Raw genomic sequence first — 57,531 nt, forward strand, 5'->3', positions numbered from 1 at the left:
TGTAGTACAAGAAAAAATTAAAGAATGGATCATGAACGGACAAGTTAAACCGGGAGAAAAAATATATTCAGAAAATGAGTTGGTTAAAATGTTTCGTGTCAGCCGCCACACTGTCCGCCAAGCCATCAGGCAGCTCGTTAACGACGGGTGGTTATATACGGAGCAGGGATCCGGAACATTTTGTAAGGATAGAAATTTTCACGAAATCAGCAAAAAACCTGCACCCGGAAATACAAAAACAATCGGCGTCATCACAACCTACATTTCTGATTATATTTTCCCTTCAATTTTAAATGGGATCGAATCCTATTTGACAGAAAAGGGATACTCTCTTGTTTTGGCAAGTACGGATAACGATCCAAAAAAAGAAAAACAATGTTTGGAAACATTGATGAACAGGGGAATTGACGGACTCATTGTAGAGCCGACAAAAAGCAGCGGATTTAATCCAAATGTTTGCTTTTATACGGAACTGGAAAGGCTGCACATTCCATATATTATGATCAATCAATTTTATCAGCAGCTGAATCCGCCCCATTTGATCGTTGACGATGAACGAGGCACCTACATGGCGACTGAACATTTGATCGGGCTAGGCCACAGTAAAATCGCCGGGTTGTTTAAAACAGACGACCTTCAGGGTGTGTACCGAATGAAAGGCTATTTATATGCGCTTAGAGAAAACCATGTGCCTTTTTTCAAAAATATGGTGAAAACGTATTCAACAGAAGATATGAATCAAATGATTGAGGAGTATAAAGTGTTTTTAAAGAACACAAAAGAACGTCCATCTGCGATTGTCTGTTACAATGATCAGCTGGCAATCGGGGTGATCCGGATGCTGAGAGAATTAGGCATAAAAATTCCACAGGATATCTCTATCACAGGTTTTGATGACTCTAATCTCGCAGTCGCCTCGGAAATTAAGCTTACTACTGTGACACATCCTAAAACTCAGATGGGGATCGATGCTGCAAAGTGGATCGTCGCTGCAGTTGAAAAAGCAGAAAACCGTTATGAAAAAAGCCGTAACTCCATTATTTATGAACCGGTTTTAATTGTCAGAAATTCTACCTTGGATAAAAAAGACGCTGCAGAGAAAACAAATATACATTAAACAAAAATCGTGACTCCTTCGCACCATTCAGATAAACAAAATCAACTTTTGCTCATGAAGATAACGAGTGACCCAAGTAAATCGGTCTCATTGATACAAAAAAGCATCCTTCAGCTAAAATAATTTGGAGGATGCTTTTTCATGTTCAAAGAATCAGTAAACAGGAATCAACTTATTTTATATTCACAACTTCAATACCGGCCATTTTTGCAAAATCCTCAATTTGTTCCGCTGTTACGGCAAAGGAGAATACCGTATGGTGGCCGCCGCCGTTTTCAATCCATTTTTGAACGCCTTCATAAAAACCTGCTTTCGGTGTCCAAAGCTGGCGTGCGACAGGCAGTTTCGGCGCTGCTTCAGCCGGTTTCTTTCCTTCGACTTCATACATCACCATTTTGAATTTGTCGCCAAAGTCGGAAATGGTTAAGTCAATCGCATCTCCATCCGATCCGTCAAAAACGAGCCGTGCAGGGTCTTCGCGGTCCCCGATGCCTAATGGATGGACTTCTACTCTGATTTTGCCGCTTGCCAAAGTCGGGTCTACTTCAAGCATGTGGGAACCCAGTATTTCTTCATGGCCTTTTACCAGATTGTACGTATAATCTTCCATAAAGCCGGTTTTTTCGTTATGAGCCATGATTTTAACCAACCGGTCGAGTGCGGCTGTTTTCCAATCCCCTTCACCGGCAAACCCGTAACCTTCCGCATTCAGCCGTTGGACCGCCATGCCTGGAAGCTGTTTCATGCCCCACAAGTCTTCAAAGTTTGTCGTGAATGCCGTGTACCCGCCACGGTCAAGAAATTTGCGCAAGGCAATTTCAATCCGGATTTGCTCTTTCACATGGTCTTCAAAATAGGCCGGGTCATTGTTCCCAACCACCAATTCATATTTTTCCTGGCATTCCGCATAAACAGCTTCTATTTCCTGATCGGTGACTTCTTTCATTTCCGCAACAAGGTCACCAATGCCGTAATAGTCGACTGTCCAGCCGAACTGAATTTGTGCTTCGATTTTATCGCCGTCCGTGACTGCGACATTGCGCATGTTGTCGCCGAATCTGGCCACTTTAATGTTAAAGCTTTCATTGTAAGCAACGGCAACATCCATCCATTGCCCGATTTGGGTTTGGACCTTTTCATCTTTCCAGTGGCCGACAACGACTTTGTTATTTTTGTTCAGTCTCGCATTGATAAATCCGTATTCCCGGTCGCCATGGGCGCTTTGGTGCAGGTTCATATAATCCATGTCGATCGTTTCCCACGGGATATAGTCCAGAAATTGTGTAGCAAGATGAAGCAAAGGTTTTTGCAGCAGTTTCGTTCCCCTGATCCAGTTTTTCGCAGGCGAGAATGTGTGCATCCAGGTGATGACACCGGCGACATTGTCGTTATAGTTGACTTCTTTCATGACCTGCGTGATACTGTCGGCTGTTGTGGCAACCGTTTTAAATACGATCGGGTACGGTAGCTTGCCGCTTGCGTTGATTTCATGAATGATTTTTTCCGCATCTTCCTTTACAGCATCCAGCGTTTCTTTGCCGTATAAATGCTGGCTTCCGACGATAAACCAAAACTCGTAATCTTTTATTTTCAACATGTTATTTTCCTCCCCGAAATGTACAAGACATTTATTTTGTTTGCCCGTAATAGGCATTTTTTCCGTGCTTGCGCAGATAGTGTTTATCCAAAAGATATTGGTCCATGTTGATTTGGTGCGGATTCAGCTGCAGCGAGTGGTAGGTCATCTTCGCTACTTCTTCGAGCACAACGGCATTGTGCACGGCATCATGGGCGGATGTTCCCCACGTAAAGGGGCCGTGATCATTTACCAGAACTGCCGGAACCTGGTCCGGATCAATATGCCGCTTTTCGAAAGTCTCAACAATCACATCGCCGGTCTGTTTCTCATATTCCGTAACGACTTCTTCTTTCTTCATCGCCCTTGTGACCGGAACCGGGCCGTAAAATGTATCGGCATGTGTCGTTCCTGCCGCCGGAATATCAATGCCGGCCTGGGCAAATGAAACAGCCCAGGGAGAATGCGTATGGACAATTCCTTTAATATTCGGGAAATGGCGATAAAGCACACAATGTGTTGCGGTATCGCTTGACGGATTTAACCCGCCTTCCACCACATTTCCATCAAGATCAACGACGACCATTTTTTCCGGTGACAATGCTTCATACTCGACACCGCTCGGCTTAATGACCATGAGATTCTTTTCACGGTCGATTCCGCTTACATTTCCCCATGTAAAGGTGACCAGATTATATTCCGGCAGCAGCATGTTTGCTTCATAGACTTCTTTCTTGAGTTCTTCTAGCATCCGCTGATCATCCCTTTGAAATTAATAAATTCATTTCATAAAAATTTTTGACATGTCACTTGGATCCCACGATTAACCGCTTACAAGTAGAATACTATATCAATTATCAGTATAAGTCAACACAAAAATATTTATATGTATAAATGTGTTTTTCACTGGAAGGAAAAGAATGGTTTATACCACGGCTTTCGAGGTTTTTTCACTATCCATACTGACACAAAAAATACATAATTAGGTACTCTTGCCTGCTATTCTTTCATCTATCAATAGCGCAATAATAAGCGGGAAAGCGGTTAAGAAAGACGCAGGGAAATGTTATTCTCCCTCGTTTATCAGTACAAATATTTTTGTTGTTGATTTATAGGTATAAATGTGCTAGCATGTACTTGCAGCATGAAAACGCTTTTTTTCTAAAATGATACCGCTCACAAAGAAAGAAGCCATCAGCAAGAAGAAAATAAGGCTGAAACATCAAGGAGGGAACTTTAATGGTTGGTGAAAAGAAAATCTCAAGTGGATTCATTTACTTTTTCGGGGCTTTTGGCGGCATTCTATTTGGCTATGATATTGGGGTAATGACAGGCGCTTTGCCATTCCTGGAACATGACTGGAACCTTCAAAACAGTGCAGGCGTTATTGGATGGATTACCTCTGCTGTAATGTTCGGTGCTATATTCGGCGGCGCTCTGGCGGGGCAACTTTCCGACCGTTTGGGCCGGCGAAAAATGATTTTAATTTCAGCTTTAATTTTTGTTGTTGGATCGGTTTTATCTGGCATATCCCCTCATAACGGGCAATACTTTTTAATCATCGTCCGGATGTTATTAGGATTAGCGGTTGGTGCTGCTTCTGCACTGGTCCCGGCTTATATGTCCGAAATGGCGCCTGCACGTTTGCGCGGACGTTTGTCAGGGATTAACCAAACCATGATTGTATCGGGAATGCTACTTTCTTACATTGTCGATTATTTATTAAAAGGTTTGCCGGAAACGTTGGCTTGGCGGTTGATGCTTAGTTTGGCAGCGGTACCAGCATTGATCTTATTCTTTGGTGTGTTAAAGTTGCCGGAATCACCGCGCTTTTTAATAAAGAACAATAAACTTGAGGAAGCACGCAAGGTTTTGAGCTATATTCGCGCTAAAAAAGAGGCAATTGATGCTGAAATCAAACAAATTCAAGAGACTGCCAGAGAAGAAAAACAGGCAAATCAAAAAGCATCATGGGGTACTTTATTTAGCGGCAAATACCGTTATTTAGTCATTGCCGGTGTGGGCGTTGCGGCTTTCCAACAATTTCAGGGCGCAAATGCTATTTTTTACTATATTCCTTTAATTGTAGAAAAAGCAACAGGGCATGCAGCCAGTTCTGCATTGATGTGGCCGATTATTCAAGGGATCATTCTCGTATTGGGCTCACTCGTCTTCTTATGGATTGCTGATAAATTTAAACGCCGGACTTTGTTGACAGTAGGCGGAACCATTATGGGCCTGTCCTTTATTTTGCCAGCCATTTTGAATTTGCTCATTCCAAATGCAAACCCGATGATGATCGTTGCGTTTTTAAGCATCTATGTAGCTCTTTATTCCTTCACGTGGGCTCCTTTAACCTGGGTAATCGTTGGGGAAATTTTCCCGCTTGTCATTCGCGGACGCGCATCAGGATTAGCTTCCTCTTTTAACTGGATTGGTTCTTTCCTGGTTGGGCTGCTGTTCCCAATCATGACTGCTTCCATGTCCCAAGAAGCTGTTTTTGCAATTTTCGGCGTGATATGTTTGCTTGGTGTTTTGTTTATTCGGACCCGCGTACCTGAAACCCAGGGACATACCTTGGAAGAAATTGAAAAATTTGGGGAAGAAAAAACTGTTGAAAAAAAAGGTGCCCACTTACACATATGAGACGGAGGTAAATAAAAATGAATTTAGTGGATACTTCTAAAGCGATTAAACAAGGAAATGTCTCATTAGGCATCGAACTGGGGTCAACCCGGATAAAGGCCGTACTTGTCACGGACGATTTTGAAACGATCGCATCCGGCGGCTATGTTTGGGAAAACAAATTTGAAAACGGCATCTGGACGTATTCGTTGGAAGAAGTGTGGGAAGGGATTCAAAGAAGCTATGCCCAAATTGCGGCGGACGTCCAGGGGAAATACCATACCACTTTGACAAAAATCAGTGCCATCGGTGTAAGCGCTATGATGCACGGGTATTTGGCTTTCGCAGAAAACGGAGAGCTGCTCGTTCCTTTCCGGACATGGCGCAATAACATCACCGAACAAGCGGCGGATGAATTGACTGAACGATTCCAATTTAATATTCCGCAACGATGGAGCATTGCCCACCTTTACCAGGCGATTTTAAATCGGGAGCCCCATGTAAAGGATATTCGCTTTATCACCACTTTGGCTGGTTATGTGCACTGGAAATTATCCGGAGAAAAGGTGTTAGGGATTGGCGATGCATCCGGTGTTTTTCCGGTGGATGAAGAGACAGGCACATATCGGAAAGATTTTCTTGATACGTTTGACCGGCTTGAAAATGTGGCGCCCTATCCATGGCATATCAGGAAAGTGCTGCCAAAAGTATTAAAAGCCGGCGAATATGCGGGTACTTTAACACCCGAAGGAGCGGCATTATTGGATGTAAACGGAAATCTTCAGGCAGGCAGTTTGATGGCTCCGCCTGAGGGGGATGCCGGAACCGGGATGGTGTGCACAAACAGTGTGCGCAAACGAACCGGAAATATATCCGTCGGCACCTCGGCATTTTCGATGATCGTGCTGGATCAGCCGCTTGAAAAAGTGTACCGGGATATTGATATTGTCACAACGCCGAGCGGGGCGCCCGTAGCGATGGTCCATATCAACAACTGCTCGTCTGACATTAATGCATGGGCAAACCTGTTTAAACAATTTGCTGAACGACTCGGTGTTGACTTGCCGGCAGACCGTTTATATGAAACGCTATTTTTGGTGGCTGCAAAAGCGGATCCGGATGCAGGCGGCTTGCTCAATTACAGTTATTTGTCAGGTGAAAACATTACAAAAATGCCGGCCGGGCGCCCGCTGTTTGTCAGGAAACCGGACAGTGCCTTTACATTGGCAAATTTTGTCCAGGCCCAGTTATATGCAGCATTTGCGCCGCTTAAAATCGGGATGGATATTTTGAAAAATGAAGAAGGAATCAAAACGGATGTCCTGATTGCCCAAGGCGGCCTGTTTAAAACGCCGGTCATTGGCCAGCAAGTATTGGCGAATGCATTAAATACGCCGATTACGGTGATGAGCACTGCCGGTGAAGGCGGCGCCTGGGGGATGGCCGTGCTCGCGGTTTATGCAAAATCCGGAAACGGGAAGCAAAGCCTGGAAGACTTTTTGGACCAAAACGTGTTCACCCATCCCGAAAGCATGACGTTAAGCCCGGAACCTGAAGGCGTTTCAGGGTACGAAGCCTTTATAAAAAGATATGAGGCGGGCTTGACGGTTGAGTCGATGGCTGTAAAGTCGATTTGATAGCAGAAGGCAACGGCAGATAAAAATAGAAGCATAACCAACAGGGCTTGCCATTTAGCAAGCCCTGTTGACTTTATACCGGATCCGGCTGCTTCAGAATATCTGACTACCGGAATCATGATCTATTAAAGGCAGATATCATTACAAAAACTTTTGGCCTATTCATAAGTTGTTTTCGAAAAAAGGCAGAATCCATGATATTACTCATCGTTATCACAGATTGCTTTCTCCTCCCTATTTTTTTCCGTCCAATTGTCATTTGAATGATCAAGCGGCTTTACTGAATCCCTTTTTACCAATTCGGGTTCATATATTTTTGAGGTGACTGGTTGCTTATTAAGCATATCAATGATCATTTTACCAGCATCAATCCCCATCTTTTCCTGCGGATGGCGAACAGTCGTTAATGCCGGATTGATAAACTTTGAAAACTGGTAATCATCAACCCCAATAACAGAGAGATCATCTGGTATATTCAGACCGATTTCTTTGACAAAATTCATGACTTGAATGGCCAGTTGATCGTTGTAGCAAACAATTGCAGTCGGAGCGAACTCAGGGCGCGACAGCATTGTATGAAGTTTTTTAAATAGATTGATTTTGTTTTCCTCTGTCTGGTACATCATGATTTCACCCATATTCGAAATCTCAGGGTGCTTCTGAAAAGCTTTGATGTAACCGTTCATTCGATGTATACCTTGCTTATCGTCCACTTTAAAAATCCCGACAATTTTTTTATGCCCCAGGGAAATTAAATAGTCTGTGACCATTTCCCCGGTTTTTAGATCATCCATGACCAAGTACGGGATATCCATGTCATCGTAAACCGCATTAATAAACAGCATTGGAATGCCCAGTGATTTGATGTTGTCGTAAATGCTTTTATTGGTATTGCTCAATGCGCTTTTTGTCGGTTCAATGATTAATCCGGAAATTTTATTTGACAACAAATTGGACAAACTTTTCCGCTCTTTCTCCGGATTGTTTTGTGTGTTGGTAATCAAAATGGAATATCCATAGTTTGATACATAGTTATCAATTCCCGTGATGATATTTGGAAAAATATAATCGGATATATAAGTTGTAATCAAACCGATTGTTTTATTTTTCATGACGGTTTGGGGTTTGCCTTTCCAATCGTCAACAAAAATCCCCCCGCCCTGAATACGGTAAACGAAATTTTCTTTCTCCAGCTCATCAATTGCACGCCTTACTGTAAACCGGCTTACCTGATACATTTCCATTAGTTCTGATTCGGTTGGCAATTTTTCACTTACTTTGTACTCTTCCGTTAAAATTTTTTCTCTAATATCCTGCTTAATTTTTTCGTATTTTTTGCTCATATTCATGTAAGTTTCCTTTTCTAGTACTGAAGATGCTCAACAAATTAACAGTAATTGTTACGTACATATCTGGGAAAAATAAAATTTGTGATCTGGGTGGCCGCGGTGGCGTAATCCAGTATCCTTTCGATATTTGTACGTATCATTATAACACGAAAGCCATTGCACAGGAAGAGGACTAAAAAACCGTCTGTTGTTCCCGTAATGTATTTTATTCATCTGGATGCAGCAGGCAAAAATCAGGGAGTGCAAGCACGGCTTTCACTCCCCTCTTGTATCATTTTTTAATTGTAAACTCCCCAATCTCCTTCTCCAGTTCCTCCGTGAGGGTGAACAGTTTTTCTGTGTAGCGGGAGAGTTCGCCGGCTGAGGCGGCTTGTTCTTCCATGGAAGATGAAATTTCTTCTGAAGCGGCGGCAGTTTGCTGGGAAACGGCGGACAGGTCTTCAATCATTTGGACAACGGCATCTTTTTGCTCCCCGATCGAGCGGATCGATTCAGCTTCCTGTTTAATTGAGCTGAGCATCTTCTCCAATCCTTCGGCCAAAACGGCAATCGAAGTGCTCACGGAGTTGACCGCTTTTTTCTGCCCGGTGCTGATTTCATTTGTTTCCCCCACGACGTCCACCAGTTCTTTCATGTCTTGGAGCACGTCCGCAATCGTCGCCCGGATATCCTTTGCCGACTGTTTCGACTGCTCGGCCAGACTGCGTACTTCATTGGCCACTACGGCAAATCCTTTCCCGTTTTCACCGGCACGCGCCGCTTCAATCGAGGCATTTAATGACAATAGATTCGTCTGTTCTGCGATTTGCGTGATCACATCCGCGACTTGTGCGATTGATTTCGATTTTTCATGCAGACCGGCCATCATCGATGTGACTTTTTCAAAAGCCTGTTCCAGTTTTTGATAAGAGGCTTCGAGGTTGCCGACCTGTTTTGTACCGGACTGGATCTCTGTTTCTGCTTGATCCACCGCGCTTTCAATGACCTGCGATTGTGCGGCGAGTTTTTCGATTTCGCCGCCCAAATCGCGCATTGCATTTGATCCGGTTTCAATATGATCGGACTGGTTGGCTGCGCCTGCCGCGATATCTTCCACCGCCTTAGAAACATCCGTCACAGCCGCTTCATTTTCTTTTGTCACCGTACGAAGGCCGGCAGTGGACTTGTTCACGGCGTCGACACTGTCCCTCACTTTTGCAATCAGGCTGCGCATATTGTGAAGCATGGCGTTGTAACTTTTGGCCAGTTCCCCGATCTCATCATTGGAGCGGAACGCAAACGCTGTAACCAGATCCCCTTCCGCCGTTTTGGCCAGGACTTGCTGCAAGTTTTTGATAATCTTCACGAGCCGGCCGGCAATCAACACAGCAAAGACAATGCCGATTAAAAGCCCGATCCCGATTGAAAGAAGGCCCATCTTCTTTATTTTGCCAATCTGGGCGCTGAACTCGGACTGCGGGTTAAACGAGGCTACTTTCCAGCCGGTTTTCGGGATCGTTGTGGCATAGACATCATACCCTGCCCCGTTCCAGTGAAAAGTTGCGGTCGCTGTCTTTTGACGATAAATCTTTTCGACAAAAGCAAAATCTTTGTCAAGCCGGGTGCTGCTTTCAAAATCTTTTACCCCTTCTACTTTTCCGCTGTTTGCTGGCTTGGCATTTTTCCCGTCGCCGTTTTTTAAAAACGACGTCACGATCACGCCCTTCGCATCGAAAATCGCAAGTTTGTTGTTTGAATCGTGTTCGATGTCTGCCCGGATCTTGCCTATTTCGGATAAATTGATGTCATATCCAACGGCACCTGCCATCTTTCCGCCGGAAAAAACCGGCGCGACAACAGACGTCATAATGGCGCCTGTCACCTTGTCTTTGTAAATATCCATCCACTGCAGTTGCGGCTTTTTCTGCAAATAGCGGTATGTATTCGTATTGCGCACGTCCAGATCAAGCTTCGCATACGGGGAAATATGGAGTTTCCCGGTCTGGAAATCCATATAATAAGCGGAAACGAGTTGCTTGTTCCGTGTCTGGACCGATTTGATTTTGGCTTCAATATCCTGCATCTTGTTTTTCCGCTGGAGATCCGTTTCGACAAGGCCTGCCAGCTCGTCAAGCGACGTTTCGTATTTTGCAAGCCCTGCTTCGACCTGCGATGCCGCTTCGTTTGCAACCATTTGATTAACATCGCGGTTTTTCGTTTTTAACAGATGGCTTGTGGTGGCATATTCCAGTCCGACCGTCGCCAAAATGGATATCAAAATGGCGGCGCAAATCAGGCCGCCCCATTTGACGGTGAGCGGAATGAATTTCTTTTGCTTTTTCAATGCTGTCTCCCCTTCGTTGTACATTCTCACTTATTAGATATCGGAACCATCCCGCAAAAGCTTTAGGCAGGGGCTAGAATTCGTTGTTTTTGAAAATTTTTGATATTGGGGGCTGGCCCGGCTTTAGGACCAAAGCCGAAACGGAAGGCATCTATAGCGACGGAACAGAATTCATTTTGCAGTAAAAAACGGCGGAGCATGCCCCTGCCGTTTTTTTGCCTGCTATTCGCCGTACTGCGCTGCGAGCCGGTTCAATGCCTTGTGCAATTTTTCATATACCACTTCCTTCTCCGTCCGGAAATCTTCCCCTTCCCGGAAAAAAACCGGCGTGCCTGTAACAAGCAATCGTTTCGTCTTGCTGGCGTACAAAGGGACAAACTGGACGTGGCGGCCGGTTGCTTTGTAAAAATATTTTTCCAAATACAGGAAACCCTCGTACATCCCTTTTACACCCGCCGCGTTGTCTGTGTAGTCAATATCGGGATAAATGGCGATGCTCTCCCCGTTCTTTAATGCTTCGACGCTTTCCTGAAACGTCCGGATGATTTTGCGCGAGCTCCGGAAAACGGGAATGCCTCTCCCGGATTTCAGCAGCTTCGTGATTCCGAATGACAGAAAAAAGGCGGCCGGGTTCGCCAAAGCCCGCGGGAAGCCGAATCTTTTTGTGAACGTGTAATCGGCGTATTGCCTGCTGCAAGATTTTCGGTCAAGAAAAACGTGCAAAATCCAGGTGCGGATAAATTCCGGATACCAAAGCAATGTAACAAACGGGCCGAATAAATTGCGATGATGTGAAACATAAACAGCCGGTCCGGCAATTTCCCCGGAAATTTGCGCTTTGTAGGACGGATAAACGAAACGCACAAGTTGGCGCACTGATTTAAAAAATAGTCCGTAACCTTTAGCCATGGCGCCTCTCCCCTGCCAGTTGCCCCTGTTCCGGATAGCCGGAAAAGATCCCCCAATGAAGCTGGAGCTGGTAGAAGAAAAGGGCAAGAAAAAGGCTTGCAATCGTTTTTGCCAGCACGGGATCAAATTGAAGCAGACCGGATCCGGCTTCGATGAATAAGAAAGAGACCACGATGAACAACAGGCATGCCATCAAGTACCGGACTAAAAATCGTTTCCATTTTAAAAGCCTGTATTTGACCATAAGAAAGACGGCAAAGGCAACCACCTGTGAGGCAGCAGTGGCCGCGAGCACTTTCCATACATGCGGAATCCCTGCCAGGACATACCGGTATAAAAGCGAGAAACTGAGTATATCTGCGATTAAAAAGATCAGTGCGGGAAAAGCATAATAAAAAAGCCCGGATATGATTTTACGGAAGATTTTCAACGAATCTTTAACCGGCCGGTAATGGGTACCTTCGTTGCGGTTAAAATAAATGGTGCGGATCGGCACTTCCCGGATTTTTACGTTCATTTTTCTTGCATAAATGAGCATGTTCATTTCATACTCAAACCGTTCGCCTTTCAGCGCCAGCAGCCAGCCGAGCTCCTGCTTCGGGATGCCGCGCAAGCCTGTCTGCGTATCGCCGATCTCTGCGCCGTACAGGGCTTTAAAGAGAAAGCTTGTCAAACGATTGCCGAACCGGCTTTTGGGCGGCACATGCTCCAGGCTAAAATCCCGTGCGCCGAGAATGATGCTGTGCGGATGTTGCCGGAGGCTTGCTGCCATTTTTTCAACATCTTCCGGACTGTGCTGGCCGTCACAATCTGCTGTGACCACACCGGAAAGGCTGCCGTGATGCGCCAAAATATGGGCAAAAGCTGTTTTCAGCGCACGCCCCTTCCCGCGGTTCGCCGGATGATGGAGCACGGTGCATCTCTCTTTTTGCGACAGCATCTGAAAAATCGGCGCACATGCCGGACTGCTTCCATCGTCCACGACAATAATCCGCGCCGCTCCTTTTGCGAGCAGGCGATCGGCATAATGGACGAGCTGCGCTTCCGGATTCAGTGCCGGAATGACAACGGCGACATTTCCGATCATATCATCCCCCCCTTTAAACCAATCTGTCTAGAAAAATATTCTATATTCATATTACATGGAAAAGAGGAGAAAAACAAAGAACCGGCATTGCTCCGGTGCATGGAAACGGCCGTTTTTCCGAACGCTAATGTCTTATTCATAAACGGCAGCGCGTGCCCATTTGCCCCGGGAAAACACCCAATCGAATGGTCCCCGGCTTCTCTTTTTCAACAACCTTCTTCAACTGTTTGTTACAAACAGTTGAAGAACGGGTAAACTACTGTCGTATTCCATCGGAGAGGAGTAAGTGAAGATGAGATTGAAAGATAAAGTAGCGATTATAACCGGCGGCGGTTCCGGCATCGGGGAAGCGTCCGCCTTGAAACTGGCTGCAGAAGGCGCAAAAGTTTGCGTAATGGATATTGAACAGAAACGGGCGGATGAGGTCAAAAGACGGATTGAACAAAATGGCGGGGAAGTGATGGCTTTGGAAGTCGATGTCGCTGATCCGGAACAGGTGAAAACGGCTGTTGACAAGACAGTCAGGGAATGGGACCGACTCGACATCGTGTTCTCCAATGCCGGCATTAACGGGACCGTGGCACCGATTGAAGACTTGACCCCGGATGACTGGGAAAAAACGTTGTCGACCAATTTAAAAGGGACTTTTCTCCTGACAAAATATGCAATCCCGCATATGAAAAATAGGGGCGGCAGTATCATCATCACGAGCTCGATCAACGGCAACCGTATTTTTTCGAACATCGGCATGTCCGCCTACAGCAGTTCAAAAGCAGGGCAGGTAGCGTTTATGAAAATGGCGGCTTTGGAACTTGCCCGCTATAAAATCCGGGTCAATGCCGTTTGCCCAGGAGCGATTGAAACAAAAATCGAGCAAAACACGAACCGTACGGAAGCGCTCGAGAAAGTGCAAATTCCGGTTGAATTTCCGGAGGGCGACCAGCCGCTTTCCGAAGGGCCGGGAAAACCGGAACAAGTTGCCGATCTCGTTTTGTTCCTTGCATCGGACGATTCCAGCCATATTAGCGGCACAGACATCTATATCGACGGGACGGAATCGCTGCTGCGGGGATAACGTTTATTGACGCATCCGGCCCCGGCCATCCGCATGTTGAAGGTGCGCAGAGCTTTTCCTAAAATCATGTTTGGCATCCTTTCCAAGCCCAATTTAAAAGGCGGCGTTGTCTCTTTGAAGCCACTGAAAAAGCACTGCAAAAATAAAAAAGACGTTGACACACTCCTGCTATTTGTGTTTCAACGTCTTTTTGCATTCTATATGTTGTATGCACGGTAATACAAAATCACTTTTTTAATGGCGTTGTCTCTTTTCGCCGCCTTTCTTTTTTTGCGATTTTAAAACGGATAAAATATGAATGCCAACACGGCAGTGAGGATGCCCGTAATGATCCCGAAAAATACTTCTGCCGGTTTATGCCCTAAAAGTTCTTTCAGTTTCTGCCGGGATTCCGCATTTGTTGTCTCCGGATCTTTCATTGTCTCCATGAGGCGGTTAAAGTCGGCGAGCAGGCGGTTCAGCACTTCTGCATGGAAGCCGGCCTGCCTGCGCACACCGGTGGCATCGTAAATGACAATGGATGAAAACACGATGCTGATGGCAAAGGCATTGGAACCGAATCCGGAAGTCAGCCCGATCGCCGTTGTAAGGGCAATGACCATCGAGGTATGCGAACTGGGCATTCCGCCTGTACTGAACGCCATTCTCCAGTCAAATTTCCCTGATGTGATGAAATGAATGGGCACTTTTATGATTTGTGCTACAAGCATTCCAAGTAAAGCGGATAAAATCGGATACGATAAAAACATTTTTCCTCCTTCATGAAAAAAACTATTTTTTTCTGTCCGGCTGTGTACGCTGCGATGATGATCATGCAAGAGCCGCCCGGTTAATTGAAAAAAGCGGCAATGGGCATTCGGCATTTTCTTTTAACACCATTTGGCTGAGCATCTCTCCGACACTGCTTGCAAATTTAAAGCCGTGTCCTGAAAATCCTGCGGCTATGGCCACATTGGGATATACAGGATGGGTATCGATGATGAAATGTTCATCCGGCGTATTGGTGTACAAGCATACTTTTCCCTTTTTTAAGCGGCCGGCTGCCCCCCGCATGTATGTTTTCAAAAAGGCCCGGATATCTCCTTCGTCTTCACGGTATGCGCCAAATTCCCGGTTCATTGTATCAGGGTCTGCCGCCTGCCCGCCGTCATGGCGCCCGACTTTCACGCCGCTTCCATTAAAACTTGGAAAACCGTAGTATGTTCCTTCGTATCCGTCCATTGTAAAAGCCGGAAACACATCTGCATTGAACAGCGCTTCGTCCGCTTCAAACCAGCCGACCGTTTTCCGGACCGGCTGAAGCGGCAAATTGAGCCCTAAGTTTTCAAGCAGTTTCCCGTTCCACGCACCGCCGCTGACAATGCATTTTTCAGCGGTGAATGTGCCGCTTTCTGTTACAACAGTGACAGTCCGGCCGTCGGTTTTCAGATCTGTAACCTGGGTATTGGCAAGCAGGCGCGCACCCTTTGCTTCCGCCAGTTTACGGCAGGCGCGGATGCAGTTTTCCGGAAACAGGACGCCGGCATCCGGTTCATAAATGGCACGGTAGCCCGCGGGAAGCGAAATGCCGGGCCAGCGTTTTTCCACTTCCACGCCGGCCATCGTTTCAATCGGGAGGTTGTATGTATTTGCGCTTTCGACTGCTTCGTTTAAAAAGGCCGCATGATCCTCCGGGCTGAAACTGAGGACGCCGGTTTTGGCAAAAATCTTTTCTCCGGAGGCCTTTTCCAGTTCATCCCAAAGCGTTTGCGCCCGCAACACGAGCGGCACGTAATCCCGCCCTTCTCCGTAGGCATGGCGGATGATTCTCGTTTCGCCGTGGTGGCTGCCGGATGTATGCGGCGGGTCAAAAGCATCCAGCAAAAGCGTTTTTACACCCTGGCTTGCCAGAAAATAACCGGCTGCCATTCCCATTGAACCGGCACCAACGACAATAACATCGTAATGTTTCTCCATTGTATTCCCTCCCTCTCCGTTATTATAACTATAACATGTGGTTTGGAAAATTTGGCAAAAACAGAAGATGCCCTTTTAATAAATGGCATCTTCTGTAACAAGGTCGTTTTCCGCAAACCGTTCGACCCGGAGCGGTGTAAGATCAATGGTTTCATACTTTCCGGTCCGGATCAGCTCCGACAGCCCCTTTCCGACGGCCGGCGCCTGCTGCATACCGTGCCCGCTGAACCCGAACGCGGCAAAATACCCTTTCATTTCCGGATGCTCGCCGATGATGGCATTATGGTCGGCAGTATTGTAGTCATAAAGGCCGGCCCAGCCGCGTTCGACTTTTACCTTTTCAAAATTCGGGATGCGCTGCGCAAGAACAGGCCAAATCTGCTCTTCAAATTCGGACCGCTTCCAGCTGAAGTCGATCGCCGGCTTTTCCTCTTCCCCGTATCCGGCAATGATTTTGCGCCCCTCGTGCCGGAAATAGACACCAGTCGGATCCATCGTCAGCGGCAACGGTTTTGCAAGCGGTTTTTCCACATCAAACATAAAAATCCGCCGCGGTACCGGTATAACCGGAAGCGGCAATCCGGCTTTGCTGCTCAATCCGGAAGCCCAGGCGCCCGCACAGTTCACGACAACAGGCGCAAAAAACGCCCGGCCATCTTTGATCCGCACGCCTTTTATCCGGCCCTCTTCCGCCAAAAAGCAGTCCGCTTCTTCATAAATATATTCCGCGCCGAGATGTTTCGCATTTTTTATAAACCCTTGCATCGCCGTGTACGGGTCCAAATACCCGCTTTCCGCACAGTACAGCCCGCCTGCAAGATCACGCGTGATTAATTCAGGAATGAGCGCCACAAGCTCTGTTTTCCCAAGCCATTCAGATAAGACGCCGTTTTGGTGCTGGAGCTTTAACTGCTTTTCAAAAAGCGGCCTCATTTTTTCTGCCGCTAGAAATAAGTATCCGCGCTGTTTCAAATCGATTTCAAAAGTTTCGTTCCCGATGGCCATGTTACGGGTGAAATTTTGATAGGCTTTAAGGCTGTACCGGCTCATTTTAATATTAATCCCCGTTGTAAAAAGCTGCCGGATGCCGCCTGCGCTCCGCGGGGTTGACGCATATGCATAGGAGGGGTCCTTTTCAAACACAATGATCCTGCCGGTAAACCCGTCCGCGAGCAAATGGTACGCCACACTCGAACCGATAATCCCGCCGCCAACAATGATCACATCCGCCTTGTTTTTCATCCCATCCCCCCTTTAATGATTGTCGATCTGGGCGCGCTGCAGTTTCCCGCTGAAATCGACATACACGGCTTTCCATTCCGTGTATACATCAAGCGCTGCCGGCCCCGAGTCGCGGTGCCCGTTGCCCGTTCCTTTTGTCCCGCCGAACGGGAGATGGATTTCAGCCCCCGTCGTCCCGGCATTGATGTAGACAATCCCGGTATCCAAATCACGCATCGCCTGAAAAGCTTTATTCACATCTTTTGTAAAAATGCCGCTCGACAGCCCAAAAGTGACGCTGTTGTTAACGGCAATCGCTTCTTCAAGGCCTGCTACCGGAATGATCGAAACAACCGGGCCGAAAATTTCTTCCTGTGCAATGACCATTTCCGGGCTGACATCCGTAAAAACGGTCGGCGCATAGTAATATCCTTTTCCCGGCAAAATGCGCCCGCCTGTAAGCAGCCTTGCCCCTTCTTTTTTGCCGGTTTCAACATACTGGTGGATGCGGTCGAGCGCTTCTGCATTGATAACCGGGCCGACTGCCACCGTTTCATCGAGGCCGTCGCCGATTTTCAATTCCGCCGTTCGCCGGATCAGCTTTTCTTCTAGTGCATCTTTGATCTTTTCATGGACAATGACCCGGCTTGTAGCCGTGCATCTTTGCCCGCTCGTGCCAAATGCACCCCAAAGGATGCCGTCCACCGCTAGATCAAGATCCGCATCGTCCATGACAATCACTGCGTTCTTCCCGCCCATTTCAAGCGAAGTCCGTTTCAGAAGGCCGCCTGCCCGTTCATTGATTTTACGCCCGACTTCATTCGAGCCGGTAAAAGAGATGAGGCCGATGCCCGGATGTTCCACCATCGCTCCGCCAATCACGGAACCGGAGCCGTGGACAAGATTGACAAGCCCTTTTGGGAGTCCCGCTTCTTCATAAATTTTTACAAATGCGCATGCTGTGGCCGGCGTTTCCGTAGCTGGCTTCCAAATCACCGCATTCCCCGTTACAAGCGCCGGCAGTGATTTCCAGGAAGCAATGGCGATCGGAAAATTCCACGGCGTGATCAGCCCGGCAACGCCAACCGGCACACGGATGCTCATCGCAAATTTATTTTGCAGCTCAGATGGCACGGTATCACCGAATTGGCGTCTCCCTTCCCCTGCCATGTAAAATGCCATGTCGATCGCTTCCTGCACTTCCCCGCGCGCTTCATCGATCACCTTGCCCATTTCGCTTGTAAGCGTGCGCGCGATCTGTTCTTTTCTTTGTTTTAACAGTTCTCCGACTTTGTATAAATAGTTTGCGCGCTCAGGTGCCGGAACGAGCCGCCACATGCTTTGCGCGCTTTTGGCAGCCTGGACGGCGCGGTCAAGGTCCGGTGCTTCGGACTGCGCCACTTCGCCCAATGTTTTCCTGTTTGCAGGATTTACAACCGGGGCAAATTTTCCCGTTGACGGTTTGCACCACTCGCCGTCAATGTAATTCAAATATTTTTCCATGCGCTGTTCCCCCTTTAAAAATCGAGCATTTGCCCGATCCCGAGCTGTATGGCTTTTTCGTAAACCGTTTCTGCAGCCACCAGGTCAAACAGGGCCATGCCCGTTGATTTAAAAACCTGTAGCGTGTTTGGATCCGGCTTTACTTTTTGCGTGACAATTTTGGAAAACGGAATGGTTTCAAGCCGGCTGTCCACATCCCCACTTTCCTTTGCGGCATCGTGCGAGTCGATATATATTGATTTCAAGTTTTTCAGAAGTGCATCAGGAAATTCGCGCATATGCGGCTGGTATGAGCCGATGCCGATGACAAGCTTTCCGTCGTAAAGGTCTTCTTCCGGCAGTACAGGTGTGGCAGATGATGTTGCCGTAATGAGGATATCGGCGTTTTCGGCAAGCGCACGGGCGGATTTGGCTGTATGGACCGGGATATTTGGAATGAACGTTTTGAACCGGCGAATAAATGGAGGAATGTTAGAAGGTGTCCGGTTGAATAAAAAAATGTTTTCGATGTTGCGTGCGGTGCAAACACCGGCAAGCTGATACAACCCTTGGTAACCCGTGCCGATAAGCCCGGCTGTTTTGGCATCGCCAGGCGCAAGATATTTTGCCGCCGCCCCGCCGATTGCCCCGGTCCGAAGTCCGGTTAAAACCGTACCGTCCATGAGTGCTTTCATGGATCCATTCCTGCTGTCGACGAGCAGCATAGCACCCTGGGTCACCGGCCGGTCCTTGTTATCCGGGAAAACGGAGACGATTTTTGCGCCAGCTGTCTCATTTGTGTTACACGGCATGAAAAGGACGGAGTGGTTCCGGATGGTAAAGTGCGTGCGCAGCGGCATTCGGTAACCGTTTTCTTCATAGATGCGGTATGCTTTTTCTACAGCTGCAACCATTTCCTGCATGGAGGCCGATTTGAGGACATCACTTCCGTTAAGGACAAGCAAGGCCGCACCTCCTTACTTCAGAGATTTGGTAAAAATATATGTGAGGCAAAGCAGGATCATGATAAAAAAGGATTTGGCAGCCGGGAAAGCAGCTCTGGGATCCGAGCTTGCGGCTTTTGTCGGATTGGAGGGCTCTAGTGGGACAATTCTTTGTTCCCGGGCTCATATTTTGTCTTTCATCAAACTAATGAAAGACAGTTTGGCGTTCATGGACCTGTGTTTTGTCTTTCATCGGCCCTATGAAGGACAGTTCACCGTTCATGGACCGGTGTTTTGTCTTTCATAAGCCCTATGAAGGACAGTTCGTCGTCTCTCGGCAGGTGTTTTGTCTTTCATCGGCCTTATGAAGGATCAATTCTACCTGGGGCTTGTGTCTAATTGGACGCGCTATCGGGACAGTCCTCCGTGGAAGTTCAACGCTTTTGACTGATGGCGTACACCAACGGGACAGTTTCACAGGGGTTAATTTTATTTTTCCTCAGGGGCGCATATACGAAAAAACGCCCAAACCTGTAACAGGGTGGACGTTTTGTGTGATGGAGCATAGCGGGTTCGAACCGCTGACCTCTTGCATGCCATGCAAGCGCTCTCCCAGCTGAGCTAATGCCCCGTGATATAAAGTTGGGAATGGAGCATAGCGGATTCGAACCGCCGACCTCTACAATGCGAATGTAGCGCTCTCCCAACTGAGCTAATGCCCCGTTTTGTCATGATCACCGTTTTTCATCAGCGACAATGTTATTATACAATGCAAAAAATGATTGTGCAACTATTTTTTTAAAAAAATAGTTTCCCGTTTGCCGCCTTGTTTTTTCGCATTGCGGCCGGGGAATACTAATGAAGATACCAAAAAAGGAAGTGGACGGTATGTTTCATTTCTTTTATTACCGTTTTTTACGCTGGCCGATCATTGTCCGGATATTGAACCTGGCCCTTGCTGTGATCTTTGTATTCGGGCTGGCCATCCATTTTGTCGAACCGAAAACTTTCCCGACGGTGTTTGATGGTGTTTGGTGGGCAGTCATCACGACAGCAACGGTCGGTTACGGGGATTTGTACCCGGTCACTTTGGCGGGCCGGGTGATCGGCATCATCCTCATTTTATCGGGTGCCGGCATTCTGTCTGCCTATTTCGTGGCGCTGGCCGGTGCAACGGCTACACGGCAAAACGCTTTTTTGGAAGGAAAAGCGGCGTTTACGGGAGGAAAACAAATGGTCATTATCGGCTGGAACGAACGCGCCAGAAAAGTAATCGGGCAGCTCATGGAATTAAAAGAGCGGCAGCCCATTGTATTGGTGGATGAAACAGTTGAATCCAACCCTTATCCTTATGATAATGTGTATTTTATAAAAGGAAAGCCGTATCAGGACGAGACGCTGAAAAAAGCAAATGTCCGGGCGGCGAAGGCAGTGCTGATCACGTCCGACCAGCATAAAACGGAGACGGAAGCAGACATGGGCGCAGTCCTGACACTGCTTGCTGTCAAAGGCTTGAACCCGGATGCATATTGTATTGTGGAAATCCAGACAGCCGACCAGGTAGTAAATGCCAAGCGGGCGGGCGCGGATGAAGTGATCCAGGCAAATACACAGGCAAGCTTTGTCATGCTGAACAGCCTGATTTCAAACGGGATGTCCGATACGCTTTTGTCGTTATTGAACCAGCAGGAAAAAAACCATCTTGACTTTATTCCGGTGAAGCCGAAGTGGCGGAATTTGACGGTAAAAGATTTGAGCCGGCAGCTGCAGAAAGAGCGAAAAATTTTAATCGGCATCCAATCGAGGGATGACACCATGATCAATCCGCCCTTGGATTATACCATTACGGATGAAGAGCATTTATTTGTCGTTTTGGAAAAAGGCAAGTAACCATTCAAAAGTTTGCCAGGAAAATTTTCCAGCGAATTGGCGATAAAATAACCGAGAACCGGTGCAGGCGGATGTTCAGCAGTGGACGGCCAAATTGGAAAAGCAGCTGATCCCGTGCCTTGCAGATTGCGCATTTTTATAAAGCGGCTTGCACCTTATGCTACATCTGATATGCTGCACTACGAAGATTGCTTCGTTTTGAGAAGCGGCTTCATCTGAATCAGCTGGAAGTTTTGGCTTGCGTTTGCCTTATCCAAGAAAAAAAGCAGGGCTGGCATTGCCCTGCTTTTTTTCTGCATTATTTCAAACGTTTTTCGAGTTCTGCTTTCAAATCTTCATAGCCCGGTTTGCCGAGGAGTGCGAACATGTTTTTCTTATATGCTTCCACACCAGGCTGGTCGAACGGGTTGACGCCGTTCAAATAGCCGCTTACCGCACAGGCTTTTTCAAAGAAGTAAACGAGGTAGCCGAATGTGTATGCATCGGTTTTCGGAATGGAGACCACCAGGTTCGGTACGCCGCCGTCTGTATGGGCAAGCAATGTACCTTCAAATGCTTTGTTATTCACAAAGTCAACGGTACGGCCGGCCAAGTAGTTCAAACCATCCAAATCGTTTTCTTCTTTTTCAATTGTCAGTTCTTCGCGCGCCTGCTCTACTTTTACGACCGTTTCAAACAAGTCGCGGCGGCCTTCCTGGACATACTGGCCAAGGGAATGCAAGTCGGTCGAGAAGTTTGCGGAAGAAGGATAGATGCCTTTTTGGTCTTTCCCTTCACTTTCGCCGAATAATTGTTTCCACCATTCGGAGAAATATTGCAGCCCCGGTTCGTAGTTGATCAGCATTTCGATCGTTTTGCCTTTGCGGTACAGGATATTACGGACAGCCGCATATTGGTAGGCAATGTTTTCCGCTACTTCAGGGTTCGAGAAATCATCAACGGCTTTTGCCGCCCCGTCCATCATCGCTTGGATATCGACGCCGCTTACTGCGATCGGAAGCAGACCGACAGGCGTTAAAACAGAGTAACGGCCGCCGACATCATCCGGAATCACGAATGTTTCGTAGCCTTCCGCATCAGCCAGCGTTTTCAATGCTCCTTTTGCGCGGTCCGTTGTCGCATAGACGCGGCCTTTTGCTTCTTTTTCACCGTATTTTTCAATGAGCAGTTTGTTGAAAATACGGAAAGCAATCGCCGGTTCTGTCGTTGTTCCGGATTTGGAAATGACATTGATGGAGAAATCTTTGCCTTCCAGAACGTCCATTAAATCTTTCATATAGGTGGAGCTGATGCTGTTGCCGACGAAGAAAATTTGCGGGTTTTTGCGTTTTTCCTTCGGCAGCACGTTCATAAAGCTGTGGTTGAGCATTTCAATTGCGGCACGGGCACCAAGATAAGAACCGCCGATGCCGATCACAAGCAGCACGTCGGAATCACTTTGGATTTTTGCCGCTGCTTTTTGGATACGGGCGAATTCTTCTTTATCATAATCTTTTGGCAATGTCAGCCAGCCGGTAAAATCATTGCCGACACCGGTTTTTTCATGTAAAAGCTTGTGGGCCAATCGAATCGGTTCGCTTAAGTATGTAATTTCATGTTCGTTAAAAAACGCGAGCGCTTTTGAATAATCAAACTGAATATGCGTCATTGTCCAGATCCTCCTGTTATCGATTTACCATCTCCACTTTATCGAATCTTTACCCTTTTCGCAAGGAATGTAACGAATTTCTCACATTTCCTGCATGCATAATGTTTGCAGATTTTTGCCATGCTATTCCTGTACATTGAACAAGGAGGTAGAGAAATGAGCATTGTACAAAGAATTGCGTTAATTTTCACGATTATTGGCGCGATCAATTGGGGCCTTATCGGTTTTTTCAACTTTGATCTGGTGGCGGCTATTTTTGGCGACAATTCCGCAATCTCCCGGGTCATTTACGGCATTGTCGGCATTTGCGGCCTGATTAACCTCGGCCTGCTTTTCAAACCGGATGCCGAAGTGGAGCGGTCCACCCAGGCAAAACCGACGAGATAAGAGATACAGCCTTGGGAAACCGTGTTTTCATTGTAACAAAGGCAGTGCAGCATGCCTGCCTTTTTTTGTGTTTTTTTATCTTTTTTTCCTTTACGCCCGCTTCTTTTTTCATTTAAAATGAAGCTATAAAGATTAGCGGGGAAGTGTGCAGCTTGGAAATTCAAATTGTTCAGAAACACGCATTTAACGCGGTCGGGAGCAAATGGACCGGTACCTTCGAGCAGGCGGCAAACGGGGATATCAAAAGATTTTTCCATCAATTTAAGCAAAAAATGGGGAAAATCCGCCATTGCACCGATCCCGGTGTTGTGACCGGGCTTTCCTACCACCCGCAGGATGATGAAGGCTTGTTTTCCTTTTACCTTGTCCGCGAAGTGGCCTACATAGAAGCGGTTCCGGAAGGCATGACAGCCCTGACTGTTCCTTCGTATACATTTGCGGCTGCGAAATATAAAGGCAAAGGCGTGCAAAAAGCGTATGCCGAATTGTATAAATGGATCAGGAAAAACGGCTACACCGTCTTTCAGGGGCAGCTTGAGCATCGTGAAGATTATCCGGCATCATACGAACCTTTAAGCGATGAACCCGAATTGACCATTTATATCCCGCTATATATAGAATAATACGCGGGCAGATTTCCCCGCGTTAGGCAAACCATTCTGCCATGCAGCATGGCACGTGGTTTCAGACGGATTCACCCGGCAAAGCGTGTTAAGAAACTATTCTGCAGAGAAACGGCGGCGCCCGCCATCCATCCGGCGGGCTTGCGCGTACAAGCGGTTTGCATCGCACTTTAAATCGGGCAGCGGCGTAAGCGGAATTTGCAGCCAGCTCACGGCGGAACTGAGATCCATACACCGGATTTATCCCCACAGGCAGACCCGGCGTTTTTCGGATAAAAAAAATCCGGACAATCTGTATGCCCGGAATCGCCCGATTATTTTTTAATCAAATCTTCACGTTTTGATTTTTCAATCCACTCTTTTAACTTATCGCGCAGCGTGTTGAAACCTTCTCCGGACTCTTCGGCGGCTTTCACGGCACCTTGGCGCCGGCGCGGTTTCCTTGTGTCTTGATGCGGCGCTTCTTCCGTTGCTTTCATGGAAAGACTGATTTTGCCGCTTTCTTCGTCTACCGACAACACTTTTACTTTGACTTCATCCCCGATGTGGACATAATCGTGAATATCTTTGACATACCCGTGTTTAATTTCGGAAATATGGACAAGGCCTTGTGTCTCTTCATCAAGCGCTACAAACGCGCCGAACGGCTTAATTCCGGTCACTTTTCCGGTGTATACATTTCCTGCTTCATAATTTGACATGAAAACACTCCTAGTATTGTTTTTTCCTGTTATACGCAATAAAATATTATATCATAGTCACGAGTGCATGTCATTCCCCAAATATTTTTCAGGCCTGGCCCCGGCAGGCACCCGGAACCTTTATTTATCATTTTTATCGTGCCCGTGTTTAAAAAAGTTCAAAAAATTGCTTCAGCCTGCCACCCGCCCATATGCTACAATAAAATAAAGAAATGAATATGGAAAGGAAGTATTTTTATTTAAAATAATCGTTAAGGGAGGGCGTCTCATGAATAGCTTTGGCGAGAAGTTGAAATTTTACCGTGAATTAAACGGGATGAGCATCGAAGAACTGGCCGTGAAAGCCCGGATTGGCAAACATACACTCGAACAGTACGAAACCGGGGAACAAATTCCGACCACACAGACAATATTAAAACTCTCCACTGTTCTTGATGTAGCCGCTTCCGTATTTTTGGAAGCGCTCGGAAAAAAATAATTTTATAAGAGGTTTAAATTTCATTCACAACGGCTATCCTAATACTACAATGCTTTCCTTAGTGAGGGCGACTTTCGGGAAGCCGCACTATCATAAGTACTCCCCCTTTTTTTATTTTTGCGGGTCCGGTTTTCCGGCCCCGTTTTTTGTATGCTGTAAAGAGAAAAAACAGCGCCTCGTTTAGAGCGCTGTTTTCCTGTTTTTTGGATTCGCTTTTTATCCTTTCAGCCAGAATGCACGGGCGGCCGCTGCAAACAGACTTCCTTACCGTTTTGGAAATTCCCTTGTATATTGGACCGTTTTTCCAGCGCGGTACCGGCTTCAAGTGTTCGCTTCGGGAACTTCTACGGGCGGCCGCTGCAAACAGCCTTCCTTATCTTTTTGGAAATCCTCTTGTATATTGGACCGGAATACCTGCGTCTTTGCGGAGCACGATACCGGCTTCGAGCGCCCAGTACGAGTTGCGCAGCATGCCTCTGCCGACCGCAACAAGATCTGCTTCTTCGTTTCCGATTACCGCATTGGCAAGAACCGGGTCTTCCAGCCGGCCGACAGCAATGACCGGAACGTTTAAAGCCTCTTTGATCCGGCGTGCAAGCGGCACCTGGTAAGCAGCGTGCGTCCCCGGGCGCCCGTCTGCACCGATAGGGCCCTCGCCTCCGGAACTGATATGAAACAGGTCAACACCCGCTTCCTTATACGCCTTCGAAAATGCAATGCTTTCTTCAATGCCATACCCGCCATCGACATATTCACGGGCTGAAATGCGCATAATAAGCGGCATGTCAGCAGGCATTTCTTTTTTGGCAGCGGCGATGACTTCTTTTCCGAATAATGCCAAATCCTGTCCGTATTCATCTGACCGTTTGTTTGTATAGCGCGACTGGAATTCATGGATCAGATAACCGTGCGCGCCGTGGAGTTCGATCGTGTCAAAACCGGCCTGGACGGCGCGGCGGACAGATTCGCCAAATTTGCGGACGACTTCTTTGATTTCTTCCTTCGTTAATGCCTTCGGTGTTTTTGCATTGTCATCAAAAGGGATAGGGGAAGGGGCAACCGGCTGTTTTGCGTCCTGTGCTTTTCTGCCGGCATGTCCGATTTGAATCCCGACTTTGGCGCCGTACTGATGGCACGCTTCCACAATTTTGGCAAGCGGGGCGATCTGTTCATCAGACCATAAGCCGAGATCGTTGTCGGTAATTCTGCCGTCCGGCTCCACATCGGTCATCTCAATAATGATCAGGCCGGCACCCCCGATGGCACGGCTGACGTAATGGACATAATGCCAGTCAGTGGCAACGCCATCTTTTTTCTCAACGGAGTATTGGCACATAGGAGGCATGACAATACGGTTTTTCACTTCAAGCGATTTCAGCTTGTACGGGGTAAATAAATCATTCATTGCAAAACCACTCCTTACGCCTGATATTTTTGCACCTGAACCGCTATGTAAATGGCGGAAAAGTTCGTTCCAAATATAACAAACCGGTGTTCCAACCGTCAAAACTTGCGCTCACAGTCCTTGTGCGTGCAAAATTCTGCCTGATTGTGTTAAAATCATCATACACTTACATATCTAAGCGAAAGAAGGAATGAAGGATGGCTCAAACGATTCCAAAATTAACATTCAATAACGGCGTTGAAATCCCGCAACTCGGCCTCGGCGTTTTTCTTGTAAAAGAAGAAAATGAGTTGAAAAACGCTGTGAAAGCCGCGCTGGAAACCGGCTACCGCCATATTGATACTGCGATGATTTACGGGAATGAAACATATGTCGGCGATGCAATCCGGGAAAGCGGCGTAGACCGGAAAGAAATCTTCATTACGTCGAAAGTGTGGAACTACGACCACGGCTATGAAGAAACAAAAGCCGCTTTCCAGGCGAGCCTCGACCGTCTTGGCACCGATTATTTGGATCTTTACTTGATCCACTGGCCGTCACCGAAATATATTGAAACATGGAAAGCAATGGAAGAACTTTACCATGAAGGCAAAGTAAAAGCGATCGGCGTATCGAATTTCCAAATCCACCATTTGGAAGATTTGCTGGCCCATAGCGAAGTGGTGCCGGTGATCAACCAAATTGAGACACATCCGGAATTTCCGCAAAATGAACTGCATGCATTTCTGAAACAGCATCATATTTTACATGAAGCATGGGGCCCGCTCGGCCAGGGCAAAACAAACCTGCTTGAGCAGCCTGTTTTGGTTGAGCTTGGGAAAAAATACGGCAAAACCCCGGCGCAAATTGTGCTGCGCTGGCACGTGGAACGAGGCATTGTCGTCATTCCAAAATCGGTGACCCCGAGCCGGATTAAAGAAAACAGCGAGATTTTCGATTTCTCGTTAACCCCGGAAGACATGGAAAAAATCGCTTCTTTGAACACCGGGAAACGGTACGGAAGGAATCCGGATGACGAAGAATTTTTAGCACAAACTTCCGTAAGGCCGGAATAAAGACGGGCAGCTGTTCTCTGGGCAGCTGCTTTTTTAATTGCTTTTCCGGAAATGATACCGGTTTCTCCCGGAGCGCCTCCCATCGCCAATTTCTTGCGGCTTTCCGGCGATTGATTGATTTTTCCAGAGATCCCCTTTGGTTTTGCTGTACTTTTCATGCCGGCTGCTTTTTTTCCAGCGAATGCGAAGCCACCATGGGAGGTTCATGCCCGCCGTTTCGCGGGGGGCTGTGCCTGTTGTTTTGGATCTTTTCGCCTGAACCCGCTGGTTTAAATTTTACGCTGGTTTTTCTCTGCCCCAAGGCAGCAAGATCAATCATCAAAATGGACGCATTTTCCAGCCATTGGTATACTGATTACAAAATACGAAAGGAGCGATAGAAATTGTCCATTTCCATTCCTGAAATCAAACTGAACGACGGGATGACCGTTCCGGCCGTCGGATTCGGCACATACAAACTGAACGGGGCGGCAGGCGTCCAGGCGATCGTAAGCGCCATTGATGCGGGTTACCGCCTGATTGATTCGGCATTTAATTATGAAAACGAAGGAGCGGTCGGCGAAGCGGTCCGGCGCTCTTCCGTTCCGCGTGAACAGCTGCGCATCACTTCGAAACTCCCGGGGCGGCACCATGCTTATAAAGAAGCGGTCCAGACCATTCAGGAATCATTGTACAGGTCCGGCCTCGATTACTTTGACCTTTACCTCATCCACTGGCCGAACCCAAGCAAAGATTTATATGTGGAAGCGTGGCAGGCGCTTGTCGATGCGCAAAAATGGGGGCTTGTCCGCTCGATCGGCGTTTCCAACTTTTTGCCGGAGCATTTGCAACGGATCATAAAAGAAACCGGGGTTGCGCCGAGCATAAACCAGGTGGAACTTCACCCTTATTTCGCACAGGAGGAGCAGCGCGCCTGGCATGAAGAACACGGAATTGTAACGGAATCATGGAGCCCGCTTGGAAGAGCGAACCATCTGCTTGAAGATCCGGCGATTCAAAAAATTGCTGCGGCCCATCAGAAATCCGTTCCGCAAGTGATTTTGCGCTGGCATACACAGCTTGGCGCCATTCCGCTCCCGAAATCGGCTTCCCCGGAAAGGCAGCTGGAAAACTTGTCCATCTTTGATTTTTCGCTTTCTGAAGAAGAGATGCGCACCATATCCGGATTAAGCCACCCGGACGGCAGGACTTTTGGGCAGGATCCGGCAACCTATGAAGAATTTTAAACCCATGTAAAAAAGGGGCTGCCCCAAAAACCGTTAAACGGCTGATGGGAGCCCCCTTTTTTGATACAAGCGTTTATGAATTTCCGTCACTATGCCCACAAGAGCTTCATGAATTTTATGAGCCAAATAAAGGGGCTTTAGGGACAGCCCCTTTATCTAAAACAGTAACCGGCCCGTATAGAAGCCGTCCCGGCCATTAATAAACGATGACCGGTTCATTCTGTTCCAGGTTGTCATAGACGGTTTTCATGACACTTGGCGGCGTGTTCACACATCCGCCGGAGCCGTGGTGGAGATAGGCGTCCATGGCCCAGTTCTTCCGCCAGCCCGCATCATGGAAACCAACACCGCCGAGCGTGAAAGGTGCCCAATATTTTACCTTGACGGAATAATTCGGGTTGCCCGCTTCACTGCCCTCCAGTACAGACGGGGACTCTTTGTATTCGATATACCAGACCCCTTTTGGCGTATCTTCATTTGTGTCATGCCTTCCCGTTACAACCCGGGTTGTGACTTTCAGCTTGCCATCCTTATAAATCCAGATGCGCTGGTCGGAAATCGACACTTCCGCATACGTATCGCCAATCCCGTTTTCGGCCAGGACATGGTAGCCGACGCCGATCGTGCTGTACCCTTCGCCGTAAATATTGTAGGCCTTGACGGTGTCCTTGCCGTTTTGGAAGGCGTCCGCAATCCGTTTCGCTTCCGCTTTCGTATCGATCGCCCAGCCATACGACTGGCCTTTTACGGAAATGACGGAGCCCGCATGCGTTTTGAAACTGAAGTTTTTATGGAGCGTCGATTTCTCCTTGTTCAACTCTTCCAGCCGCGACTGGATGCCGGACGGGTCAATTGCCAGTTTCATATCTTTGGAGACGGATGCATTTTGAATCAGTTCGCTTGCCTTGAACGGGTATTTCTTTTCCTGCAGGAGATAGTTGACCGTCTTGTTTGAGAGTTCTTCAAGCTTTTGCTTTTCCTGCTTTACAATCCTGCTGTTTTCCCGGACCGGCTGAAGTTTTACCGGGCGCAAATGAATTTCACTGTTGTATTTTTGCTTGTCATATGCCTTTAACATGGCGGAAATGTCGTATTGATTGCCGTTTTTGCTTTTCGATACGCCGATTTTTCCGTCCTTCATATAAGCCTGTGCATCTTTTGGCGCCTGCAGATTTTTATTTTGCTGTTCCAGTTTTTTGGAAACTTGCTGCTTCAGTGTCACATTGCGGTAGTGGTCCGTCCGCCCCGGCATGATCATATAATCTTTCTCTTTAAAAGACGGAATCCATGTGCGCTGGGTTTTGAAAACGCGTTTAACCTTCGCCATATCGCCGTCTGTAAAACGGACCTTTGTATCTTTTCCGTCCACCAAAACTTTGTTTCCGACATAAACTTTATTTGTTAATGTCATAGACTTTAATTTTTTCATCGCCTGTTCAGTGGTCATGCCGCCGACTTTGACGCTGTTGATTTTGACATGCGGGTTAAAACGGGTAGCCTGGTAATAGCCGGCACCGCCTAAAAGAATGATGACAACTGCCGCAATGATGCCAATGAGAAGACCTTTCTTCCTGGTTATGGCCGATCACCCCAATAAAGTAGTTTATGTTACAAAAAGATTACATCATTTACATATAAGATATATGAATCCGCCCGATTATACAAGCCATTTATTTCATTTCATCCAACGTTCACAACTCATCGGGGAAGCAACATGACACCCTTTCCTGCCTTTTTACCGGAAACGCCGGGCATCTGCCGCCTATAAAAAAAGAAACGCTAATCCGAATGTAGAAAGCGATTTTTCTTCATGATTTCTTCTTCCAGTTTTTTTGCCTGCTTTACCTGCTTTTCATTGATTTTCCGGAAAATGAAAAACACGAGTACCGCAAGCAGCACAAAAAATGAAAGTGAAATCAAAGCCGGGATATAATACTTTTTCTCCTGCGGAAATTGAACCAGAAATCCGATGAGGTATGGAAACAATGGCATCTCCCCCTTTTAATCGATTATAACAGCCGAAAGCCACAAAGAAAACGGATACAGCACCGCATTTTTCATGCGGTGCTGGTGGCCAGGTTTCCGGAAAGAGCTGCAGGGAAGGCCGGCAATAGCATCAACGATTAACGGATGGTGATTTTTTCAATGATGACATCGTGCACCGGTTTATCCTGCAGGCCTGTACGGACACCGGCGATTTCATCGACAACCTCCATGCCTTCAATGACATGGCCAAATACGGTATGGCGGAAATCAAGCCACGGGGTCCCGCCTTTTTCCATATAAGTTTCCACGACTTCAGCCGGGTAACCCGCCTGTTCCATCTGCCCTTTCATGCCGGGATCGACCGTTTTGCTTTGGACGATGAAAAACTGGCTGCCGTTTGTGTTCGGGCCGGCGTTGGCCATGGACAAGGCGCCGCGGAAATTGAAAAGCCGCTCTGAAAATTCGTCTTCGAACGGGGCGCCGTAGATGCTTTCGCCGCCGGTCCCGTTTCCGCTCGGGTCCCCGCCCTGGATCATGAACCCGTCGATCACACGGTGGAACGTCAAGCCGTCATAGTAACCGTTTTTGCTGTGCGTGACAAAATTTTCGACCGTTTTCGGCGCAAAGGCTGGAAACAGCTTGATCGTGATGGTGCCCATATTTGTCTGCATGTCTGCGACCGTTTCGTTTTCATGCACTTCCGCTTGAAGCTGCGGATACATTGTTTCTTCTGCCATATGTTTGAAACCTCCATTTGTTTCACTATTCTTGTCTACTTTACTAAAATCCGGGCAAAAAGTCCAAACGTTTTCTTTTGCTTCTTTTCGGCTTTTTCACCATAATGGTAGTAAAAGCGCAAGGGGGAATCGGTTTGGAAGTTGGCGATAAGATTGTGACAACGAAAAAAACCGGGAAATATATTGGCGAAATTACGCAAGTGTTTCCCGACCATTATGTATTTAAGGTGCTGGCCGTGTTAAAGCATCCCGCCCAGGGGGATTTGCACCACCCGAATGAAGGGGATGTGCCGTTTTTTCACGAGCGGAAAGCTTTGGCCTTCGGGGAACAGGCGAATATTCCGCGAAAAACGGCAAAACCGTACAACGGCGAGATTCCGGATTATGACGCGTCACTGAAAACCGCTGTCTGCGAACTGATGGAAAAGCTTGAAAAAGAGGACACACTTTACAGCCGGAAAAGCATCGCCGCGTTAAAAAGTTTGATGAAAGAATATGGCATATCACCCGTTGGATGATTTTCCCAGCGGGTTTTCTGATGGCAGGGGCAATGATACTGTTAGGGAAAACGTGATATCCCCTTTTTTCTGCGGCAAAAAGGGAATCGGGGAATGCTTCTTTTTACTTCCTTCCTGTAAGCCGCGCGTAAATATCCAGTGCCAAATGCCGATGCCCAAATCCGTGGATCCGGATTTTGCCTTCCATGTTCTGATATACCAGCCTTAAATCAGCCGGATGCCTTTGTATTCGTTTACTTTGAAAATGATAGGATATCCTCCTTCATCATTCCCTTTCAAACACGATCCAACATTTCTCTGCCGTTTTACTTGATAAATTGCGCGTACATGGCCCGGCCGGAACTGTTTGTGGCAAAACGGGCGGGATCCAAACTTTTCCAAAATGGGGTTCGGATTTCAAACATATACTAGATGTGCGGGCCGTCCTATACAAAAGTGCGTTTCAAGCATACGATGCAAGGGTAAAGTTCCTCCGTCAAAAAACGGACACCTTTTTTACAAGCCGGTTTTGTTGAAGTTTCGGTGATAAGTTTTATAATAATATTTAGGTCAACGAAATATTTACTCTATATACTTTTATCTTTTTTTATTGCGCAAGGAGGCGATTTTCTCATCTGATGAGCCAGGAAAAACGCAATTTGTATATTATGTTCGTCTGTAACTTTTTAGTAGGTGCCAGCTTAACGATGATCGTTCCGTTTTTATCGTTATATATTCAAACATTCGGCCACTTCAGCGACAGCTATGTCCAGCGCTGGGCCGGATATATTTTTGGCGTGACCTTTCTGGTTGCTTTTTTTATGTCGCCAATCTGGGGGCGCATCGGCGACAAATACGGCTTTAAACCGACGCTTATTATTACCGGGTTCGGCATTGCCGCGAGCCTGTTGTTTATGGGGCTTGCGGACAATGTCGCCACTTTATTTTTGACCCGGATTTTCATGGGGATCGTGACCGGGTTTATCCCGACTTCCATGGCGCTCATTTCCAAGCAGACCTCGAAGGAGGAAGCCGGCAAGGTGCTCGGCACTTTGCAAATGGGCAATGTTTCCGGAAACTTATTCGGGCCGCTGATTGGCGGATCGATTGCGGACAATTTTGGTTTTAAATACACTTTTATGATTACAGCCGTTGCCATTTCGATTGCCGCGCTTGGCGTTGTTTTCGGCATTAAAGAAAAACGTGCCGATCCTGCCCGGCGAAAAGGGAAACCTGTTTCTCCCCTCGCTGTTGTGAAACAAATTGTCAGCCGCCGGATTTTGATTACTGTTATGGTGATTGCACTCTTGATCCAAATGGCGAACTTTTGTGTTCAGCCGCTTTTGGCACTGTATGTCAGCCATTTGACAAGTTCAGGCAATATTGCATTTTTATCTGGGCTTGCTTTTTCCGCCACCGGCTTCGGCAACCTGCTTTTGGCAAGGCAGTGGGGCATGCTTGGCGATAAATACGGGCATGCAAGGATTCTTTTGATTTTGCTTGTGCTTGCCTGTGCCTTCATGGTGCCGCAAGCTCTCGTAAGCCATTTATGGCAACTGATTATTTTGCGGTTTTTGTTCGGCATGGTGATCGGCGGGATGAACCCGAGCATTGTGGCGTTTATCCGCCTCGAAGCGCCGCTCAGCATGCAAGGCGAAGTGCTCGGTTATAACCAAAGTTTCCGGTTTCTCGGGAATGTAACAGGGCCGCTGATTGGCGGTTACGTATCCGTCATCTCCGGCATTTCATCTGTGTTTTATGTAACCGGAGTTTTGTTCCTGTTCGCATTTGCGCTCCTTCTTTACAGTGTAAAATCAGAACAGCGCCGCACCGTCCGGGAAAGCTAAAACGGCAAGATACCAGTTTGGTGGTATCTTGCCGTTTTTACTTTTTCTTGCCGGGCCGTGAAACTTTTAGCTTTTTTTCGGTACGACCGCAATCGTACAGCGCGACAGGCAAATTAAGTTTTCGTCTTCGTCTTTGATTTTGATCTCCCAAACCTGGGTACTTTTGCCCCGGTGCACGGCTTCGGCAACTGCGGTTACGGTGCCGTTCCGTTTTGAACGGATATGGTTGGCATTGATTTCAAGCCCGAAGCAGACTTCTTTTTCTAAATCGATCAGCATCGCAGCCCCTAGGCTTGCAGCGGTTTCCGCGAGTGCGACGGATGCGCCGCCGTGCAGGTATCCGAGCGGCTGTATCGTTTTTTCATTCACCGGCATGGTCGCCACCACTTTCCCGGGCTCCATTTGGACAAGTTTTATGCCAAGCGCGCCGATCATTGTATGTTCCAGTTCCATCTCTTTCCCCCCGGTCCGGATTGTCCATACATCTTTCAAGCCTTTCTTTCATACTATGTAAAAAATGATGTTTCCCACCTGAGAAAGAAGGTGAGAATATTGTACTACAATCCGTATTATGTTGTTCCTTCCTTTCCATACTATTCCATGCCTTACCGCCAATATCCTGCCGTCCACCCGAAAAAATTTATGGATTCGGCCATACACACGCACGAACTCTTGGCAGATGCACAGCTTTTGCTTAACCGGATTTCCCGCTCTGCGGCTTTTGCCGGACAACTCATGTCTGCCGCACAAAAATCAGATTCAGCTGGTGTCGGCCGCATGCTGGCGGGAACCGCTATCCAGCATATTCCGCGTGTTTTTTATACACCGGACGGCCTTATATTGCAGTTTGTCTGCCAGGCCGCGGGCAACCAGGCACCTTGCTGCGAGCTCCGGTTGAAAATGTGCTGGTCATAACTTGCGGCTTGTCCATTGCCCCGGGATCCTGCCGCCCGAAAAAATAACCCCCGCTTAAAAGCGGGGGGGTTATTTTTTAATAATACGGGAATGGCGGATATCCTCCGTACGGAACCGGCGGGTATGGCACCGGAGGATATGGGAAATACGGGCGCGGCCTTACCAGTGCGCCGCCAAGCAAGCCGCCGAGAAAACCGCCCAAAAGCGGTCCGGCAAAAAATGGTGAACGTGCCGGGTAATGTGCATGCGGATACATCAAATAACCTCCTCTCCTTCTATTTTTAGTGTATGCATCCCGCCCGTACCGGACTGGGCGTTACGCAGACGCTGGCTTTTGCCTGTTCTTTTTTTTGCGCCGCTCTTTCCATAAAATCAGCAGGAGCGTTACAACCGGAAAAACCACTTGTATAGGGAGGTGAAGCAGAACAGGCACCACTTTGATGCCCTCATCGATATGTTCCGCAAATGTTGGGGCAATCATTGCCGATGCGCACAACATAATCAGGCCGAGCGGATAGACCGTTTTCCTATAGCTGCTTACATGGAACAGCTCCGTAAACATAATACAAGCCGCATATAAGTAAATCCCTACTTTGAAAAATCCGCCAACAATTAAAGTCACCATAAAAAGTACATCCAGCCGCTCCAGAAAATGGGCAAGTTGAATTTCCTGAATGGTCGCAAGCAGCGGAAACGGGGATCGCATCATCGCATCCACGCCAAGCACACAAATATTGATCAGCATCGAGATCGCCAAATTTGTGCCGCTTAGCCACATAGCTGACAGCCCGGCTACTTTTACACTTTTTATCTTATCTACAAGCGGAAAAATGGACAAAAACGCAATCGTTTCGCCAAAAGGAATATAAATCGTCTCCTTCCCCATTGTTTTTAGGACAGGCATGGGCCCGTTTTCCAGTACTGGTTTCAAATAATTGATCTTGACGAGCCCTGATGAAGTAATCAATACGAAACTCGCAATCGCCAGAAAATAAAAGAAGATAATAAAGATCTCCCCGGTTCTGGCCATCACTTCCATTCCCTTTTTTACTGCATACATGACGCACAAAGCCAAAATCACCGTGATAATAAACCGCGGTGTTTCCGGATAAGCCGATATGATCAGCATTTCTCCAAAGTCGCGCAGCACCCTGGCAGAAAGGTACAGGAAGTAAATGCCCATCGCAAAGCCGAAAAACCAGCCAATACCTTTTCCGTAAATCGCCCGCAACCATTCGACCGGCGAAATGCCAGGATAAAAGGAAAATATTTTGTAATAAACGTAAAACAGGAAAAACCCGACGCTCAGGCCGCTTAAAATTGCAAGCCATGCATCCTGTTTTGCGCCGCTTCCGATTCCCAGCAAAAGGGCACTGCCAAGTTCAAACATAAAGATTAACACAAATAATTGGTACGAGGAAATTTTTGCCTTTTCCATATATCACCAGGCCCTGTTATTTTAAATTTGAATGGAATGGATTTGTCCGTATTCCAGAATTGGCGATGACGACGTTTGCATGCACCTTCACATTTAAATGGGCAAAGCCCTTTTCATTCCAATGGTGCCTTAAACTGTGCCACTCTTTCGGGTACTGGCGGTAAATCATTTCCCCGAAGCCGAACACATCACATTGGTCGTGCTGCATATGGCGAATGCCATGGTTAATTTGCTGCTCCACATTTTTTTCGTATGCTTTTTCAATCCGGGCCATTTCCTTTGAATCCAGTACATCAAGCGGTACATTGATTTCTTGCAGCTGGCCCACAAGGCTGATGTGGATATGCATTTCCGGCTTTCCGTTTTTCATGGCCGGTTTCATACCGATAATCGTTTTTCTTACCTGCAGCCCGAGCGCATTTGGATGATGCGCCCAGTCTAAATCAAGCGAAGTCATTTTTGTTTTTTTCAATAGCCATGTAATCGTAAGCGCATCCTGTCCGCCTACCCAGTCAATCAGTTTTCCATGCTTTAGGATCCCGATCCCCCCGCTCGTTAAGTATGCGTCCAGTTCTGTCTGATTCTGGCTTTCCAGCATCTCTCCTTTTTTCTTATCCCCTATCAGCTTGAAGCTTCCTACTACTGCTTCTTTTCCTTCCGTTGTAAGATCATATAGGAGATCTGAAATATCTGTTTTTACCCGCCCGCCGACATCTTCTTGCGCATATTCCAATGTTTTATTGATTTTATTGGAAGGAATACGCTCAATCGGAGTCAGCACTTTAAGGACATCCTCTGCCTTGCCGTTGCGGGCAATCAGAACGGAAGCAGTATTGCGGAATTCTTTATTTCTGTCAAAAATATCAATAATCGGATAAATCCCATTTTCCGCCGTGCTTTTGCCAATCAGGAGAACGCTTGTATGGGAAAAATATAACCTCCTCGACATTTCCCGGCCTGCAGCGAGAAATGCGTCCTCAACCGTTTTGCCTTCCGTTTGGAAGATGGTGACAGTGGGGCCCTGCCCGCCGCTTGTTTGCATGCCGCTTGGAATATTTAAGGAATTGACAATTTGATAGGTCAGCAAATAATTCCCGTTTTCAAGCCGGTCAATGCCGATGGCGCTTACAAAAGCAATATCCGTTAATTCTTTATGGCTCCAGCAGCCTGCCAGCAAAAAAGATGCCGTAAAAAGTGCAACGGCTGTTTTCCATCGTCTTCTTCTCATGGTTGCTCCCCATTTTTCACACTTTTTTGTTTCGGCGGCATCGGCTTCTGGTTTTCGGCCTGGCGGATGATATTTTTCTGACTGAAGAGCCGCGGCCTGGCGCTCATTGACCAAAGCGGCGCCCGGATCACCGTATCACGGGAGTTGGAACGGATGAAAGGGGCAATCGGCGCCATGTAGGGCACACCGAATGACCGCAAGCTGGTCAAATGGACAGCAAGCGTAATCATCCCGATAATGATGCCATAAAAACCGAAAGTGGCCGCCAGAAACATAAAAACAAAACGGTATAATCTGGCTGAAATGGCAATGAAAAAAGACGGGGTGGCAAAACTGGCAATAGCCGTAATCGAGACGACAATGACCATTGCGGGAGAAACAAGCCCGGCCTGCACTGCCGCCTGCCCGATAACAAGCGCCCCGACAATCGAAACCGTCTGGCCGATTGGGCGCGGCAGACGGAGTCCGGCTTCCCGCAGAATTTCAAATACAATCTCCATCCCAATTGCCTCGACAACAGCCGGAAAAGGAATCGTCTCCCGCTGCGCCGCAAGTGCAAAAACAAGCTGTGTCGGGATGAGTTCCTGATGAAAAGTGGTCACGGCGACATATACAGCAGGCCCAACAAGCGAAATTAAGTAGCTGAGCACCCGCAAAAGGCGGATCGCTGTCGCAATATCAAACCGTGTATAATAGTCATCCGCCGACTGGAAAAATTGGATAAAAACAGCAGGTGCGAGCAAAACGAACGGCGAACCCTCCACAACAATGGCAAAACGGCCTTCCAATAAATTGGCTGCCACGACATCCGGCCTTTCCGAATGGTGCATTGTCGGAAAAATGGTATACGTTTTATCTTCAATGAGCTGTTCAATATAACCCGAATCCAAAATGGCATCGATTTTAATCGTGTTTAACCGTTTACGGGCTTCCTCAAGGACTTTATCGTTTGCGATTCCTTTTATGTACATGAGCGCAACATCGGTCCGGGTCACTTCCCCGATTTTAAAGTTTTCAATCCACAGATTCGGATCTTTAATCCGTTTGCGGATCAATGAGGTGTTGACGCGCAATGATTCAGTAAAACTATCACGCGGCCCGCGTACAGTCACTTCGATTGCAGGCTCTTCAATCGCCCGCTGTTGCCCGCCCCTTGTGCTGATGCTTAATCCGCCGTATACCCCGTCAATCAGTAAAATGGACTGGCCACTCAACAGCTCCGAAAACAAGTCATTCCAATTCATGACCTTTTTTACACCGCCAATTTTAATGACGTGCTTCATGATGCTGTCGAGTATATTTTCACTTCCCAAATACCCGTCGATTTCCGGATTGCCCATCAAGACTTCAAGCAGGTTTTCATTGATCATTTTCGGATCATCCAGGCCATCGACGGAAATAACGGCAGCCGGCAAATCATTGCCGCTTCCAAGCATGATTTGATGGATGACAATGTCGGAACTGTTCCCGGTTGTTTTTTTCAACTGCCCGAGGCGCGTTTTTAAATCGGTGCCCATGGTCAAAAACGGGATATCCGTTACAGTCCCGCTCGTATCGTCTCCGCGCACAGGTGTTTTCTGCACGCCCCCGCTTTTCTTTTCATTTTTGTTATCAGTTTTTGCAGCGTTTCTCTGCTTTTTCCACCAATATGGCATACCGGTCCTCCTTTTCGCCCGTGCATGGCTGGTTATAACGGAGCGCAAACTACTGATGAAGGTATCTTGTTGTTAGTATGTTTCGATCCGAAAAAAATATGAAAGGAATTGGCACGCATGAAAATCGCTTTTATCACCGGCATTGTCGCACTGGTCCTCTATGTCTTCGTTTCCGGCATCGATTTTTATATGACCAGGGACTTTATGGGATCTGTCCATCATCCGATCAGCGTCTTCGATACCTTTTATGCTATTGAAAAAGGCGTGCTCGCGATATGCATAATGGCGCTTATCTTTGAAATCGCAATCGAAGTGTTTAAACAGAAAGGATGAAGAGCATCACACTCTTCATCCTTTCTTTCATCCTTCTGCCCTACGCGCTGCCAGTACGGCCAGTGTCCGTACCATTACGCCGGTTGCGCCGGCCGGGCCAAGATCGGTTTCTTTCCCTGTTATGGCGGTTCCTGTAATTTCCAGATGGGCCCATGGGGTATCTTCCACAAATTCCCCGATAAAAGCCCCGTCCCTTATCACACGGCCATCTCTATTCGGCGAACCATTCAAATCGGCGATCTTGCTGCTACGCACACTGTCTTTGTCTTCTTCCGTAACCGGCAGGCGCCAGATGAACTCGCCTGCTTCCTTTGCAGATTCCAGCACCCGTTCAAAAAAAGCATCACAATTGGCGACAGCGCCTGTTTTATCGCGGCCGAGCGCCGGGATCACGTCCGCAGTCAAGGTTGCAACATCTACAATTTGACTTGCACCATATTGCTTCGCATACGTTACGGCATCCGCGAGCATCAGCAAACCGGCAGCACCGGTATCCCGCATTTCAATCGTTTTACCGTTCATGCTTGTGATCACAGCCGTTTCAGTGCGCATGTTGTCCTGCCCATTGGTTGCAGTGCCGGTGATGCGTTTGCCGGCCACAGGAATCACCGCCACGACGTTTCGGGCCGGCTTTTGTTCCCCAATTACTTCCATTGCGCCCAAAACAGCTGCCGCTCCTGCCATGCCAACATTTGCACCAGATGTGCAGCCAAAAGACATAGCACCGGTCCCGACAAGCGCGAGCACATTGTGCCATTCCTGTTTACCTGCATACTTGAGCACGATCATGTTCTGCGGCTCCTTTGCTTTTCCGGCTGCAGCCAAACATGCACCCATTCCAAGTTTTTCCAGATCCGTTCTTTCAAGGATTTCCAGTTCAAAAGCATATTTTTCAGCAAGTGATGCGGCATATTCCGCGAGACGGGCCGGCGTCCATATATTCACCGGCATATTGGCAAACGTCCGTGCCGTATTCACGGCTTTGCCATACACGTACCCGCGGTGCAGGGCAGCGCCTGTTGTTTCTTCGGGGGAACCGTTATTTTTACGGTATGTACCCGTTTGAAGATTGGCGTTTTTAACCGGTTGGCCCTCTGTTTTCCCGGCGGCATTAACATGCTCGGCATTCCCCGACCGGATCTCTGCTTCCTCGGCGACACTGGAATGGACCGGCGTGGCGTGTTCCGCCGGTTCCGGTTTTTTCCCGGCAGCCTGGATGTAAACCGCTACTTTTTCGAGCTGCACTTCCGGAATATTTGGTTGCCCTTTGTAACCGGCAAACCGGTATGTGGCCATCGGAACGGCTTCGCCAAGCATCTGGGCGGCTTCCTCCCCGCTGATTGCGCCGGCGCAAAACGTATCGAGGAAAACCGCTGCCGTAGGCCATCTCATTTTCCGGATGTGTTTCACTGCTTTTCCAAACATCCTTTTCAAATGTTCTTTTCTAAGTTCTTTCGGGTTGCCAAGCCCGATAAACAAAAGCCGTTTTACTGGCAGTTTCCCGAGGGTGTGAATGACAGAAAGGCTGCCGGCGCGTGCGGACAGATCGCCGGATTTTACCAGTTCCGTCAATGCCCCGCCGAAACGGTTGTCCAGGCCGCCAAGCAAGCCGCCAAATTTTTTAGGAACTTGCTGCAAGCCAATCACAAGGCAGTCTTCCCGGCATTCAAGCGGATCTCCTTTCCCCAGTTCAAACATACAACCACCTCTGTTCCATTATAGCCGCCAGCTTGAAAAAAACGCACAAAAAAAGCGCAACCGGCGATTTTGCGCTATTCTTCCGTTTCCGGCTTGATATATTGCTGCCGGAACACTTGCATCGTTTTGTTTTCGTTCAGTTCAGCCAGTTCTTTTTCCGTCAGGGACCCGTCCCCCATTTTAATAATATACACATCAAGCGTCTGTTTTCCCCATTTCTTGTAAACATCCGAAACCGTTTCAAAATACAGATCGAGCCGGTTCCCTTTTATGGCAGATCCTGTATCGGCAACAACACCGAAATCATAGCCCGGGATATAAAGGACCGTCCCGATTGGAAAAATGGATGTATCGGCAGCAATCGTTGAATATAAATCCCGTTTCACTTTCACCCCGGAATAGGTGATGCCGTAGCCGGGATGGTCGGGACTTTTCCCGGTCGATTCGGCCCCTGCCGTATACCCCGTTGCTGTCACTTTCTTTTTCGGGTAATTGCTCCAGTCATAGGCATCAAGGGATGGCTGCGGCTGGCTCGCGGCAATAGCGGCCAATCCTTTTTCCAATGCCCGAGCAGGTACCGCTTTTGCAGCTGCTGCTTTTATCCCCGAAATGGCCTGGAAAGTGGAAATCATTGCCCATATGAACAAAATGGCCATCAATAAGCGGATCATCCATTTTTTCATGTTCAATTGGTTTCACTCCTCTTAGGGCTATTGTTTCCCACGCCGTTCCAAAATATGCGGGCATATAGCAAAAAAACAGCTGATCCGTCTGCCCTTTTTCGCGCCGCCCATTCTCCTATTCTGCAAATGGCGCTTCCAAAAAGCACTGGTTGTTTTATCCGGAAAATTTGCGCCGGCTTTTGCCGGCCGGCCCGCCTCCGATTTAAAGGCAAAAAAAAGCTGCCCTCAAGGCAGTTTTAAAACATCCGGTATCCGTTTTTCCGGAGCGCTTTTATCGCAACACCGGCCAAAAGTGCCCCCGCAAGGCCGCTCGATAGCACGAGGGCATCCGATAAATGGATGGAAGCAAGATGCTCCCCAAGTTGCCGGAAAGCCGTCCCGGGATCGGTAAAATACCGGGAAAAAGTAATCCGGTCAATCATCGAAAGCGCAATGACCGGGTAAATGAAACAGAGAATCCAGGTCATCCGCAAAAGCATATTGGCAATAAAACCGATACCGAAAAACAAAACAAGAAAAAGGACCATCGAAATGATCAATACCGGTATACTCATAAGCCCCTCCGCATCCCCGTTATACATCTAGTTTACTGAAAAAACCGAATTTCGTCAAAAATAACGCGATGATATTTTTGCTATATAAAATTAAATTTTCCTTTCTTTAAAACAAGCCTCGTGCCGCCGATCATATACAAGGCACGATCATCCACGACTTTTTTCATAACAGAAGCAGAAGTGCCTTTCAGCTTTTTGCCAAACACAATGCCGATCGCATTGTCTTCCCCAAGGGAGCAAACAGTGCCTTTGTCATGAAAGGTAAAAGCTTCAAGGCTTTCTTCACCGCGGATCTTTTTCAGGAGGTTCCGTGCGCATATTTCTCCATGCTGCATCGCCATCTGTGCTGTTGGCGGGTACGGACGGTTTGTGTCCTTATTGATGATCAACGCACAGTCCCCAATCACAAACACATTCTCATGCCCCGGAACGGTCAAATCCGGATTGACTTTCACTCGGCCGCGCACCGTTTCAAACCCGGACGCATCAATCACGGTATTCCCGCGCACACCCGCGGACCAGATGACAGTTCCTGCCTTGATTTCATATGGCTCTCCGCCTTTTTTGCAGGCCCATACCCCGTCTTTTGTTGCTTTTTTAACCGCCGTACCAATATGGAACTCGACACCTTTGCTTTCCAAATACGAAAGGGCATAATCGACAAGTTCGCGGTCAAATTGCGGGAGGACGACAGGATTGGATTCAATCGAAACGATCCGCACTTTATCCCGCTGGATCCCGTATTCTTTGCAAAGCGCCGGAATCCGGTTCACCAGTTCGCCAAGAAACTCGATGCCGGTAAAACCCGCACCGCCGACTACAATGGTGAGACGGTTGTCATCTTTATCGAGTTCCCTTCGATAGGCATCGAACTGGCGCTCAATATGTTCCCGTATTTTTTGGGCAGCGCTTACATCTGTAATCGAAAAAGTATGCTCTTTCAAGCCTTCGATTCCGAATGTTTCCGCGTTGGATCCAAGTGCAATGACGAGATAATCATATGGTAACACTTCCCCGCCTTTTAACTCAACTGTGTTCGCGTCTTTTTTTATCCGCTTGACTTCCGCCTGCTTAAATTGCACTTTATTCTTATTTAAGACGTTTTGAATCGGGTAGTGGACCCGGTCATGGTGCAATGTGCCGGCGGAAGCTTCATGAAGCCATGTTGTTTCGTAATGGTAATCATTTTTGTTCACAAGTGTGATGTCCGCTTCCCCTTTTACAAGCTGTTTTTGCAGCCGCGTCACGGTCATGAGCCCGCCGTAGCCGGCACCTAGTATCACCACTTTCGGTTTCTCCATTTTTCTCACTTCCATCTCTTTATTTTGGACAGGCCGGTGCCTGTATGACAACATCATCCATTATTTGTGATTTTATTCACGATAATTGACACGTCAAATTTGTCACATGATTTCCATCAAATTGTCACAAAAAATACATATTCTCCACTTCAATCATATGCTTTTTACCCGCTATTTTCAATTGAAAACTGTACTAAAATAATAATAAAAATATTCTAATATATCACATCGCACCACGAAATTTTTCCGGACGCATGAATACCTACCTCCTTGCCTCATAGAGTTTTTTTGCCTGTGCGCCTGTCCCAAAATGTGCTATGATGAAGGAGAATGAAGCGTATTGGAGGGGTTTCGTTGAAGGAAGATCAAACCGTTTATGATATAACCGTTATCGGGGGCGGGCCGACCGGCTTGTTTACAGCATTTTACGCCGGATTACGGAAAATGTCCGTAAAAATCATTGAAAGCCTGCCACAGCTTGGCGGGCAGCTGGCTGCGCTTTACCCTGAAAAGTATATATACGATGTCGCCGGTTTTCCGAAAGTGAAGGCGGCTGATCTTGTAAATCAATTAGAAGAGCAGGCCTCCATGTTCCAGCCGGTGATCTGCACGGGCCAGTCCGCAGAAATGCTTGAAAAGAATGAAGACGGCATTTTTACGCTAACAACTGATAAAGAAATCCACCATTCCAAAGCGGTCATCATCACTGCCGGTGTTGGTGCATTCCAGCCGCGCCGCCTCGAAGTTGAAAATGCTGCACAATACGAAGGAAAGAATCTGTTTTATTTTGTAAATGATATGGACCAGTTTGCCGGCAAAAGCGTTGCCATCCTTGGCGGCGGCGATTCTGCGGTCGACTGGGCGCTTATGCTGGAACCGGTCGCCGAAAAAGTGACGCTCATCCACCGCCGGGACAAATTCCGTGCCCATGAACGTACGGTGGAACAATTGAAGCAATCGCGCGTGGAGATTAAAACACCGTTTGTCGCGAGCGAAGTGATGGGTGATGGGGAAAAGATCTCCCAGCTTGTGATTGAAGAAGTAAAAGGCGATGCGAAAGAAGCGCTTGATATTGATGCCCTTATCTGCAATTATGGCTTTATTTCGTCACTCGGCTCGATTAAAAACTGGGGCCTTGAGATTCAAAAAAATTCCATTGTCGTCAACTCCAAAATGGAAACAAATATCCCAGGCGTTTACGCAGCCGGCGATGTTTGCACGTTTGAAGGTAAAGTGAAGTTAATCGTAACGGGGTTCGGGGAAGCCACCACAGCGGTCAGCAACGCGAAAACGTATCTTGACCCGAAAGCCCGCGTCCAGCCGATGCACAGCACTTCGCTGTTTGAATAAGGAAAAATCAAAATCCCGGATGGCTGCCCAACCGGGATTTTTGATTAAATATTGCTCTTATCGCCGCTCCGGACCCATTTCAGGACGGGGGCATTTTTTTGTTTCAGTTCTTTTTTGTTCTCCCATGCACTGCTTTCTGATCCATCCGCTTTGGCGTCTGCCGCATCATCCACGAGCCATTTTTTTGAATTCTTGTCATATTTAAGCGTATATTTGCGGAGGGTCTTGTAGGAATAGTCCTCATAATTTTTTTCTCCCGTATATTTGATCTTTTCGTTATAGGAAACGAGTGCTTCAATTTCCGCTTTCCAGTCTGCATCAAAATGGTTGATGCTCAGTTCATCCATATTTACGACGGAGCCCAAATACTGGGAAGTCACTTCTTTACATAATCTTTAATGGCTTCAAACTGCGCCTGTTCAAGTGAAAAGTCTTCCTTAAAAGAATCGGTCGCGTTTGAAAGCTTATTGGCATCCAGTCCGGAAGTCGTATATACGCTTAGATCCTCGTTGAACTTGCGGATCGCCTCCAAAATCCCTTTTTGTACGTTTTCGCTTTTTTGGGCAAGGCGGCTGTCATCAACAATCATGCTGACTTCGGAATTTCCCCATAAATCCTTTTTCTCTTTTTGGAAAAAGGTTCCCAAACTGTTTTTTACCGTTACATTCGTTTGGTAAGTTCCGGGCAAAAGTGGGCCGTAAGTATGACTTTCTTTTTTTTCCGGAACTTTCATATTTCCGATTGACACATTAAGCTGGTCGTTGTCGCTTTGCCCGGTCACTTTTAAGTGGACGGTCTTCACTTTCAGCTTATAGTCCGGGAAAAACCCCCATTTTTTTCCGTCTTGAACAAGGCTGATCTGCTGGTTCGTTTCCGAGTAATTTTCGTCCTTTATCTGGTTTTGGATGCCATCTTTTACCACCTGGTAACTGTTTGCATTGGTTTTTAAATACCGGATCATGGCCTGAAGGGAAGTATTGTTCACCAATGCATTCGGATTGTCGGCAACAATCAGCCCTTCCAGCTGCTTCGTATCCTTTGTTTTGACCGCATTCTCGAACTTTTCCAGTACCCGGTCAGGTTTTGAAGCCTGGGAGAGCGCGATCCATATAACCGCAAGTACAACAATCACGGCTGCAGCTATGGCAATCAGCCATTTATGTTTCGTGAGTTGCGCCATAGGTTAATACACCTCTCCGCCTGCAAAAGCTTCTTCCAGCTCATTTGTATAGTCATTCTCCTGCCAAACCGTCCATTTTCCGTCTTTTTTCACCATGGAAACTTCTGCCGGGTCTTCAGCTTCTTTTGGTTCCATGGAACTGACAATGGAATCGAATTTGGAGAGGGCATATTTTTTTGCTTTGTCTGAATCATAATCTTCACTATTATCCAAATATTCATCTGCATATTCTTCCACTTTTTCAGAAATATCGTCCATCGAAATGGTGGAATAGGTCAGCTTTACAATTGCTTTTTCTTTGTAACCCGCAACGGCTTCCGCATCCAGTTTCGCTTTTTCGGCAGCGGCCGATTTATAGGCTTCGTAATAGTTTTTCATATCTGCGTCTGATATATCATCGGCAATATTGTCGCTAAAGGCTTTTTTAAAGGTTTTATACGCCTGTGTCTGGGCAGCTTCCTTATCCGCTGAAACATATTTTTCATAATCGGCATTGTCCTTGTTTAAATAAATGGTGTCTATATATGCCTTTAACGCTTTTGCCGGATCCTGCAGGGAATCGTACGATTTGCTGTATTTTTTGGTATCCAGTGCAAGTTTCAGTTCTTCACCGTCATCCCCGCTTTTTTCCGTGAACGGCTGGATGCCCAATGTATAAGTTTTGCCTTTTTTTACTTTTACAAGTACGGTCATCTTTTTTGTATTGCCTGCCCCGATACTGCCGCCGCGTGAAGTGCCCATATCGAGCCGGGCGCTGTATATGTCGTCTTCTATGTTCACTTCTTCGTTGCCATCGTATAATTTAATATTGCTATATGGGGAGATCTCGACCGAATCCGAAGACACATTTTTGATCTTTAAGTCAACGGCCAGGAGGTCTTTCTCACCGTCTTCCGAAACATCCGCATCGTCATCCTTCAACAGGGCATAGGACGCGTCTGTAATTGAAGCTTCAATTAACTTGTTTTTATTGGAAGATCCCCCTTCCGCTTCTGCTTTTTTATCTGATTTCCCGCAAGCAGCCAATCCCCATACCAATGCCAGAACAACAAGCAGCACATGCCATTTTTTCACTGCAGTTTCCCCTTTCCAATCTTCATTCTGCAGCTGATAAATCGCAGAATTTCCTTAACTTTTTATCGAACCCGGGGTACGGTTTTTTTATGTATAATGCGGGTAAAGGAATACATAACGCAGCTTCCCCCTCGACATTCCTTTCTCCCCCATTATGCAAGGACCAAGTTCCCTTCCCCTTTTTCCGAAAAATCCGGGCAAATGAGCAGCTAAGGTATATCTACCCTTTTTTCCATGAATAAACATATTTACGAAAAAGTATTTTATTTTTAATGACTTTGTAAAAAGTTGTGGCTTTTTAGCGCAAGGAAGGCGTTTATAAATGCGGATGTACAAACAGCGAAGGAAATTGGCGTGCCCGGACAGGAAGAAAACCGGAAGACAGGCGCTGGCTGGATTTTTTGAAAAGATTTTTGTGAGGCTTGCGAATGAAAGGGACTTTGCCAAAAAGGAGCTTAAATCAATTCAGCAGCGCAAAAGCCCCGCCTGTCATTGGCGGGATATCCTGCGCTGCTGCAATGAAATGGGAACCTTGCTGGCGTATAAATATCCTGTTTTTGCAGCATCACTTTAAATGCTTCAGCATTTTTCCGGTGTGCCGGCTTTTGTTTTAGTTTTAAATGAGGAGCCGCATCCGCAGGTGACAATCGCATTCGGATTATCGATCGTGAACCCGCCCCCTAAAAGCGACTGCTTATAATCGATGACCGTGCCGGTTAAAATCGGGGCGCTCTCATGATCGACGAGAATCCGGATGCCGTGCTGTTCGCCGACCGCATCGCCTTCTTTGATTTCGTGGTCAAGCGACAGGCCGTACGACAGGCCGCTGCAGCCCCCGCCGTTTACAGACACACGAAAATATGCGTCCTGCTCATCGTTTTGCTCCATCATGTCTTTAATTTGAAACGCAGCTGCTTCTGTAAGATGAATCACTTCACTCATTTTCCGAACCTCCTTTCCTTGATTATAACCATTTACACCGTGCAAAACAATGATTGCGTATCTCCCGGGCGCCGGGCAGTCTTAAAATGCGGGCTGCTTTATTTTAAAATTGCATTGCAACTCGAAAAATTCAACAAAGTCGCTGCTGTAAACGTTTTTTAATGAAAAATTTTTAATCGTGCGCTGCAAACGCATTTTCCGGGATATAGCCGTATTGCTCCATGACCGCATAAATTTTCTTTAGCCTTGGATTGCCTTCTGCCACCGGCTCGCCTTCAATGACAACAACCGGGTAAAACAGATCTTCATCCATCACTTTTTGCGCAAAAGCACGCACTTTTTGATCATCACCGGGTGCAAAAATATCGATATACTGGATGTCAAACGGCTGGCCCGGGTATTTCCGCGAAAGTGCTGCTTTGAGCCATTCAAATGTATCTTTAGAAGACGGCGCACCGACGCAGCTTGCGCATATTTGCTCCGCCCCGTAAACTTGAATCGTCACTTTTTTCTCCATCAAACCCGCACCTCTTCCGGGGATTTCTTATTCATATTGTACACAACAGCTTGCAAAAAGGAAAACACTATATCCCGTTTTTTTATGATAGATTTTTCTTGTAATCCTGTTTATAATGAGAAGTAAGAAAGGAGCGATCATATGCCTGCAGATACAATTACAGAACAAGTTCAGGAAGTATTGGATAAATTGCGCCCGTTTTTGCTCCGTGATGGCGGCGATTGCGAGCTGATCGACGTGGAAGACGGCATTGTTAAACTCCGCCTTTTAGGGGCATGCGGCAGCTGCCCGAGTTCCACGATCACGTTGAAAGCCGGGATAGAACGCGCATTGTTTGAAGAGGTTCCCGGCGTTATGGAAGTAGAACAGGTTTTTTAACGGGCAGTACGCGGTTTCCTATCAAGGAACCGCTTTTTTACTGGAATAAATTTTACTTGGACGGGAAGGTTCTCTGGTTATTCACGATGCCTGACATCCGTGCTTGCCTTCACTACGGGCCGGGCTGCATTCGGAAACCTGACCGGAGATGCGTTTTAAACTTGCCGGTCTTTTCTACAAGGAGCCGCTTTTTTATCGGGCTTTGAGCCATGCCACCCTGGGAATATTGTATTTTCTTATCGGGACTTCCGAGAGCTCATAAAATTCACCCAGAAATGCTTCGTATGCCTCTGCCCCCCGTACAATTTTCCAAAGCTGTTCCTCATGCATGTTTTGTTCCTTTTCGGACCGGGTGAGAAAATAGGTTTCCACACATTCAAAATAATGAAGGGGAAACAGCAGGCGCGCGAAAATCAGCCGCCACGAAAAAGGCGAAAGCGGCGAAAGCGAAACATATTGCTGCAAAAACGCACGGACATCAGGCCGGAACGTGTGTGTTTTCTTAAAATACTGCGCGCGGATCCACTCGGCAATGTCCCTGCCTGCGTGGTCAAACACCCAGTCAAACGGGTGGTGGATGATAAATTTCCGGCCCCATGTTTCGTTTGAAAACCGTTCATGGCAAATGGTGCCGGCATCCCCCGGGGCAGGCGCCTCATCCATTTCCGTATCGACGACATACTGGATCGCATTTTCACAAAGCCCCATGTAATAGGGAAACGTTTCGGCAAACAGGCGTTCAAACGGGCGGTCGGGGTGCTCTTCCACTGTCCGGTACCATGCCTTTTCCATTTGTTCAAGGCGCATTTCCCAGTAATTTTTCCATTCGCCCATCCGGTTTGTTTCCGTTATCGTGGCGGAAAGCGTGCGGCCGCGCAGGTGGAATTTCGCAAGCTTCCTGCCCGTGCGCATATTTCCGGGCGCTTTTTTATAGCGGTTTTCCAGTAAAACATAATCGCTATCCCCGTCCGTTACGAGAAACTTCTTTTCTTTAGATGGATAAAAGGCGGAGGCATAGCGGTCGCCATTCGTCACGAGGTGCCGGGACATTTCATATAATTCAACAAGCACATTTTCAGGAACATTTGTCACGGGAACGAGCGTATAAAGATTACCGTTTGCTTCATAGCGGACCCGTTTTCCGTCAAAAAAAGGCTGCCCGGCGTCAATGCCGTAATATTTTTTCAAAATGGCCTGTGCCATCATCTTCCCTCCCCCAAAAAATACATTGCACTTTCTACATTATATGTGAAGGAACGTGTATTCTTGCTTGATCTCATAAAATCCATTAGAATGATCATGCTAAAGAAAATGTCGAATAGTTGAGGTGAGAACATGGAAAACAAGAAAAATATGGATGTGTCAGAACAAATTGCAAGGCAGAGGTTGAAAGAACGGGGCGTAGAAGTGGAAGATATTGCGAAACTCGTCCTGTATTTGCAAGAAAAGTACTTTCCGGAAATGACACTGGAGGATTGCATGGAAAGTGTCAACGCCGTTCTGTCCAAACGCGAAGTGCAAAACGCCATTTTAACCGGGATCCAGCTGGATGTGCTGGCGGAAAAAGGGATGCTTGACGAACCGCTGCAAAGCACGATTGCGGTCGATGAGTCCCTTTACGGCATTGATGAAATTATGGCTTTGTCGATTGTGAACGTGTACGGTTCGATCGGCTTTACCAACTACGGGTATATTGACAAACAAAAACCGGGCATTTTGGCAAAGCTTAATGACCATTCCGACGGCTCATGCAATACGTTTCTCGATGATATCGTCGGGGCCATTGCCGCTGCAGCCGCAAGCCGCCATGCACACAGAGTGGCGCATGTGCAGCCGTAAAAACAGAAAAAACGGCAAGATACGTTTTATTGTATCTTGCCGTTTTTTCGGTCTTCGTTTTCCAAATAACGCGGACTTTGCCGAGGCGGGCATATGGCTCCTCCTTTTGCCCCGCGCTTGTCACACTTCCCACTGGTCAAGGGTATCAACCGTATAGGTTGGCTGGACTTCTTTTGTTTTCAACATTTCCTTTGTCGTTACGCCGGTATGGACGAGCAGGGTGTCAATGCCCGTGCGGATGCCCGCCAGAATATCCGTATCGTAATTGTCCCCAACCATGATCGTCTCTTCTTTTTTCGAACCGAGATATTCAAGTGCCTGCTCGGTAATGATCGGTTCCGGTTTGCCGATAAAGACCGGCTTGGTTTGGGTCGCAACCGCAAGCACCGAGGTTAAAGCCCCGTTTCCCGGGAGCAGCCCGCGTTCAGTTGGAAGCGCAATATCGGCGTTCGTGGAAACAAATTTTGCCCCATTACGGATCGCAATGGCGCCGAGGGCTAGCTTTTCGTAAGTAATCTCCCGGTCGATGCCGAGCACCACATAATCGGGGTGATCGGATGTGACCGTAAAACCTTTTTCTTTGATGGCCGTTTTAATGCCTTCTTCGCCAATCACATATACAGAAGCATCCGGTTTTTCCTCATAAATATAGCGGGCGGTTGCCATGGATGTCGTAAAGACCTGCTCCGTTTTTGCCGGTATATCGAATCCGCGCAGTTTTTCGGCAACCTGGGCTGGTGTCCTCGAAGAATTGTTTGTAACAAATAAATACGGGATCCCTTTTTCCTGCAACCGGCTGACAAAATCGCCGGCTTCTTCTATTTTTTCCGTTCCGCGGTACATAGTGCCGTCCAAATCAATCAAATAGGCTTTATACTTTTTCATGCTGAAATTCCTCTCTGTTTCGTTGCTTATTCCCCTTTAAAAGCGTTAACCGGGCCGAGTTCGTTTGCCAGGTAAGTGCGCACATCTTCCGGAAACCGTTCGAGCGCCTTGAAGTTAGCCGCAAGCACTTCCTGAAAAGTGGCGTAATCCGGATCCGTATATTCCCGGACAAGCTGCTTCCTGAGCGCGATGACAGCCGTCAGCTGCTTTGCCGATTCGGCTGAAACCACATTTTCATCTTCCAAAATGTCAATGATGTCTTCGTAGCTCCCCGGATCGCGCATAATAAACCCGTCAATGATCGCGTTTCCGGCATCAAGGACCGATTCGATGACTGTTTCTGCAATTCTTTCCAAAGCAGCCTTTTCGATTTCGGTCTGCCAGGCCGGTTGCGCTTGAAACAAGGCAAGCCGCTTTTCCATAAATGACAATATCCCGTTTATTTTTTCACGATCCACAAAATACATCCTGTCACCTTCTGCCTAAAATTTATCAACTGGCGGTGCCGGGCAACACTTATTTGGCAACGACTTTCTTTGCGACAAAATAGGCACAGCCGAAATTGCAGTATTCATAAAGATATTCCGTGAGTGTACTGATTCTGGTGTCAAAAGTGGATTTCGGATTTCGGTCATCAAAAAAACCGCGCAGCCGCAGCTGTCCGTAACCCCAGTCGCCGACAATATAGTCGTACTTTTCCAGTATTTCACTATATCTGCTTCGGAATGCTTCTTCATTGTAGCCATTCCGGTAATTGGCAATAATCTCGTACGTATGGCGGTGGATGGTGACCAATTTCAATTCCTCCATTTTCCCCGTGTGCCTTCCTGCCTTATTTTATTATAACGAAAAACCGCCCAAATTCTAAGCGGAACGCGAAAAATTTTTCAGCCCCATTGAACGGAAAAACTGCGCCCATTAAAGTGCGCAGCCCGTTTCTCAAATTTTTTGCGTCTGTTCCACGTTCCCTAAAATATGCTTTGCTTTTGCAGCGGCACTGACCTGTTCATCCGCATGGTATGAAGAGCGGACAAGCGGACCGGATTCGCAGTGGCTGAATCCTTTTTCAAGTGCAATTCTTTTTAATTCGGCAAATTCATCTGGATGGTAATATTTGACCACTTTCATATGTTTTTTCGTCGGCTGTAAATATTGCCCGAACGTCACGATGTCCACATCGTTGGCGCGCAGGTCATCCATCGCTTCCGCCAATTCTTCCATCGTTTCGCCGAGGCCGACCATAATGCTTGATTTAGTCGGAATCTCCGGCTGCATTTCCTTTGCCCGCCGCAAAAATTCAAGCGACCTGTCATACGTGGCGCGGGCGCGGACCCTTCTTGTCAGCCTCCGGACGGTTTCAATATTGTGGTTTAAAATATCCGGTTTTGCATCCATCAATGTTTTTAAACTGTCGTACCGGCCCTGCAAATCGGAAGGCAGCACTTCAATGGTGGTAAACGGGTTCATGCGGCGGATCGCTCGGATCGTTTCAGCCATCACCGCTGCACCGCCGTCTTTCAAATCATCACGGGCCACCATCGTCACAACCACATGCTTTAAGTTCATTTTTTTCACCGATTCAGCAACCCGTTCCGGTTCCTGCCAGTCGAGTTCGGACGGCAACCCGGTTTTTACGGCGCAAAAACGGCAGGCACGTGTGCACGTATCGCCCAGAATCATGAAAGTCGCAGTCCGCCTTGTTCCCCAGCATTCATGGATATTCGGGCATCTCGCTTCTTCGCAAACCGTATGTAAGTTTTCCGTGCGCATTAATTTCTTTAATCCGGTATAATTTTCATTCGTATTGAGTTTGATTTTCAGCCATTCGGGTTTCCGCAAAATCTCTTCCTGTTTGTTCATTTTCCATCTCTCCCACCGGGTTCGTTCTCTCTCACTTTACCACATTCGGCACTTCTTTGAAAAGAAAACGCCACCGGTTTTTCCAATATTTAATATTGATAAAAATCCGCTTCTCTTTCCACACTAAGCGTAAGAGGATTTTCATATTGCGGTTTTTCTGTTTCGACAACATTGACAGAAAGAGGGTTTGCACATTGCGGTTTACTTTGCTTTTCTGCCTTGTAACGGGGCTTTCATTTTCTGCCATTCATGCCCAAGCAAAAGAAATACCCGATAAAGAAATGTACAAAAAACGGATGGAACTTTATCAGCATATGGAGGCATTTACCCAGATTCCGTGGTACAATTTGGCAGCCATCGACCAGTATGAACGGAGCATCCGGTTTGTCCGTTCCGACCTACCGAAACCAGCCGGCCTTATTTCCATTTATTTTCCCCCTGAAAAATGGTCCGGGCTTGCCAATCCGAACCACAATGATACCCATCCGCTTTCGATTGCGTTTTTCGGCGGGATCGGAAAGGACGGGAACGGGGATGGGAAAGCTAACCGCAACGATGATCTTGACGTGCTTTTTACACTGAGCGAGTATTTGTTGCGGTATGGAACGGATGATGATGACTTTGAAATTGCGCTGTGGCATTATTACAAACGGGATAAAGCCGTACAGCTGATCACGGAAAAGGCGAAGATTTACAAGACATTCGGCACCATTCAGCTGACAGACAAGGCGTTCCCGATCCCGCCCGGATACAATTACAGCTACCGGAGCACATGGGGCGACCGGCGCGGCTGGGGTGGCCGCCGTATCCACGAAGGGACGGATATTTTTGCCGATTATGGCGTCCCGGTACGCGCGACTTGTTACGGAGTGATTGAATTGAAAGGGTGGAACAAGTACGGCGGCTGGCGCATTGGCATTCGTGATTTAAACAATTCGTATCATTATTTTGCCCATTTAAGCGGTTATGCAAAAAATTTACATGTCGGCCAGGTCGTCAAACCGGGCATGTTGATCGGCAGCGTTGGCAGCACCGGTTACGGCCCGCCCGGCACATCCGGAAAATTTCCGCCGCATTTGCATTACGGCATATACAAAGACAACGGACGAAGCGAATGGTCTTTTGATCCTTACCCGTCCTTAAGGAGATGGGAATCGCTTGAAAAACAGCGGAAATAAGGAACGCTGGAGCGAGCATAGCGCTTTTTATTTCGTGTTTTTCGGCAGTTCGATGAGCGGCTGCGCCCCGTCGCCGTTTCCGCTATAAAATTGCGGGACATCGCCATTATAGTTGCCCATTGCAAGCGGGACATCATGTGTATAGGTGATGACATCCGATGCAAACGGGATAATGACCTGAATTTTGATTTTGATTTCAACATAAATATAAAAAAATGCGTTGTTAATGCCATATTCTTCTTTTTTCACTTTAATATTGGAGCTTTCAACATCCCCCACCATTTGAAAGGTCACGGGAATATCCGGCCCCATGTTTCCGAGCAGAGCAATATCGGTCACTTTCCCAAGCGGAACGGAAAAAATTTCAGGTTTTGATTTTTTCTTTTTCCCGAGCATGCCGTCGTTTGATATTTCTTCAAGAGACGTAATGTCTCCTTCTTCCACTTCTTTAAATTGGCGGGTAATCTGGTTTTCAATTTCAGATTGGGTGACGGCTAATTCCCGGGGGTCAATCGTATCCAACTTGCTATTTTTTCCGCCACTCACATGGTCTTTGATCGCTTCGTTCGTGACATATGAGGCGATTTTTTTCATTTCCGACTCGGCGTACCGCATTAAAGTAGGTTTTATGCCTTCGTCAATAATGACAATGCTGATAATAGTGGTAACCGTAAAAAATGCGATGGAAAGCAAAAGCACGTACCGCGTCGGCAAGGGTCCCCGCCGTTTTGAGGTGCGGAATTTTCGCATAAAAAATCCCCCCTGCAAGCAAATGTATGTCTGCATAAGGGGGATTATGATCATATTAAAAAGCGTGGGTCCGGATTGTTGTGCTGAAGGACATTTTATGCTTTCAGGCACAGTGGTTTGTCTTTCATGATCTGGATGAAGGACATTTCGCTGGTTCTCGGCTCATGTTTTGTCTTTCATCGCCCTGATGAAGGACATTTCGCCGGTTCTCGGCACGCGTTTTGTCTTTCATTACCTCGATGAAGGACATTTCGCCACTCCTCGCACTCCGTTTTGTCCTTCATCACACGGGAAGGACGAATGCAACATCATCTTTTGTGCTTCAACCTAATCGAACGTTTAAATCATTTTTAACAATGCTTGTTTCCCGATCATGCCGGCGGTAACCCCGATCTTTTCCGCTTCATGGGTGACCGACTCGAGCGGTGCTTCCAGCAATTGTTCAATCGTCTTCACACCGACTGCCCTGCCGGCGATAATATGGCGGTCCTTTAGTTGATCATTCAACAAGCCCACATCGAGCGCGCCGCACATAATATAGCCTTTGTCGCACGATACGGCCAGCAAGGTTGTTTTCGGCAGCCGGACAGTTGTCGCGATAAACGTATGTCCCCCGATCTCAACAGGTGTTACGGTTACCATTTCCATCCGCCCCTTTCTTTCATATTTTATGAAAAGAGCGGTGAAAAGTGCCTGCCAGCCAATGTGCTGCCATATTACATCCCAAATTCGATCTTTGGAAACTCCATTGACCGTCGCTGCTTCTAAGAAGCCAGGAAACTGCCATTGATTCATTGCTACATTGCTTTGCGCATGGGCATTTCATCCTACTGACCATATTCCTGCAATAACTTCCATTCCATCACATCACGCAAAAATTCCGGCATAAAATAATGGATTTTCGCCTCCCGGATATGCGGGAAAAAGTCGCCAAATGTATACATATCAATCGTACCAAGCCTGTAGATACGATCCGGTTCCAGCGGCCTGCCCCCCACCTCTATTTTCCGCAAAGCATGATTGAAACCGATATTCCGGTAAATAAACCGGCCCATGATTTTCCCGCGGAAGCCGAGCCCCTTCAGCTCCAGATGCGGCCATTTCGGGTCGAGCGTTGAAAGAAGTACTTCCTGAAGTTTTTCGCCCGTCAGCTCGATCAGACACGGGTTAATCGGATGCGGGAGAATCCGGTGGAGATCAAATTTCGTGACCGGCCCGTGTTCCAGACTGTCAAGCACAAGGCCGGCATTCAAAAATGCGCAATCGGCATCGCACCATTCCATGACCGCATCACAAAGCAGGCCCGCAAGCCGGTTTTCCTTGAACCAGTCCGATTCCAGTTTTTCCGGTAAATACACGAGTTTTTGATTCAATAATTTTTTTCCTTCAAAATAATAATGTTCAATCTCGGCCGCTTCTCCGGGCGGTTCCTGGAAGTTCCCGGTCGGTAAAGCACGGGCTGACTGATAGACGATTTTTTTGGCAGCCGGATCGATTTCAAGCTTGACATGCCCGATATAATAGCCGTATTTGCCGGCTGCCGCAAGAAGCGTCCGCCCGTCCAGTTCACCTTTTGCCAACACATGGTGCGTATGCCCGCCCAACACAAGGTCCACTTCCGGGTACAGCTTTGCAATAAGGCGGTCTTCATGAATGCCGAGATGCGATAAGACGATGAGGATATCCGCCTCTTTTTTTAAAATATTCATTTGTTTCCCTAGTTCTTCCAGTGGATTAGAAAGCTGCCAACCCAGCAGCCGGTACAGTTTATAAAATCCTGCTGTCACACCGGTTACCCCGATTTTGACACCGCTTTTTGTCGTGTACAGTTTCCGCGGCACTGCCCACTGCGGCCGTTTCCCGTTTTCATCGAACAGGTTGGCAAGAATCACGTCAAATTGTGCTTCCTCATACAATGTGTCTAGCGCCTCGTGCGGCATCGTAATCCCTTCATTATTTCCAATGGTCGCAGCCAAGTACCCCAGTTGATTT

The 57,531-nt window shown here is 47.4% G+C and carries 57 protein-coding genes, 2 tRNA genes and 1 pseudogene (2 of these 60 running past the window's edge); 18 read left to right on the plus strand and 42 right to left on the minus strand.

The window, feature by feature from the left end:
- Positions 1-1,117: the 3' portion of a GntR family transcriptional regulator gene (locus tag NST70_RS11645; RefSeq protein WP_342475127.1), read on the plus strand. It extends 23 nt beyond the left edge of the window; 1,117 of the gene's 1,140 nt are visible here — the last part of the coding sequence; the start codon falls outside the window, past its left edge; it ends in the stop codon at positions 1,115-1,117.
- A 172-nt stretch (positions 1,118-1,289) separates the two neighbouring features.
- On the opposite strand, the gene araA is transcribed toward NST70_RS11645, so the two are convergent.
- Both araA and NST70_RS11655 read right to left on the minus strand, forming a co-directional pair.
- Complete coding sequence (gene araA / locus NST70_RS11650) at positions 1,290-2,714, minus strand: L-arabinose isomerase (protein WP_342475129.1); 1,425 nt, start codon at positions 2,712-2,714, stop codon at positions 1,290-1,292.
- A 31-nt stretch (positions 2,715-2,745) separates the two neighbouring features.
- Positions 2,746-3,444: an L-ribulose-5-phosphate 4-epimerase gene (locus NST70_RS11655; RefSeq protein ID WP_342475131.1), complete on the minus strand. Its 699-nt coding sequence runs from the start codon at positions 3,442-3,444 to the stop codon at positions 2,746-2,748.
- Between the two features lie 488 nt (positions 3,445-3,932).
- Between NST70_RS11655 and NST70_RS11660 the strand changes: the two genes are divergently transcribed.
- Both NST70_RS11660 and NST70_RS11665 read left to right on the plus strand, forming a co-directional pair.
- Positions 3,933-5,339: a sugar porter family MFS transporter gene (locus NST70_RS11660; protein WP_342475132.1), complete on the plus strand. Its 1,407-nt coding sequence runs from the start codon at positions 3,933-3,935 to the stop codon at positions 5,337-5,339.
- Between the two features lie 17 nt (positions 5,340-5,356).
- Entirely contained in the window at positions 5,357-6,955 is a 1,599-nt protein-coding gene (locus NST70_RS11665) for an FGGY-family carbohydrate kinase (RefSeq protein ID WP_342475133.1), read from the plus strand.
- Positions 6,956-7,155: 200 nt separating this feature from the next.
- On the opposite strand, the gene NST70_RS11670 is transcribed toward NST70_RS11665, so the two are convergent.
- The 4 genes from NST70_RS11670 to NST70_RS11685 form a co-directional block, all read right to left on the minus strand.
- A complete protein-coding gene (locus NST70_RS11670; protein WP_017550982.1) occupies positions 7,156-8,304 on the minus strand; it encodes a GntR family transcriptional regulator in 1,149 nt (382 codons plus the stop codon).
- A 271-nt stretch (positions 8,305-8,575) separates the two neighbouring features.
- Positions 8,576-10,627 (minus strand): methyl-accepting chemotaxis protein, encoded by a 2,052-nt coding sequence (locus NST70_RS11675; RefSeq protein ID WP_342475135.1) that lies wholly within the window; start codon positions 10,625-10,627, stop codon positions 8,576-8,578.
- Positions 10,628-10,849: 222 nt separating this feature from the next.
- On the minus strand, positions 10,850-11,536 hold the full coding sequence (locus NST70_RS11680; protein WP_013860083.1) for a glycerol acyltransferase: 687 nt from the start codon (positions 11,534-11,536) through the stop codon (positions 10,850-10,852).
- Complete coding sequence (locus NST70_RS11685; RefSeq protein ID WP_342475138.1) at positions 11,529-12,623, minus strand: glycosyltransferase family 2 protein; 1,095 nt, start codon at positions 12,621-12,623, stop codon at positions 11,529-11,531. The genes NST70_RS11680 and NST70_RS11685 overlap by 8 nt, the downstream gene beginning before the upstream one ends.
- A gap of 292 nt (positions 12,624-12,915) precedes the next feature.
- Here NST70_RS11685 and NST70_RS11690 point away from each other — a divergent pair, with 292 nt between their 5' ends.
- The gene (locus tag NST70_RS11690) at positions 12,916-13,698 is read left to right on the plus strand and encodes an SDR family NAD(P)-dependent oxidoreductase (protein ID WP_342475140.1); all 783 of its coding nucleotides are present in this window, start codon (positions 12,916-12,918) and stop codon (positions 13,696-13,698) included.
- A 278-nt stretch (positions 13,699-13,976) separates the two neighbouring features.
- Here NST70_RS11690 and NST70_RS11695 read toward each other — a convergent pair whose 3' ends face one another.
- The 7 genes from NST70_RS11695 to NST70_RS11725 form a co-directional block, all read right to left on the minus strand.
- Positions 13,977-14,447, minus strand: a complete 471-nt coding sequence (locus tag NST70_RS11695; protein WP_017554802.1) for a divergent PAP2 family protein — start codon at positions 14,445-14,447, stop codon at positions 13,977-13,979.
- 61 nt (positions 14,448-14,508) lie between these two features.
- Positions 14,509-15,654, minus strand: a complete 1,146-nt coding sequence (gene solA, locus NST70_RS11700; protein WP_342475141.1) for an N-methyl-L-tryptophan oxidase — start codon at positions 15,652-15,654, stop codon at positions 14,509-14,511.
- A 75-nt stretch (positions 15,655-15,729) separates the two neighbouring features.
- Positions 15,730-16,896, minus strand: coding sequence for an FAD-binding oxidoreductase (locus NST70_RS11705; RefSeq protein WP_342475142.1), 1,167 nt, complete (start codon positions 16,894-16,896; stop codon positions 15,730-15,732).
- Between the two features lie 12 nt (positions 16,897-16,908).
- Positions 16,909-18,378, minus strand: coding sequence for an aldehyde dehydrogenase family protein (locus tag NST70_RS11710; RefSeq protein ID WP_258921254.1), 1,470 nt, complete (start codon positions 18,376-18,378; stop codon positions 16,909-16,911).
- Positions 18,379-18,392: 14 nt separating this feature from the next.
- Positions 18,393-19,322 carry an ornithine cyclodeaminase family protein gene (locus NST70_RS11715; protein ID WP_342475143.1) on the minus strand — a complete coding sequence of 310 codons (930 nt, stop codon included), beginning with the start codon at positions 19,320-19,322 and terminating at the stop codon, positions 18,393-18,395.
- A gap of 537 nt (positions 19,323-19,859) precedes the next feature.
- A tRNA-Ala gene (locus tag NST70_RS11720) sits at positions 19,860-19,932 on the minus strand.
- An 18-nt stretch (positions 19,933-19,950) separates the two neighbouring features.
- Positions 19,951-20,023: transfer RNA gene (locus NST70_RS11725), tRNA-Ala, on the minus strand.
- A gap of 166 nt (positions 20,024-20,189) precedes the next feature.
- Here NST70_RS11725 and NST70_RS11730 point away from each other — a divergent pair.
- Positions 20,190-21,191, plus strand: a complete 1,002-nt coding sequence (locus NST70_RS11730; protein WP_258922260.1) for a potassium channel family protein — start codon at positions 20,190-20,192, stop codon at positions 21,189-21,191.
- Positions 21,192-21,489: 298 nt separating this feature from the next.
- On the opposite strand, the gene NST70_RS11735 is transcribed toward NST70_RS11730, so the two are convergent.
- Entirely contained in the window at positions 21,490-22,839 is a 1,350-nt protein-coding gene (locus NST70_RS11735) for a glucose-6-phosphate isomerase (RefSeq protein ID WP_013860095.1), read from the minus strand.
- 156 nt (positions 22,840-22,995) lie between these two features.
- Between NST70_RS11735 and NST70_RS11740 the strand changes: the two genes are divergently transcribed.
- Complete coding sequence (locus NST70_RS11740) at positions 22,996-23,226, plus strand: DUF378 domain-containing protein (RefSeq protein ID WP_014097577.1); 231 nt, start codon at positions 22,996-22,998, stop codon at positions 23,224-23,226.
- 143 nt (positions 23,227-23,369) lie between these two features.
- A complete protein-coding gene (locus tag NST70_RS11745; protein WP_258921252.1) occupies positions 23,370-23,849 on the plus strand; it encodes an effector binding domain-containing protein in 480 nt (159 codons plus the stop codon).
- Positions 23,850-23,945: 96 nt separating this feature from the next.
- On the opposite strand, the gene NST70_RS11750 is transcribed toward NST70_RS11745, so the two are convergent.
- Entirely contained in the window at positions 23,946-24,080 is a 135-nt protein-coding gene (locus NST70_RS11750) for a hypothetical protein (RefSeq protein ID WP_342475147.1), read from the minus strand.
- Positions 24,081-24,163: 83 nt separating this feature from the next.
- On the minus strand, positions 24,164-24,550 hold the full coding sequence (gene yugI, locus NST70_RS11755; RefSeq protein WP_013860098.1) for a S1 domain-containing post-transcriptional regulator GSP13: 387 nt from the start codon (positions 24,548-24,550) through the stop codon (positions 24,164-24,166).
- Positions 24,551-24,818: 268 nt separating this feature from the next.
- Between yugI and NST70_RS11760 the strand changes: the two genes are divergently transcribed.
- Positions 24,819-25,028, plus strand: coding sequence for a helix-turn-helix transcriptional regulator (locus NST70_RS11760; RefSeq protein WP_019721420.1), 210 nt, complete (start codon positions 24,819-24,821; stop codon positions 25,026-25,028).
- Between the two features lie 373 nt (positions 25,029-25,401).
- On the opposite strand, the gene NST70_RS11765 is transcribed toward NST70_RS11760, so the two are convergent.
- Complete coding sequence (locus NST70_RS11765; RefSeq protein ID WP_342475150.1) at positions 25,402-26,433, minus strand: NADH:flavin oxidoreductase/NADH oxidase; 1,032 nt, start codon at positions 26,431-26,433, stop codon at positions 25,402-25,404.
- A gap of 197 nt (positions 26,434-26,630) precedes the next feature.
- On the opposite strand from NST70_RS11765, the gene NST70_RS11770 reads away from it, so the two are divergent.
- Together NST70_RS11770 and NST70_RS11775 are read left to right on the plus strand one after the other, a co-directional pair.
- Positions 26,631-27,488, plus strand: coding sequence for an aldo/keto reductase (locus NST70_RS11770; protein ID WP_061575142.1), 858 nt, complete (start codon positions 26,631-26,633; stop codon positions 27,486-27,488).
- A gap of 383 nt (positions 27,489-27,871) precedes the next feature.
- Positions 27,872-28,714: an aldo/keto reductase gene (locus NST70_RS11775; RefSeq protein WP_013860102.1), complete on the plus strand. Its 843-nt coding sequence runs from the start codon at positions 27,872-27,874 to the stop codon at positions 28,712-28,714.
- 196 nt (positions 28,715-28,910) lie between these two features.
- Here the strand turns inward: NST70_RS11775 and NST70_RS11780 are convergent, their stop codons facing one another.
- The 3 genes from NST70_RS11780 to NST70_RS11790 form a co-directional block, all read right to left on the minus strand.
- Positions 28,911-30,161, minus strand: a complete 1,251-nt coding sequence (locus NST70_RS11780; protein ID WP_342475151.1) for a L,D-transpeptidase family protein — start codon at positions 30,159-30,161, stop codon at positions 28,911-28,913.
- Between the two features lie 332 nt (positions 30,162-30,493).
- Positions 30,494-30,700, minus strand: coding sequence for a hypothetical protein (locus tag NST70_RS11785; protein ID WP_061575144.1), 207 nt, complete (start codon positions 30,698-30,700; stop codon positions 30,494-30,496).
- Between the two features lie 137 nt (positions 30,701-30,837).
- Positions 30,838-31,437 carry a peptidylprolyl isomerase gene (locus NST70_RS11790; RefSeq protein ID WP_342475153.1) on the minus strand — a complete coding sequence of 200 codons (600 nt, stop codon included), beginning with the start codon at positions 31,435-31,437 and terminating at the stop codon, positions 30,838-30,840.
- A 134-nt stretch (positions 31,438-31,571) separates the two neighbouring features.
- Here NST70_RS11790 and NST70_RS11795 point away from each other — a divergent pair, with 134 nt between their 5' ends.
- Together NST70_RS11795 and NST70_RS11800 are read left to right on the plus strand one after the other, a co-directional pair.
- A complete protein-coding gene (locus NST70_RS11795) occupies positions 31,572-31,955 on the plus strand; it encodes a kinase-associated lipoprotein B (protein WP_019721416.1) in 384 nt (127 codons plus the stop codon).
- Between the two features lie 617 nt (positions 31,956-32,572).
- Entirely contained in the window at positions 32,573-33,781 is a 1,209-nt protein-coding gene (locus NST70_RS11800) for an MFS transporter (RefSeq protein WP_061575146.1), read from the plus strand.
- 66 nt (positions 33,782-33,847) lie between these two features.
- On the opposite strand, the gene NST70_RS11805 is transcribed toward NST70_RS11800, so the two are convergent.
- Positions 33,848-34,234, minus strand: coding sequence for a hotdog fold thioesterase (locus NST70_RS11805; RefSeq protein ID WP_013860109.1), 387 nt, complete (start codon positions 34,232-34,234; stop codon positions 33,848-33,850).
- Positions 34,235-34,324: 90 nt separating this feature from the next.
- Here NST70_RS11805 and NST70_RS11810 point away from each other — a divergent pair, with 90 nt between their 5' ends.
- Positions 34,325-34,696 carry a hypothetical protein gene (locus NST70_RS11810; protein ID WP_328228979.1) on the plus strand — a complete coding sequence of 124 codons (372 nt, stop codon included), beginning with the start codon at positions 34,325-34,327 and terminating at the stop codon, positions 34,694-34,696.
- A 76-nt stretch (positions 34,697-34,772) separates the two neighbouring features.
- On the opposite strand, the gene NST70_RS11815 is transcribed toward NST70_RS11810, so the two are convergent.
- From NST70_RS11815 to NST70_RS11830, 4 genes are read right to left on the minus strand one after another with little or no spacing between them, the layout of a single operon-like run.
- Entirely contained in the window at positions 34,773-34,952 is a 180-nt protein-coding gene (locus tag NST70_RS11815; protein WP_014097554.1) for a hypothetical protein, read from the minus strand.
- A 60-nt stretch (positions 34,953-35,012) separates the two neighbouring features.
- The gene (locus NST70_RS11820) at positions 35,013-36,134 is read right to left on the minus strand and encodes a GerAB/ArcD/ProY family transporter (RefSeq protein WP_342475155.1); all 1,122 of its coding nucleotides are present in this window, start codon (positions 36,132-36,134) and stop codon (positions 35,013-35,015) included.
- 16 nt (positions 36,135-36,150) lie between these two features.
- Complete coding sequence (locus tag NST70_RS11825; protein WP_061577175.1) at positions 36,151-37,362, minus strand: Ger(x)C family spore germination protein; 1,212 nt, start codon at positions 37,360-37,362, stop codon at positions 36,151-36,153.
- A complete protein-coding gene (locus NST70_RS11830; protein WP_014097551.1) occupies positions 37,359-39,017 on the minus strand; it encodes a spore germination protein in 1,659 nt (552 codons plus the stop codon). The genes NST70_RS11825 and NST70_RS11830 overlap by 4 nt, the downstream gene beginning before the upstream one ends.
- Before the next feature lie 117 nt (positions 39,018-39,134).
- Between NST70_RS11830 and NST70_RS11835 the strand changes: the two genes are divergently transcribed.
- Positions 39,135-39,350 (plus strand): hypothetical protein, encoded by a 216-nt coding sequence (locus NST70_RS11835; protein ID WP_019721409.1) that lies wholly within the window; start codon positions 39,135-39,137, stop codon positions 39,348-39,350.
- A gap of 27 nt (positions 39,351-39,377) precedes the next feature.
- On the opposite strand, the gene NST70_RS11840 is transcribed toward NST70_RS11835, so the two are convergent.
- From NST70_RS11840 to NST70_RS11855, 4 genes are all read right to left on the minus strand, one after another.
- Positions 39,378-41,048: a M17 family peptidase N-terminal domain-containing protein gene (locus NST70_RS11840; RefSeq protein WP_061577177.1), complete on the minus strand. Its 1,671-nt coding sequence runs from the start codon at positions 41,046-41,048 to the stop codon at positions 39,378-39,380.
- A 74-nt stretch (positions 41,049-41,122) separates the two neighbouring features.
- The gene (locus tag NST70_RS11845; RefSeq protein ID WP_080746295.1) at positions 41,123-41,737 is read right to left on the minus strand and encodes a 3D domain-containing protein; all 615 of its coding nucleotides are present in this window, start codon (positions 41,735-41,737) and stop codon (positions 41,123-41,125) included.
- Positions 41,738-41,967: 230 nt separating this feature from the next.
- Positions 41,968-42,285 carry a YuiB family protein gene (locus NST70_RS11850; RefSeq protein WP_014097547.1) on the minus strand — a complete coding sequence of 106 codons (318 nt, stop codon included), beginning with the start codon at positions 42,283-42,285 and terminating at the stop codon, positions 41,968-41,970.
- A gap of 80 nt (positions 42,286-42,365) precedes the next feature.
- Entirely contained in the window at positions 42,366-43,586 is a 1,221-nt protein-coding gene (locus tag NST70_RS11855) for an NAD(P)/FAD-dependent oxidoreductase (RefSeq protein ID WP_035189657.1), read from the minus strand.
- 354 nt (positions 43,587-43,940) lie between these two features.
- Between NST70_RS11855 and NST70_RS11860 the strand changes: the two genes are divergently transcribed.
- Positions 43,941-44,936 (plus strand): NAD(P)/FAD-dependent oxidoreductase, encoded by a 996-nt coding sequence (locus NST70_RS11860; protein ID WP_035189655.1) that lies wholly within the window; start codon positions 43,941-43,943, stop codon positions 44,934-44,936.
- Positions 44,937-44,980: 44 nt separating this feature from the next.
- Here NST70_RS11860 and NST70_RS11865 read toward each other — a convergent pair whose 3' ends face one another.
- The 5 genes from NST70_RS11865 to NST70_RS11885 form a co-directional block, all read right to left on the minus strand.
- Complete coding sequence (locus NST70_RS11865) at positions 44,981-45,316, minus strand: hypothetical protein (protein ID WP_342475158.1); 336 nt, start codon at positions 45,314-45,316, stop codon at positions 44,981-44,983.
- Positions 45,313-46,116: a hypothetical protein gene (locus NST70_RS11870; RefSeq protein ID WP_235801693.1), complete on the minus strand. Its 804-nt coding sequence runs from the start codon at positions 46,114-46,116 to the stop codon at positions 45,313-45,315. Before NST70_RS11870 ends, NST70_RS11865 begins: the two co-directional genes overlap by 4 nt.
- A gap of 3 nt (positions 46,117-46,119) precedes the next feature.
- Positions 46,120-47,190: a DUF5105 domain-containing protein gene (locus tag NST70_RS11875; protein ID WP_179234551.1), complete on the minus strand. Its 1,071-nt coding sequence runs from the start codon at positions 47,188-47,190 to the stop codon at positions 46,120-46,122.
- Positions 47,191-47,769: 579 nt separating this feature from the next.
- The gene (locus tag NST70_RS11880) at positions 47,770-48,132 is read right to left on the minus strand and encodes an iron-sulfur cluster assembly accessory protein (RefSeq protein ID WP_013860122.1); all 363 of its coding nucleotides are present in this window, start codon (positions 48,130-48,132) and stop codon (positions 47,770-47,772) included.
- A 172-nt stretch (positions 48,133-48,304) separates the two neighbouring features.
- The gene (locus tag NST70_RS11885; RefSeq protein ID WP_014097542.1) at positions 48,305-48,649 is read right to left on the minus strand and encodes a YuzD family protein; all 345 of its coding nucleotides are present in this window, start codon (positions 48,647-48,649) and stop codon (positions 48,305-48,307) included.
- 141 nt (positions 48,650-48,790) lie between these two features.
- Here NST70_RS11885 and NST70_RS11890 point away from each other — a divergent pair, with 141 nt between their 5' ends.
- The gene (locus NST70_RS11890) at positions 48,791-49,027 is read left to right on the plus strand and encodes a NifU family protein (protein WP_014097541.1); all 237 of its coding nucleotides are present in this window, start codon (positions 48,791-48,793) and stop codon (positions 49,025-49,027) included.
- Between the two features lie 192 nt (positions 49,028-49,219).
- Here the strand turns inward: NST70_RS11890 and yutH are convergent, their stop codons facing one another.
- Positions 49,220-50,230, minus strand: coding sequence for a spore coat putative kinase YutH (gene yutH / locus NST70_RS11895; protein ID WP_179234829.1), 1,011 nt, complete (start codon positions 50,228-50,230; stop codon positions 49,220-49,222).
- 132 nt (positions 50,231-50,362) lie between these two features.
- On the opposite strand from yutH, the gene NST70_RS11900 reads away from it, so the two are divergent.
- Positions 50,363-50,866, plus strand: a complete 504-nt coding sequence (locus NST70_RS11900; RefSeq protein WP_013860126.1) for a phosphatidylglycerophosphatase A — start codon at positions 50,363-50,365, stop codon at positions 50,864-50,866.
- A gap of 120 nt (positions 50,867-50,986) precedes the next feature.
- On the opposite strand, the gene NST70_RS11905 is transcribed toward NST70_RS11900, so the two are convergent.
- The 4 genes and pseudogenes from NST70_RS11905 to lipA form a co-directional block, all read right to left on the minus strand.
- Positions 50,987-51,751: a TIGR01457 family HAD-type hydrolase gene (locus NST70_RS11905; protein WP_017554576.1), complete on the minus strand. Its 765-nt coding sequence runs from the start codon at positions 51,749-51,751 to the stop codon at positions 50,987-50,989.
- Positions 51,752-51,777: 26 nt separating this feature from the next.
- Positions 51,778-52,218 carry a DUF86 domain-containing protein gene (locus NST70_RS11910; protein WP_013860128.1) on the minus strand — a complete coding sequence of 147 codons (441 nt, stop codon included), beginning with the start codon at positions 52,216-52,218 and terminating at the stop codon, positions 51,778-51,780.
- A 49-nt stretch (positions 52,219-52,267) separates the two neighbouring features.
- A complete protein-coding gene (locus tag NST70_RS11915; protein WP_342476218.1) occupies positions 52,268-52,546 on the minus strand; it encodes a YutD family protein in 279 nt (92 codons plus the stop codon).
- A 144-nt stretch (positions 52,547-52,690) separates the two neighbouring features.
- A pseudogene (gene lipA, locus NST70_RS11920) lies at positions 52,691-53,614 on the minus strand (lipoyl synthase); the annotation flags it as partial.
- A gap of 191 nt (positions 53,615-53,805) precedes the next feature.
- Between lipA and NST70_RS11925 the strand changes: the two are divergent.
- The gene (locus NST70_RS11925) at positions 53,806-54,789 is read left to right on the plus strand and encodes a M23 family metallopeptidase (RefSeq protein ID WP_179234553.1); all 984 of its coding nucleotides are present in this window, start codon (positions 53,806-53,808) and stop codon (positions 54,787-54,789) included.
- A gap of 27 nt (positions 54,790-54,816) precedes the next feature.
- Here the strand turns inward: NST70_RS11925 and yunB are convergent, their stop codons facing one another.
- The 3 genes from yunB to NST70_RS11940 form a co-directional block, all read right to left on the minus strand.
- On the minus strand, positions 54,817-55,539 hold the full coding sequence (gene yunB, locus NST70_RS11930; RefSeq protein WP_276210438.1) for a sporulation protein YunB: 723 nt from the start codon (positions 55,537-55,539) through the stop codon (positions 54,817-54,819).
- A 339-nt stretch (positions 55,540-55,878) separates the two neighbouring features.
- The gene (locus tag NST70_RS11935; RefSeq protein ID WP_014097532.1) at positions 55,879-56,181 is read right to left on the minus strand and encodes a DUF1805 domain-containing protein; all 303 of its coding nucleotides are present in this window, start codon (positions 56,179-56,181) and stop codon (positions 55,879-55,881) included.
- A gap of 185 nt (positions 56,182-56,366) precedes the next feature.
- On the minus strand, positions 56,367-57,531 hold the 3' portion of the coding sequence (locus tag NST70_RS11940) for a bifunctional UDP-sugar hydrolase/5'-nucleotidase (protein ID WP_026104669.1). It continues 206 nt past the right edge of the window; only the last 1,165 of its 1,371 coding nucleotides appear in the window; its start codon lies beyond the right edge, outside the window; its stop codon occupies positions 56,367-56,369.

This window comes from Weizmannia sp. FSL K6-0777 (assembly GCF_038593185.1).
GTDB classification, from domain to species: Bacteria; Bacillota; Bacilli; order Bacillales; family Bacillaceae_C; genus Weizmannia; species Weizmannia faecalis.

Bases quoted from the DNA above. Each gene is read 5' to 3' on its own strand.
- araA (WP_342475129.1), bottom strand. From the start codon at position 2,714: ATGTTGAAAATAAAAGATTACGAGTTTTGGTTTATCGTCGGAAGCCAG.
- NST70_RS11655 (WP_342475131.1), bottom strand. From the start codon at position 3,444: ATGCTAGAAGAACTCAAGAAAGAAGTCTATGAAGCAAACATGCTGCTG.
- NST70_RS11660 (WP_342475132.1), top strand. From the start codon at position 3,933: ATGGTTGGTGAAAAGAAAATCTCAAGTGGATTCATTTACTTTTTCGGG.
- NST70_RS11665 (WP_342475133.1), top strand. From the start codon at position 5,357: ATGAATTTAGTGGATACTTCTAAAGCGATTAAACAAGGAAATGTCTCA.
- NST70_RS11670 (WP_017550982.1), bottom strand. From the start codon at position 8,304: ATGAATATGAGCAAAAAATACGAAAAAATTAAGCAGGATATTAGAGAA.
- NST70_RS11680 (WP_013860083.1), bottom strand. From the start codon at position 11,536: ATGGCTAAAGGTTACGGACTATTTTTTAAATCAGTGCGCCAACTTGTG.
- NST70_RS11685 (WP_342475138.1), bottom strand. From the start codon at position 12,623: ATGATCGGAAATGTCGCCGTTGTCATTCCGGCACTGAATCCGGAAGCG.
- NST70_RS11690 (WP_342475140.1), top strand. From the start codon at position 12,916: ATGAGATTGAAAGATAAAGTAGCGATTATAACCGGCGGCGGTTCCGGC.
- NST70_RS11695 (WP_017554802.1), bottom strand. From the start codon at position 14,447: ATGTTTTTATCGTATCCGATTTTATCCGCTTTACTTGGAATGCTTGTA.
- solA (WP_342475141.1), bottom strand. From the start codon at position 15,654: ATGGAGAAACATTACGATGTTATTGTCGTTGGTGCCGGTTCAATGGGA.
- NST70_RS11705 (WP_342475142.1), bottom strand. From the start codon at position 16,896: ATGAAAAACAAGGCGGATGTGATCATTGTTGGCGGCGGGATTATCGGT.
- NST70_RS11710 (WP_258921254.1), bottom strand. From the start codon at position 18,378: ATGGAAAAATATTTGAATTACATTGACGGCGAGTGGTGCAAACCGTCA.
- NST70_RS11730 (WP_258922260.1), top strand. From the start codon at position 20,190: ATGTTTCATTTCTTTTATTACCGTTTTTTACGCTGGCCGATCATTGTC.
- NST70_RS11735 (WP_013860095.1), bottom strand. From the start codon at position 22,839: ATGACGCATATTCAGTTTGATTATTCAAAAGCGCTCGCGTTTTTTAAC.
- NST70_RS11740 (WP_014097577.1), top strand. From the start codon at position 22,996: ATGAGCATTGTACAAAGAATTGCGTTAATTTTCACGATTATTGGCGCG.
- NST70_RS11750 (WP_342475147.1), bottom strand. From the start codon at position 24,080: ATGGATCTCAGTTCCGCCGTGAGCTGGCTGCAAATTCCGCTTACGCCG.
- yugI (WP_013860098.1), bottom strand. From the start codon at position 24,550: ATGTCAAATTATGAAGCAGGAAATGTATACACCGGAAAAGTGACCGGA.
- NST70_RS11760 (WP_019721420.1), top strand. From the start codon at position 24,819: ATGAATAGCTTTGGCGAGAAGTTGAAATTTTACCGTGAATTAAACGGG.
- NST70_RS11765 (WP_342475150.1), bottom strand. From the start codon at position 26,433: ATGAATGATTTATTTACCCCGTACAAGCTGAAATCGCTTGAAGTGAAA.
- NST70_RS11770 (WP_061575142.1), top strand. From the start codon at position 26,631: ATGGCTCAAACGATTCCAAAATTAACATTCAATAACGGCGTTGAAATC.
- NST70_RS11780 (WP_342475151.1), bottom strand. From the start codon at position 30,161: ATGACCACTGAACAGGCGATGAAAAAATTAAAGTCTATGACATTAACA.
- NST70_RS11790 (WP_342475153.1), bottom strand. From the start codon at position 31,437: ATGGCAGAAGAAACAATGTATCCGCAGCTTCAAGCGGAAGTGCATGAA.
- NST70_RS11800 (WP_061575146.1), top strand. From the start codon at position 32,573: ATGAGCCAGGAAAAACGCAATTTGTATATTATGTTCGTCTGTAACTTT.
- NST70_RS11805 (WP_013860109.1), bottom strand. From the start codon at position 34,234: ATGGAACTGGAACATACAATGATCGGCGCGCTTGGCATAAAACTTGTC.
- NST70_RS11815 (WP_014097554.1), bottom strand. From the start codon at position 34,952: ATGTATCCGCATGCACATTACCCGGCACGTTCACCATTTTTTGCCGGA.
- NST70_RS11820 (WP_342475155.1), bottom strand. From the start codon at position 36,134: ATGGAAAAGGCAAAAATTTCCTCGTACCAATTATTTGTGTTAATCTTT.
- NST70_RS11825 (WP_061577175.1), bottom strand. From the start codon at position 37,362: ATGAGAAGAAGACGATGGAAAACAGCCGTTGCACTTTTTACGGCATCT.
- NST70_RS11830 (WP_014097551.1), bottom strand. From the start codon at position 39,017: ATGCCATATTGGTGGAAAAAGCAGAGAAACGCTGCAAAAACTGATAAC.
- NST70_RS11835 (WP_019721409.1), top strand. From the start codon at position 39,135: ATGAAAATCGCTTTTATCACCGGCATTGTCGCACTGGTCCTCTATGTC.
- NST70_RS11840 (WP_061577177.1), bottom strand. From the start codon at position 41,048: ATGTTTGAACTGGGGAAAGGAGATCCGCTTGAATGCCGGGAAGACTGC.
- NST70_RS11850 (WP_014097547.1), bottom strand. From the start codon at position 42,285: ATGAGTATACCGGTATTGATCATTTCGATGGTCCTTTTTCTTGTTTTG.
- NST70_RS11855 (WP_035189657.1), bottom strand. From the start codon at position 43,586: ATGGAGAAACCGAAAGTGGTGATACTAGGTGCCGGCTACGGCGGGCTC.
- NST70_RS11870 (WP_235801693.1), bottom strand. From the start codon at position 46,116: ATGGCGCAACTCACGAAACATAAATGGCTGATTGCCATAGCTGCAGCC.
- NST70_RS11880 (WP_013860122.1), bottom strand. From the start codon at position 48,132: ATGAGTGAAGTGATTCATCTTACAGAAGCAGCTGCGTTTCAAATTAAA.
- NST70_RS11885 (WP_014097542.1), bottom strand. From the start codon at position 48,649: ATGGAGAAAAAAGTGACGATTCAAGTTTACGGGGCGGAGCAAATATGC.
- NST70_RS11890 (WP_014097541.1), top strand. From the start codon at position 48,791: ATGCCTGCAGATACAATTACAGAACAAGTTCAGGAAGTATTGGATAAA.
- yutH (WP_179234829.1), bottom strand. From the start codon at position 50,230: ATGGCACAGGCCATTTTGAAAAAATATTACGGCATTGACGCCGGGCAG.
- NST70_RS11900 (WP_013860126.1), top strand. From the start codon at position 50,363: ATGGAAAACAAGAAAAATATGGATGTGTCAGAACAAATTGCAAGGCAG.
- NST70_RS11905 (WP_017554576.1), bottom strand. From the start codon at position 51,751: ATGAAAAAGTATAAAGCCTATTTGATTGATTTGGACGGCACTATGTAC.
- NST70_RS11910 (WP_013860128.1), bottom strand. From the start codon at position 52,218: ATGTATTTTGTGGATCGTGAAAAAATAAACGGGATATTGTCATTTATG.
- yunB (WP_276210438.1), bottom strand. From the start codon at position 55,539: ATGCGAAAATTCCGCACCTCAAAACGGCGGGGACCCTTGCCGACGCGG.
- NST70_RS11935 (WP_014097532.1), bottom strand. From the start codon at position 56,181: ATGGTAACCGTAACACCTGTTGAGATCGGGGGACATACGTTTATCGCG.